The organism is Legionella santicrucis (genome assembly GCF_001468135.1).
Taxonomy (GTDB): Bacteria; Pseudomonadota; Gammaproteobacteria; order Legionellales; family Legionellaceae; genus Legionella; species Legionella santicrucis.
The window spans coordinates 9,163-66,833 of record NZ_LNYU01000083.1 but is presented as its reverse complement, the minus strand read 5'-3'; the positions used below and the strand labels follow the sequence as shown (position 1 = coordinate 66,833).

The window sequence follows — 57,671 nt, the reverse complement described above, 5'->3', positions numbered from 1 at the left end:
TCTAAACTTAAATAAGGATCTTGAGCTATTGCGGCAACCACTATATCTTGTAAACTTTGCGGAGACCGTTTTTTTGATCCATCAGTGGCTAAAGATAAATCGATTGCTCCTGATACTTCTTTCAAAGTTTCATCCTTTTCTATGTTTTCAGAGTTAATAGGCATTCATATGATCACTAAGATAAAAATAAATACATTTTACAGCACGGATTATAAAAAACAAGCCGATATCTGGTTGCAAGAAACTGAATCTTGTGCACATCTTGCTCCGAGACAAAAAAATGACCCAAATAGTTTTTTTGTTTTGAAATCCCCATTTGTAACTGAGTATCGAAAATACACACTCTTCGTACTCTCAATAAAATCATCTTAGACTTGGATATTTCTCTACATCTATAGTACCAGGAGCAGCTCCGGGTATTTTGAAAAATCGTAGTTCCTTATTCATCAATTTAGATGATAATATATTCTCTTGGACTACTTCGGAGTCTTTATTAAGCCCTATCAAATCAAAATAATGCGCAATTTTCGAATCTAAGGCTTTTTTTGCATAATCCATAGCACTTAGACCATATATGTCAGTTATGTTGGTATTAATTTCTGGCTGCTCTAATAAAAACAAAACACTATGATAATCATCTCGACGAACTGCTTGGATTAGCAATGTTTCACCTTCATTATTTTGGTGATTAACGTTAATACCAAGATTCTGTAGATGCTGAAAATAGATATGACGATTTTTTCTTTCCTCAGAAGAACAGTCTTTTTTGAGGAGATGAAAAATAGGCGTTTCTCCCTTGGCATCTTCCAACTCCAAAGAAGCGCCGGAATTTTGTAGTAATTGAATCCCTTTAATATTTAACTCTTTCAGCATATGAGACAGTGGCGAAATACCTGAGGATAAAATCACATCAGGTGATCCCCCGAGTTGCAAACAATTGTCTAAATCGTCCATTGCTCCGGTTAAAATAGCAGTTTCTAATTTTGATTGAGGTTGTTCTTGAGTTGAAAAAAATGATAATTGATTTGTTTCACTGAGGATATCAATTGGAGTCATTTGAAATGCGTTTTTCACTTTAATGAGTTCTGAAGAAGCAATTTGTAATAAGTGATAAATACCTCGATTTTTTGTTATCGCCGCAAGATGTAAAGAAGTGTTTTGATCTTCATCCATGGCTTGTGGCTTCAAGCCTACGGATAGTAAATAACGAACGCTATTAATTTTACCATGTCGTACAGCAAAAAGGAGATGTGAGTCATTTAACGGTGTACTCTTTCCTACATTGTCTTCTGAGCTCAAAGCTAGTTGGATTAATTCAGGGGCATCTTTTAAAATTGCCTGTTGGATAATTGAAATAGTTTCATTTACATTGTGTGACTCTTCTTTAGAAGATATAGGCGTTAACTTAGCAGAACTCATTGCAATATCAATTGTATTTTGATCCAAATATTTTCCAGCACTTTGAATGCAAGCTTGAAGCATTTCCTTAATAGTAGATAGTTTAAATGGGTTACTTTGCGCTAATCCTTGTGAAAAATAAGCATTATGTATGTCATCTTTGGATTCTGACTCAATTCGAGTGGCAAGACATAAATATTTAATGACGAATTGGAAAGCTGCTGAAGCTTCTAGTGCTTTATCCTTTTTGACTAAATGAAGAGCGGCTTTAAAATATAAGTTGGCTGTAATTAGATATGCAGGAGTGCCCAACCACACAGCTTCTTTTTCAAAAGAGGGTAACAAACTGAGCAAATCAAAAAACGCCCCTTCCTCTTTGGAGGACATTTTCATAAAACAGTCATGTGCATAAGCATTGAAAGCATGATACGAATGAAAAAAAATTGCACGCTGTAAATAATGACTTTTATTTTCGGGATATTTTAATGATAAGTAATAATTCAGATAACCTAGGGTGATATTCATATCACTTAATCGTGGTGAGTTTCTAAAACGAAATTGAGGAAGATCTTTTATGCGAATGGCCTCACGTTGCGCTTTCCAAAATGCGTCAAACTCGGATAAAGCTAGTATTTTGCGAATCGTTGGATGTTGGTGACAAAACTCACTTAACTCAGTGAGTTTAAATGTGTTTAAACTAGATAGGATATCTTCACGACTCAAATCATTTGGGTCTTCAACAAAATTTTCTAACTGCGTTTTTAGCAATAATAATTTAACAGTTTGATTATTTGTCATAAAATACCAATTATCAATATTTGACCAAAATGTACCATAAAAAAGCATTTCCATCAAGAATGAAATGCTTTATCATTTTCAGCATACCTTTTATTTTGTACTGGTATCAAGCGATTATTTTTTCTCAACAGTGAATAGATCAAACCTTAAATGTTAATTCATCGTCTGGTGGCATTTTATTAGTTTCTATCTCAACAACATTATTTTTAGGCAAGCTTTTTACTGATTCTTGGCTTTTTACTACGGAATCAGAAAAACTTAAAACATCCTTTCGTTGCTCCTCTAATTGTTGCTCCTGTAGTGTTAAAACATCTACGTCTTCCCAATCTTGTTTCAGCACTGGGGCTCCAAGTTTGAGCATCGGATTATGAGCACGCTTTGGCATTGAACCATATGCTTGATGTGATTCCTTGAGCAGAGCTAAACTTTCAACTTTAGCTGTATTATAATCTGTTGCTGAAGCCCCATATTTTATACAATTGTCCAAATATTCAATTAATGCTTTTTGATTGGTATTTACTGGATTTTTCACAAATCGCATTAATACATGATTTAAATCATTCAGCCTATCCAATTTAACTGCAGCTTCATAAGCTTGGGCAAGTTTACCTTTCATCCCTACTTGCAACTCTTCAACAGTTATCAACTTCAATATTATTGGTCGTAACTTTTGTTGTATATCAAGTTGCAATTTAAGCTCAAGGTGTTTCGCAAAGCCAGGATTTCCCTTGATAGCATGCAAAGTGTCATACATTACTTCGACTTGTCGTGCAGGTTTTTCTTTATTAAGCAGGATGTGAGCTTGATAATGTCCAATTAATTTTTTAGCAAAGTTAAAATTGTTGCCAGAATAACCAGCACTCATAAGCTTTATACTATTCATATCAAGATAATCTTTCTTCTTGCTATCCGCGATAAAAGGTGCGCGTTCTGGATAGATACTGTTTTCATTGATTATTTTCAATTCTTCTTTTGGAATAATTAATGTATTTCCATTCTTTTTGCATAAATCTAAGTTAACACCCGCGCTTCGAAGAATATTAATAATACGTTCACGCTTAAACTCACTAAAAGTTAAACGCATATTCTCGCCACTCTCTTCAATAGCAGTAATCCGAATTGAGTTTCTTGTAGTCCATGGATGTCGATAAGGACGACCATCATCAGAAAATAGTACTGGATTATTAACCAGTTTTTCTAATTCCAAGGCAGGTTTTATTTCATCCTTATGTTTTAAAAAAAGTGCAGGAGTCATGGGTGCTTTATTCATACTAGGAAAATTTTTAAACATCGTGTCAAACCGATTGTTTATAGTGCCCTTAATGGTCTCAGCATCCTTTTTTAATTTTAATAATTCACCTTGCTGTTCTGTTAAGAAGGTTAATCGTTCCTTTTGCTTCCTGCCTAATGGTTCAATTTGATTAAGACTATTAATCTCTTGTTGAGTACTTTTTAGATTTGAATCATGGGTTTCGATAATGTTATCCATCATTGCATTGATTCTTTCTTGATTATTCAGAAGATGAATAACTCCATCAAATTTAGCGTCAAAAGAGGAGTCTTCAATAAGACTCCGATTTCTACCTTGATTATGACGGGAGTGGCGTTTTACCCCAGTGGGAATCATACTGAGGCGGGTATCAAAATCCATTTTATCGCTACTCATAATCACCTGATCAAAGATATAGAGATCTTTACCCCTAATGATGGCTTTGTTTTGATTATAAGCACCTACAAAATCCGTATCATTACAAAGAAAGGAAAATGCTGCTTTGTCACCAAAATCATTGAGTGTCGTGTCACAATGTAACCCATTTCCTACTGGAGTAATGGTGGAGTGATGTAAATAAGGATCGCCAATAGTTCGAATTTTTGTTATTCCACTAGGTACAATAACTCTTTGTGTTTCACCTTGTGCAAATTCTTTCATTAATTGGATATTATCAAAAGGAACATAGAGTGCGGCTTTGCCGTTATGATTCACCATGGTCGACTTGGTGGTTTCAAAACCAAGAATTCGGGCAATATTTAATGCAATTGCTTCGCGTTGCACCTCAATAGTTTTACCATGTTTTGGTAACTTAAGTATCCCTTTTGTTTTTAGTTCACAAGCTGATGTATATTCCTTAAAGGCATCATAAGGAAATTTGCTGCCTTTAATAAAATTTCCGCCCTCTTGTGTATTAAGAATAAAATTACCGCCATTCTCCACAATTTTTTGCAGTTTGGCTGTGACCTCCTCACGAGGTGTAACCGATATTTTTTCAGTGACTCCACCCGCAGATTCCGCCATCGTGCAAAATCGAGAAGGTTTTCCTTGTTCATTAGGGATATCAATAACTTCAAGCTTTGAAATTTTATCGATATTTTTTAGAAGTGACAGAATGCTCTTAAATTTCGCTTTTTCATCACTATTTTTTTCTTCTTCATGCTTTTTCTCAAACCAATCGATGGCTTCTTTGAGTTTCTTTGGTGTCGATAATATATCTGCGTTCGGTAAAACAGTTTTTACTACATTGGATAAGACTTTAAGTGCATTATCTTTTAATGTACTAAGCGCCACATCTTCACTGAGTGGTGGCGATTTTGTGACTCTGTTGGTGTAATTAGTCAGCGACTTAAACTTGAGCAGTTCAACTTCATCCTCAAGAGCGTCACCATCGTAACCAATAATATTTGGTGGAATATCATCATTGAAATCAACCGCCTGTCCTACTAGTCGAACAAAATCTTTGTATTCTGAATCCTCATGTGTAAGCTTATCTATGCTGAATAAATTAGTATTAATATATTCAATGGATTGACCAATCCATTCATAACGCTCCATATTATCAAGCCAAGACTCCTGAAACGTTTCACCATAAAGAGTTTGTAAGTAAAGTCGTATTAAAGTTTTTTTAATTTCTGGATCCATAACGCTGTTTTCTGTATAAGAGTGACCCTTATGTGAAGTTTAGTATAAAAATTCTACTTCACACGAAGCAGCAGCAACAATCAGCCCTTAACTGACGTTAATGACCTATAAAAACTTTTTAAATTTTAATGGGATAGCCCCTATATTGAAATTTCCTTAAAAAAGGAAACAGTCATTATGAGTTGGGTACCTATAATCGCAGCTTATTGTTACCTATAATCTGAGTACACCATTAAACACTCTAATGGAAGATTTATTAGATTTAAAACTATCTAAATTGAACATCGAGGCCATAAATTAATAACCTAAGGCTTAGGTGTATTTAGCTCATCATTTTCTATGGTAGTATCTTTAGGACCTAAGTTATCTTTCTGAGCCTTTATTTTCTCTGGTGTATCCATTGCACCTATCCGAGTGTTAAGAATATCGGTACGCAATTCAACCTCTGTATCTATTGCATCAGATTTATTCTCAAGTTCTTTTTCCAACTCTGATTTCGGATTTTCAATTTGTGACTTTCTGTGAATCTCATCCCATTTAGAATTAGACATAATCAACCTCAAAAAAATTACTTAATCAAATTATAGCTCATTTAATCCACAAGAACTTCTCATATAAAGATTGCTTTTATCCTAAAGCATCTAGGTTTCTAGCGGCAGCATAGCCACTGCCGCAACAACATAGAAAATCCAGTAATCAACAAAATCCTAAACCAAAAGTTCAATCTCACCATAATTTTTATAGACAACATCCAACGCTTTTAGTGACTCTAATAGCGGTTTCATTTTATGCAATGGCCAACTGTTTGGACCATCGCTTAATGCTTTATCCGGATCAGGATGCGTTTCCATAAACAAGCCTGAAATTCCAGCAGCTATTGCAGCACGAGCGAGAATAGGAATAAATTCTCGTTGTCCGCCAGAAGCCCCATTATTACCACCTGGCAATTGCACTGAATGTGTCGCATCATAAACAACAGGGCAACCCGTTTCACGCATTATGGCTAAAGAACGCATGTCGGATACCAAATTGTTATAACCAAAACTCACCCCACGCTCGCAGGCCATAATCTGGTCATTGCCTGTGGCTTTTGCTTTAGCAATCACATGCTTCATTTCCCAAGGAGCAAGAAATTGACCTTTTTTGATATTAACAGGCTTATTCATGGCCGCTACTTTCTGGATAAAATTAGTTTGTCTGCATAAAAAAGCAGGTGTTTGTAATACATCAACAACGCTAGATACTTCCAGCAAAGGGGTATCTTCATGAACATCCGTTAAAACAGGAACATCAACTTGCTTTTTTACTTTTTCCAAAATAGATAATCCCTTTTCAAAACCAGGACCTCTATAGCTGGATATAGAAGAACGATTTGCTTTATCAAATGAGGATTTATAAATAAAAGGAATTTGTAATTCACCACATATTTCTTTTAAATAACCTGCAGTTTCTAACGCTAATTCCTCACTTTCAATGACACAAGGGCCAGCAATTAAAAATAAAGGTTTACTCAAACCCACTTCAAATCCACATAATTTCATTCTTCATTTTTTCCTTGATGTTTCTCTCGAGCAGCAAGTACAAATTGTTTAAACAATGGGTGACTTGCTCTCGGAGTTGACGTAAATTCAGGATGGAATTGGCATGCCAAAAACCACGGATGATCTGCTAATTCTACCATTTCAACTAAAGAATTATCCGCGGATCGGCCAGAGATAATCAAGCCATGCTCCACTAAGCTTTCAACATACTTGTTATTAACTTCATAACGATGTCGATGGCGCTCTATAATTTGTGGTTTTCCATATACCTTACGCGCCAAAGTACCTTCTTCCAATTGGCATAATTGCGCCCCCAGGCGCATTGTTCCGCCTAGATCAGCATTCTCGTCACGAAGCTGCTTAGAACCATCTGCATCCATCCATTCACTAATTAACCCAAGTACCGGATATGGAGTATCTTGATTAAATTCAGTGGAATTTGCCTCTTTTAAGCCAATGACATTCCTAGAAAATTCAATTACGGCAGTTTGCATTCCTAAACAAATTCCTAAAAATGGGACTTTATTTTCACGGGCATACTGAATCGCTTTAATTTTTCCTTCAATACCTCGCTCACCAAATCCACCTGGAACAAGAATAGCATCGGCACTTTCTAAAAGCGATGCACCATGTTTCTCGATAAGCTCAGCATCCAAATAAACAATTTCAACTTTTGTTTGCGTATGAATTCCAGCATGCAATAATGCTTCATTGATTGATTTATAAGCATCGTTCAATTCAATGTATTTACCAACCATCGCAACTTTTACAGTCATGGTTTGAATAGCCTGCATTGCAACAACACGATCCCATTCGCTTAAATCAGCTGGTTTTGCATTAAGTCCCAATTTTCTAACCACAATATCATCTAAGCCATGCTCGGATAATATTCTTGGAATTTGATAAATACTTGGGGCATCTTCAAGAGGAATAACCCCTTCTTTCTCAACATTAGTAAATAATGCAATTTTAGCACGATCAGCCATGGGTAATATTTTTTCAGATCGACAGATCAAAATATCAGGTTGAATCCCTATAGAACGTAATTCTTTCACCGAATGTTGAGTAGGCTTTGTTTTTGTCTCACCTGAAGTAGCAATATAAGGGACTAAAGTAAGATGTATAAATAAAGTTCGTTGTGAACCTAATTCAATACGCATTTGGCGAATAGCCTCAAGAAAAGGGAGTGATTCTATATCCCCCACAGTTCCACCAATTTCTACCATTGCTACATCAAAATCATCAGCGCCTAATTTGATACATCGTTTGATTTCATTGGTAATATGAGGAATTACCTGAACCGTACCCCCTAAATAGTCGCCCCGTCTTTCTTTTTTAATAACCGTTTCATAAATCTTCCCTGAAGTAAAATTATTACGTTTTGTCATAGTTGTATTCACAAAACGTTCATAATGTCCTAAGTCTAAATCTGTTTCTGCGCCGTCATGGGTCACAAAAACTTCACCATGCTGAAACGGGCTCATCGTTCCTGGATCAACGTTAATATAGGGATCAAGCTTAATCAGTGTCACTTTAAGACCACGTGCCTCAAGAACAGCAGCGAGTGATGCAGCCGCAATACCTTTTCCTAAGGAAGATACTACTCCACCTGTAATAAAAATAAAATTTGTCATAATTGACTTTATCCTGCTCATTTAATACTTATGGAATAGAGAATATGGGATTCTTGCCAAGCCTTTTTAGCCTTGGCGAAACAAGCAAAACCTGGAGAGTTTATTTACATTTATGCTAGTTTCGGATAAAGAGTTTATTCGCCCCAGCTCTGTTTGCACTGAGAGGGTACTTAAACTTCTCGAAGTCTGAGCGATTCGAAGTAATGATTCAATCGTTTATCCCGAACTGACATTAAATTTAAGTAAACCCAAGTTTTGCGTTGCTTCACCCAGGCTATAATGAATTAAGAGCGCCACCTTTATTCAAGTAGCAGCCATTAATTGATTGCCAACAAATGCCCCATTCTCTCTTTTTTCGTTTTTAAATATCTGTGACTTTCCTTAGTAGGCTCTATCTCTAAAGGCACTCTCTCAGTTACCTTTATCCCATAACGGTCAACAGCAGCAATTTTTGATGGATTATTAGTTAATAATCTTATTGCCTCAATGCCAAAATACTTAAGCACTTGATAAGCAATAGCATAATCTCTACTGTCAACGGGCAGACCCAGTTGATGATTCGCATCAACTGTATCTAAACCTTGCTCTTGCAACGCATAGGCTTTTAATTTATTAGCTAAACCAATTCCTCGGCCTTCCTGACGTAAATAAATTAATACTCCTCCTTCTTCAGCAATCATAGAAAGCGATTGCTCAAGTTGTTTACCACAATCACATTTACAAGAACCAAAAATATCTCCTGTAATACATTCTGAATGAATACGTACCAAAGGAACTCGATTCGCAACTACAGACGGCTTAACTAAAGCAAAATGCTCTGCTTTATCCAGTTCATTTGCAAATACGGTCATCTTAAAATCACCCTTATTCTGCAAAGGAATACGCGTTGATGCCGCTGCATCGATTAACACTTCATGACGAATTCTATATTCAATCAGATCCTTGATGGTAACCAGTGGAATATCATGCTTTTTAGAAAATGCAATTAATTCATCACGACGGCTCATGGTACCATCTTCATTGATAATTTCACAAATCACCGCAGCAGGGGTCAAACCTGCTAACTTAGCCAAATCAACACTACCTTCTGTTTGGCCTGGTCTTTCTAACACACCTTTTTTCTTGGCCCGTAAAGGGAAAATATGTCCTGGAGAGATAACATCCGCTGGACCACTTTCAGGATTAATTGCTATCTTAATCGTTTGAGCCCTATCTTTAGCCGAAATACCTGTTGATACACCTTTTGCTGCTTCAATTGATACAGTAAATGCCGTACCATAAGGCGATTTATTATTTTGTGCCATCATCGGCAATTGTAATTTATCAATGAGCTCGTCAGCCATAGACAAGCAGATCAAACCACAACCTTGTCGAGACATAAAATTAATTACCTCTGGAGTTGCATATTCTGCAGCTACAACCAAATCTCCTTCATTTTCTCTATCTTCATCATCCATTAAAATAATCATTTTACCGGCTTTGAGTGTTTCCACTGCATGTTCTATTGTAACTAATGAATGCTTCATAACGCGACCTCATTTGTTTCATCCTCCCGCCAATCCAAACATGCTATCATGTTGTCTTCCATAGCATGCCAAGAAACAGTATGCGCTCGGCTAAATACCCCACTTTGTTGGTACGCTGAAATTGCATTGTGCTCCAAACTAGTGGGAACAATATATAAATAAGTTCGATGAACTAATCCTTCCCGGTGTAATGCACTAAAAAGAGCACCACCTGCTTCCACCCAAACATCATGATATCCCAATGCCCCTAAATGCTTTATTACAGCATTTAAATCCATAACCCCATTTTTTTCAGGCGTTAGATGAAAGGTACTATTGGGATAAAAAACTTTCTGCTCATTACAATGAAATATATGGCAATGAGCCGCTGTTGAAAAAACTCTAGCTTCTTGATTAAGACTTAATTGTCTGTCAATAATTGCTATAGTTTTTTTCTGTTCTTCATTGTCTAAGCGAACATTCATTCTAGGATTATCCAACTGCACTGTTCTAGCCGTAGTGAGAATTACATCAGCAGCCGCTCTCATTTGGTGAGTAAATTGTTCACATAAAGCATTCGATAGGATAACACGTTCTCCGTCAACTTGACCAATTTTACCATTTAATGTTTGTGCTATTTTAACAGTGATCCTAGGTTTTTGCGTTAAGGTCCAATAAGTATAACTTTTATAAAACTCCGTAATTTCTGCTATGGGGTAATGTATCACCTTAATTCCTCGTAAACGCAGCTTTTCTGAAGAATTATTTTGCGCAACAATCGGATTGGGATCTAAATATGCAAAAACAACCTCTTCGACACCATGATTAATAATTGCATCCACACAAGGAGGAGTTCTTCCCCAATGGTTACATGGCTCGAGAGAAATATACAAACAAACTCCTGGTGTTTTAGGAGGAATTTGTGTTAACAATAATTGTTCCGCATGTGGAGTCCCTGCACCTCGATGACATGCTTGTGCTATAATAGTTCCATTTTGCACAGCAACAGCACCAACGCAAGGATTAGGGGCGCAATGACCTTGCCCAAGACGGGCTTGTTCGAGTGCTGCGAGCAAAAACTTTTTGTGCATTATTGAGTACCTTTATAAAATGCTAGTAACTGCTCACGTATTTAATAGCTCGTCGTCCCTGAAAGCGGTCTGAGAGAACGAAAGAAGAATGAGTAGTTACAATGCGTGAATGATAACAAATTATTCAATTTTTGAGTAGCCTAATGATTAAATTGAACATTAAGAAAAACATCCACTGGATTCTGTTAATCAGTATTTTAGCCCAGTCTTCTTTCGCTGTTGAAAGATTATCACCTTATTCAACAAGTGAATTAGATCAATTGGAAAAAGAGTTTGTCCAACAAATTAATCAATCAGAAAGTGTGGAACGAAATCCCTTGGCATCCCAATATGTAAATCACATTGGAAAAAATCTTGCTCAAGCAGGCCATATTAAACCACCTGATTTCTTTATTGTAAAATCAAATGAAATCAATGCCTTTGCAGGTCCTGGTGGACATATAGGTATTAATTCTCAATTAATTCTAACCACCACTAGTGAAAGCGAACTTGCTGGGGTTATGGCCCATGAAATCGCACATGTGCGTTTGCATCATCTCTACAGCATGATAGAACATCAAAAACAAATGCGTATTCCTATGCTTGCCACAGTACTGGCCTCTGCTGCATTGGGCGTAATCAATCCTACTGTAGGAATGGCTGGAATGATGGGCGCTTTGTCAGGATTTTCTCAAGATAATATCAACTTTGCCCGCTCCAAAGAAAAAGAAGCAGATAGAATCGGAATCGATATGTTGATTAAGGCTGGATATAATCCCCATAGCATGGCTGCTTTTTTTAAAAAAATGCAGGAAAATTCACGCTATTATTATACTGCAAATGTACCAGCAATCCTGCGATCTCATCCTCTGGATGGAGACAGAATTGCTGAAGCAGATAGTCGCACCGCTTCTTTTGCTCACAAAAAGTATTCGGACTCCAATGATTATGCCTTAGTCAAAGAGATAATTCGGACCTCAGTCATACGCGATCCTAAACGCTTACTTGATTATTACGAACATCAATGTAACAAAAACACCCCTGCCCACGCCTGTCAATATGGACATGCACTTGCATTAATCAATGCCAATAAATATACCCAAGCCTCTATAATTCTGACTCCCTTATTAGAACAACACGATAATCTCTATTTTCAGATTGCCATGGCACAAGCTGAAGCAGGTTTAACACAATATAAATCAGCGCTTTCTCGACTAGAAGAAATGCAAAAAAATTATCCAGATAATTATGCTGCACTTATGGCCTATGCTGACGGTTTACTGGTTGCAAATCAAAATGAAAAAGCAACGGCTATCTTACTTAAAGGAAGTAGGAAATATAAACAAGATCTGCCTCTTTGTCGTCAGCTAGCTCAAGCACAAGCTCAAGCCCATAAAAAGGGATATGCCTATTTTACTCAAGCCCAATGCTTACTTCTTGAAGGACAAAAAAGAGCTGCGGTAGCTCAACTAAAAGTTGCTCGTAGTCTTGCAAAAACGGATCCTTATTTATTAGCAAGAATCTCTGCTAAAATTGATGAAATTGTGAATTAAATAAACTTAGACCTATTGAGCTGCAATCGTCTGAATCTTATTGCATATCTCTAAAAAACCAACCAGCACTACGCTCCAACGTTCCGCAGCTTGTCCGCGGAATCCAGGAGCACTGAACTAAAATTAATCCCGAAAATTTTCATATTGCAGCGGCAACTTGATGTCGGATTTTTTTAAAAGCGCAATAGTTTCTTGCAAATCGTCACGTTTTTTCCCTGTCACCCGTACTTTATCTCCTTGGATAGATGTCTGCACTTTGGCCTTGGAGTCTTTAATACATTTCACAATTTCTTTAGCAGTAGGTTGATCGATACCTTGTTTAAAAGTCATATTTAAAGAAAAAAATTTGCCACTGTGTACGGGTTCATCCTCCATATCAACACCAGAAGCATCAACATTTCTTTTGCTGCAGTGATTACGAAATAAATCTTCTAATTGTCTGACTTGAAAATCCGATTCTGCACGTAAAGTAACCGTAAGATCGTTTAGCTCAATACTTGCTTCTACTCCACGAAAATCAAAGCGGGTAGTCATCTCCCGTACCGCATTATCAACAGCATGACGTAACTCAACTTTATTAATTTCAGAGACTATATCAAAAGAAGGCATAATCAACTCATTTAAGTAAAAAAATATAATTTAACAAAAAACACCATACTGCACCACAATTATGAACCCAATTCTTTTTTTTATTGCATCTTATCAAAAAGAATGTTATCAAATTAATTGATTTAAAAATATTCTAATTAGTTATCAACCGCACAATAATTATGATTTATTGAGCTATCTCAAGGAGTGAGAAGAAGTATGACTAAAGAAAAACATCAATACAAAGCATCTTATCTATCCCTTCGCAATCAGGCGCGCTTTTGGCTACATTCCGAAGCTTGTTATACTGAAGAAGAACTAAACCAGAGAGCATGGATACTAAAAACTCGTGCTCACTCAGGTATTTATACTGATTATTTAGCAAATCCTAGCTCATGGTTTGCCGATGACTCACAAGCATTAATAAATGTTTATGAACATTCTTGGTTTTACTCTAATGCTTATAAAACAAGGCATATTTTAACCAGAGATGATTTCCATGTCCAACCTATTGATAGTCAACGGGTACAATGGTCCAAGTTATACGATTTAATGCAAAAAACTGGTGATTACTTATTATTAAGAAATAAAGAGCTACGTCAAGAACATCTTAATCAGCCCATAAATTTTTTCTTACTCGATCTCAATTATATTCTGAAAGGGATAAGTCAAAACCCTAACATCAAACAAACTCAAGAACAATTAGAATATCTTGTGCGGTATGTTCGTACTGTTGAAAAAAATATTTCGCCTTTTGTTGGTTCAGACAGATTATTTTTAGCAAACTTTCGCAATGTTATTGAAACCCAGATCCAGCCTCAATTAACGCAAATGCTTGAGTCACAGTTATTAAAAGATCGTCTTGGCGAACTCTCAAAAACCATTAAACAATTATCTACAGACCGTAATAGAATATTACATTTTGCACTTAATATTAATCCAGTAAACCCTCATCCTTATACCTTCGCAATTGATCAACCCGATGATTTAAAAGCCTATCCGACTCAAGCAGTGCAGGAATGCGGAAAAAGTACAGCTCTTGTAGAAAGCCCTGTATCGACATTGAAATTAACTATTGAACAACTTAAAAATTGTCCTAATTTTCAACTTATTGATATGCAAGATAAAATTTTAGATCATTATGCAAAAGCAATATCTGATTTGCATGAACTTGATCAGTTCCAAAAAGTGATTTCGCAAACTATAGATCTATTAGGGCAGGCTGGAGAAGTATATACAGTTTATCAATTTAAAGAGCAATTATTTTCCTTGCTCGAACAAATTGAACTCTTTATTGATGATTCCTCAATACATATTGATGAAATTATTCAAGCGAATACACAAGCATATCATCAAGCCATTCAGCACGAACAAAACTTATCATTTTTAAAAAAATGGCTAACCTATGAACGAGAAAAACTAAATACGTTCATACACAATCAAGATACTCTAGCACAATTCCCATCAACGACAACCGATCTCATTAAAACCAATCAAGCATTAAAAGAACATGTTCGTCAAGTTATTATTCATTTAAATGCACCTAAAGCAAAAACAACCAGTTTCGAGACAATTGCGGGGAAAGCACAAGAGTTAAATGCGTTGATAACCTCAATGCATCAATGGGTCAAAGTTCAACATGAACTCAAAGGCTTGCAACCTCCTAAAAAACCTCAAGAAATTAAACAATTATCCTCTTCTTTCTCTTACTCCCAGTCTTCTATACAATCAAAATCAAATCCTTCATTTTTTCAGGAGCCTCAGCAAAAATTCGCTGCAAGCGACATGTGCTTCATATCCAAACCTGAAAATCTTGTATATAAAACAACCTTTCAGCCACTAACCATTAACTCTGGTTCAGAAAACCCTGTTGTTCAGGAATGTAAAATTCAACACTATGAACCGGCTAATAACTATTATTGGGGATTACTTGTTTTGGTACCCATTGGGCTTCTTGCTCTTTATTTGTTATATCACTCACGAAATGAATCTGAAATAAGCGCCAAAATTCCTGGAAATAAGGAAGATTACGAGAACATCAAAACTCAAATTGACGATATGTTTGTTGAAATACAAAAGGTTAAAGATAAAGAGAATCTAGAAACGGAATATGCATATGAAAATTTTGAAGAAACATACCGACAATTAGATAAAAATTATCACGCACACGACTATCAAGTTGAAGCACTAAAGGAACTTCTTGAAGATTTAAAATATTTCTATAATGAATACTACCAAGAAGTTAAATCCAATCAGTTATTCACTTATTAAAGCCGATCTATTAATCGGCTTTACTTCAAACCTATTTTCAAAGTGGCAAACGTCGTCTTGGGAGAAATGTTCATTACCCAAAATAAACTTTATACAGTAAAAACAGACCGATAATTAATGTAACTACAGCACAAACAGTCAATTTTTCCGACTTATCTATAGTTTTATTCCAAATTTTATAAACGGTATCCGGACAATAGAGTCTGAATAAGCCACCAATAAGTATTAACCATGAGATAATAGTCACTATAACAGGCCATCCCATGACCCAAATATTATGGCTTGTAACCATTAATAGACCAAGAATTAATGTGATAATCCCAACAACCAACATCACAGCTCGTTGTCCCATTAATTCTCTCATTGCTGTTACTACAATGTCGCGTCTTATAAGTAAGAGCAGGCTCATAATCACAAAATACCAACCGATCACAGTAGCTAAAAAATTGGTATTCATCTTAATCTCCTGAAATACATCTCCTCTACTTAAATTATAGTTCAATACTTATCTTTAAAAGGTGATGAATAGAAGAAAAACAACTAAACTTAATAATATAGGGCTTGGATCAAGGATTTTTAAAATGAAAGAGCAATTTACTGCATATGTATACTGTAAAGAAGAAAAAATTGCGACCCAAACCGGAAATGATCTTGAAAAGCTTTATACTTGGATGCTGACCCAAGTCAATGGAAATTTTTATGACATACATGGTGAAATCATTGATAATCAAACCAAAGAAGTAGTTAGAACTTTCCGCAAAGCGTCTATGGAATAAAGTGAATCATACAAAGTGAGCATCTTTTGCGATCTCAAAAATCATTTTGAAAAAAACTCATTGACAAAAACAAATAAATTTTTAAAATTTATGGCCCTATCAAAAAGCAATAGTTAAGGAGCATCATGCCAGAACAGAAAAAACCATCCTTATTTAATCTATTTTGGTTGCTCAACTATATTTCTATTGCATCCGTCTCAGCCGCGATTATTACCCCCGCTTTACCTCAGATTCAAACTCAATATATCTTAAGCCCTGGTACTATTGAATGGATTGTTTCCGCATTTTTAATTGGCTATGTTGCTGGTCAACTGATTTATGCCCCTCTTGCCAATCAATTTGGACGTTTAAAAGCATTACGCACGGGATTAACAATTAATTTAGTTGGAATTTGCATCTGCTTGTTCGCTATTGGGCAAGAGAATTATTGGATACTCGTTAGTGGTCGACTCATCACTGCACTAGGATCTGCGAGCGGACTTGCATGTACCTTCATACTTATCAATGAATGGTTACCTGAATCACAACGAAAAACTGCTATGGCCTATTCAGTATTATCTTTTGCTCTGGGTATAGGGATTGCTGTAGTAATTGGTGGAGTAATTACTGAATACCTCCATTGGCAAGGGTGTTTCTGGTTTCTACTGGCACACGGCATAATCATGCTTTTAGGAACTGCCGTTTTTAGTGAAACATTAGTTCATCCTAAACCGATTCGCGTCATAACCATTATTCGTGATTATTATACTGCTCTTGCTTCTGAGCAACTTGTGATTTTTTCTTTAGTCGTTGGATGTTGCTCTGCAATATCCTACTGTTTTTCAGCAGCAGGTCCCCAAGTAGCTGAAAAATTATTAAAACTGTCTGCTGCTGAGTATGGCTACTGGAATAGTCTCAATATTGTTGGCATGCTTTTAGGAGGATTATCTGCGAAACAATTACTTGCCCGTTTATCAGCAAAGCAAGTCATTGCTATTGGTTTTTTGGGGGTCGCTTTTGGAATCGGGAATTTATTAATCATGTGGCTCCTCGAAAGCCAATCGTCATTATGGTTTTTCCTAACCACAGCCAGTTTGTATTTGTTTAGTGGATTATTATTTTCCGGAGGTTCTTTAATCGCATCAAATGCCCTTTCGGATAAAGCCAGTGCTGCCGCCATGATGAGTTTCGTCAATATGTGTTTTGCAACCTTGAGCGTCATCATCATGGGCTATTTACAAGTTGATCCTTTGGTTAGTTTTATTATTATCTTAAGTGCAATTTGGCTACTTATTGTTACATTACTGATTGTGAAAGGCACTCAAAACAAAAACTGAACTATTTTTTTATTATTTGGAGCATAAAGAGATGTCGCATAATGATATTCCACGTTCCTTGCAAAATTTTTTAGATTTAGTGAAAACTAGACCATTAGTATGTACACCTGAAGAAGTACGCAATCTTGCCGAAAAAACAGCCGAAGCCTTTGTGCTACAACCCAAAACATTTGTGCCATTAATAAGTAATCAAATAGTTAAGCTCGCTGGTCATGAAATAGCAACCCGAATTTACCACCCTGCCCCGCAAAAAAAATTACCCTTGACTCTTTATTTTCATGGTGGTGGGCATTTATCAGGCAGTATCGAAACTCATGATGCTCTTTGTCGACGAATTGCTGTTGCTAGCAATTCGGTGGTTGTTTCAGTTGGATATAGGCTGGCTCCTGAATTCCCTTACCCTGCTGGACTACTCGATTGCATTGCTGTCTTTGAACAAAGAGTATCGTTATTAAAAGATTTTCAAGTGAATACAGAGCACGTATTTTTAGTTGGTGATAGCGCAGGGGGCAATTTAGCGATTTCAGTAGGCCATAACATGAAGAAGCGCGACGATAATACGATTAAAGGTCTAGCCTTAATCTACCCTTCAGTTGATTTCTCGATGAATTATGACTCATACCAACGCAATGGAACAGGATTTTTGCTAACCCGAGAAAAAATTAAATGGTATTTTGATAATTATTTTCGAGATGAAGGGGATCGTATTCAGGCCTCGCCAATCTATTTCAAGCACTTGGAATTATTACCACCATGTTATATTGCCGCAGCTGAATATGATCCTTTATTTGATGAAGCTATTGCCTTTGCAAAAAAAATAGAGGCTTTAGGTGTTGCTGTTCAATTAGAAGAATTTAAAGGGATGATCCATGTTTTTGCTCAATTAGAACTCTTTGTGCCCGATCAAGTTTTTCAGTTGGTTGAATCTATAGGACATTTTATCAAATCATACAGTTAACTTATTCATGAAAACAAAGTACTCTAAAACGTGTCAAAACCACTATACTCCTGCCATATTAGCTCTTCATAAGTACATTCTTCTACGACAGCAAGCTTGGGCCCTACTTTTAGCCATTCGTAGAACATTTGCAAATTGTCAACGGTGCCGCAAGCAAAAACCTCAACACGTCCATCATCAAGATTTCGTGCCCAGCCACTAATACCTAACTTTCTTGCCTCCGATTGGGCAGAAGCCCTATACCATACTCCTTGGACTTTTCCAGAAACATAACAGCGCATGCATATTTGATTCGTCATAAAAATTTATTATTGGTTTTTGAATAAATACAGTTTATCTTAATTTTAAGAAAAATGGAGAAAAAATATGGCTATATGGTTTAAAGAAATTTCATTAAAAGACCTCAATCAATTCGGAAAAAATACAATGTCTGAATATCTTGATATCCAATTTATAGAGATTGGTGATGATTTTTTAAAAGCAACTATGCCAGTCAATGAACGCACAAAACAACCAATAGGAATTCTTCATGGAGGAGCCAATCTGGCATTAGCAGAAACAGTAGCAAGTACTGCTGCAAATTCTGTAATTGATTTAAAGCTATTTTTTTGCGTTGGTTTGGAAATTAATGCCAATCATCTTCATTCAGTTAAAGAAGGATTAGTCACTGCAATCACTTCTCCAATCCATCTTGGTCGTTCCACTCAGGTTTGGCAAATTCAAATTTTTAACGAAGAAGGAAAACAAACGTGTATTTCGAGAATGACTGCAGCGGTCATAAACCGACCATCTTAGTGTCATTTTCCCATCTCGATTTACCTAAAAAAAGCGAATGAATCTACCCTCTCATTAGCTACTTTATTTCAGATTCAACCATGCTTTTTAGGTTTAACGCATATGATATAATGACACGCTTTTTATTAAATAAAATAATTATGAAGTCCAATCAAACAATTAAAAATAGAGGTGCTCTGAGTAATCCAGATGGACGCTTTGAACCCCAGACTCGCGAAAATTTTGAGGATGGTTGGGATATCCAAGAAGAAATTTTACCACCATTGGAAACTTTATTATTCCCAGAGTATCCTAAATCAGTCATTAGCCGTAATGATTCACCCGATCTTGGTTTTGAACAATCAATTAATCCTTATCGAGGTTGTGAGCATGGATGTATTTATTGTTATGCCAGACCAAGCCATTCTTATATGAATTTATCTCCCGGAATCGATTTTGAAACTAAAATCTTTTATAAAGTTGATGCGGCAAAGATTTTAGAAAAAGAAATTAATAAATCAAATTATCGATGTAAACCAATTGTCTTGGGCGCAAATACAGACCCATACCAACCTGTAGAAGCAAAACTTGGAATTACCCGCAGCCTTTTGAAAGTATTAGAAAATCACAATCATCCAGTAATTATCATCACTAAAAATGCGCTGATTGAACGTGACTCAGACATTTTGTCTCATATGGCCAAACAAAATCTAATCAAAGTTGCAATAAGTATCACTTCTCTTTCCGCTGATTTAAAACGGATTATGGAGCCACGAACTACCACACCAGCTGGGCGGATAAAAATCGTGAAACATTTATCTGAAAATAAGATACCTGTGCGCATTATGATTGCTCCTATTATTCCAATGATTAATGACATGGAAATGGAAAGAATCATGAAAGCAGCTGCCCAAGCTGGAGCGAAATATGCCAGTTACGTCCTAATAAGGTTACCTTACGAAGTTAAGGAATTATTTAAAGAATGGCTTGCCAAACATTTTCCACAAAGAGCAGAGCATGTAATGAGTCTTATCCGCCAAATGCGCGGAGGAAAAGAATATGATGCAACCTTTGGTACTCGTATGCGCGGTGAAGGAGAATATGCCAACCTTCTTAAAACTCGATTCCAGCTGGCTTGTAAACGATTTGGGTTAAATATTGAATCAGAGCCTTACTTGAACATTCAGAAATTTTGTAAAAATAAAAATTCATCAGGAATACAATTAGATTTATGGGATAAGGAATGGTAATTATAGAGCCAAAATTTCTTATATTAAAAAGAGTCGATTTTGCTTTTCAACACAATTTTGAAGATTTAACAATAGGTTGTATCAATATTTTTTTTGCTAAAAAATAATTCAATCCAAAAAATAAACTCTATACTTAAATGGAGAGAAAAAAAGTAAAACCAAGGAGGATGTAATGAATACTTATTCTTGCATTTCAAAAGTATTACGTTCGGGTATTATTGTTGGTTCTTTACTCTTTGCTGTAAGTTACACATCAGTTGCAGATGCAGCCCAAGGATGTGGACATGGCTGGCATAGAAACGGTTATGGCGGATGCGTTCTCAACCATCCAGGACCTAATTCATCGCCAGCTCCATATCATCCAGGATGCTGGCGAAATGGTTGGGGCCAATTGCGCTGTTATTGATACTGACTTACCTAGCCTTGCCATTATCAGGCAAGGCATTTCTAAAAATCTCTGCTATTTGTAATCATTTCAATTAAAATAATTTAGAAATGGAATTTTTATGACCCCAGAAATAAATGACACGTTAAGAAAAATTAGGCAACAAAAGCCATTTATATTAACAATCACTAATTATTTCCCTATGGGGTATGTTGCAAGCGGCATACGCAGTATTGGGGGGTTCCCCATAATGTGCAATGCAAAACAAGAGCTTGAAGAGTTACTGAAAATCACAGGATCAGTAGTGATAAATGTGGGAAAATTAGACGATTCTTTTATTAAACTATGTAATCATATTTGCAAAATGGCAAAACAATTGGATGTGCCGATTATCTTAGATCCTGTAGGCGCAGGCGCAAGTCGATACAGAACCGATGCTATAATCAATATGATTGAAAATCATCGCATTTCTATCCTCCGTGGCTATCCCAATGAAATTGCAAGCATACTTACAGGAGAACTTGTAATTCAAGAAAACATGCTTCTTATTGATGAAAAAATTATAATAGAAAATACAAAATCATTATCAAAAAAATATGATATGGCTATAGTGGTCAGTGGGAAAAGGCATATTGTAGTTGCCTCACATCAAATAGCGCAATTTAATTTCGACTCAGAACTCGTACAAAAAGTGGCTGGAATAGGAAATTTACTTTCAGGAATTATCAGCGCATTTCATAGTGTCGTTAAAGATCCCTTTCTGGCAGCAAAAAGTTCAGTCCAGTTTTATGCAGAATGTGTTGGCCCTACATCATCTACTGCAGCAGGACCTGCTTCTTTAATTATAGAAGTTATTGATAAGATGTACATTAATGCGATAAAAGCACAATTATTTACATAAACAAATATGAATTACTGCATACTCAATAAAATCATTGCGTCAATTAACCAGGGAGAAATACGAAAAATAATCGCTGCAATTAGCGCAAATAGTGTACCAATAAATAAGAAAAAGTTTGGTAATCCCGATTCAATAGGATACAAGTATGTCGACTCTATAAGAAAAGGGGTTATGTATCAAAATTGTTGATGTCTTATTACGCTAGAGCTTTGTCATTCTTAGACTTGACCGAAAGGTCCATCGATGAGCAAAGAACTTGGATCTTCCGGTCAAGCCGGAAGATGACATAATACCGGAAGATGGCATAATACCGGAAGATGACGTAATAAATGTAAAGCAACAAATTTGTTACACCTCCAGAAAAGGGGCACATTGCACCAAATGACACCAAGTGATAAAATTTAATCCACTTAGGTAGTATACAGGCCAAACATGAACTCTATAATCTCTCTATTACTGTTTTTAGGTATTTCTGTAAGTTGTATTGCTTGTGCTACATCTGAAATAAGCTTACGTGATAAAATTGGCCAAATGCTTCTTATTGGTTTTGAAGGAAAAGAAGTCAATGCCCAGTCTTCAATAATAAAAATTATTGAAAAAGATAACATCGGAGGAGTTATTTTATTTGATTATAATTACCACACCAAAAATTTTGACAAAAATATTGAAAGTCCTGAACAAGTTCATCAACTAAATAATAATTTGCAATATTTTACTCAACAAGCCAATCTAAAGCATCACCGTCCCCAATTACCACTACTTATTTCTGTAGATTATGAAGGAGGCCAAGTAAATCGATTAGGAGAACAATACGGATTCCCTCCCATTTTGTCAGCAGCTGAAATAGGAAAAAAACCACTTAATGAAGCAGAGTCTACTGCTGAGACAATGACTCAAACACTAAAAAATACAGGTTTTAATTTAAATTTTGCTCCAGAGCTTGATGTAAACGTCAATCCAGACAACCCTATTATTGGCAAAAAAGAAAGAAGTTTTTCCAGTGATCCCAAGCAGGTCACTCGTTATGCCAGCATTTATTCTCAACACTTCTTAAATCAAAAAATTCAATGCGCCTATAAGCATTTTCCGGGGCATGGGAGTTCAACTAAAGATTCACATCTAGGATTTGTGGATGTAACCGATACTTGGCAAGCTTATGAATTAGAACCTTTTCAGCAATTACTTAGTTCATCTGCCTCCTGCGGTATTGTAATGACAGCACATCTTGTAAATCGACAATTGGATCCTTCTGGATTACCAGCAACCCTATCTCATAAAATTTTAACTGATCTTTTACGCAATCGGCTGCATTTTAAAGGGGTTATTATTACTGATGATATGCAAATGAAAGCTATTAGTGATAATTATGGGCTTGAACAGGCATTAGTATTAGCAATAAATGCTGGTGCCGATATGTTAATATTTGGTAATAACTTACCGGCTGCACCACAAGATCCTGATCAGGTTATTGATCTCATCGAAGCCAAAGTTAATTCGGGAGAGATAAGCCAGGAAAGGATCAACGAAGCATATCAACATATCGTTGCTTTAAAAAAATCACTTAATTAGGATGTAGTTTATTCGCTTAAACGTATAAACAGTAAAAACCTGGAGCGAACTTGCTCCCAGGTTATACGTGATTATCCTTTAACTTGGCGTTGAAATTGAATGGCTACATCTACATCGATAGTTGGGGCAACTTTTAGAGTACCATTGGAGCTACCTGAGTCTGTTGAAAAATAGCCTGATAAATTACCATACTCTGTTTTTATAGTAACTACCCCATTAACACATACCCCAGTCAATTTATGTTTTGTATGGTGGGGACAAAGGCTTGAACCCGAAAGTTTATACGCCTCCACATCTACTGTAAAACCACCCTCGCGGCCAACTCCACTTATTGTTCCTGACCCCTCATAAGCACACTCTACCAACCAATGAGAGGCAGTGCCTGATCCTTTCCAATCACCAGAGACATGTTTACAATCATTTGTACTGGAGTAAAAAGTAAAATCAGCATAAGCTGCTTTCGTCAAAGAGAGCGCAATAACCATCAATCCTATAAATGATTTTCCTTTCATTTTTTTCCCTTAAAATAAGAAATAAAAATACAAACACTTTCTGTTTGTAACGAAACACGGGACTATTATTACGTTATAAAATGAGCAGCGCAACATAAGTATTTAAATCGTTATTAGTTCTACATCCTATTACAAGTTTTACAAAATAACAGATAAATAAGCGATGAAGAAATAAATAGACACAACCCCTATTAAACTTGCTTGCGTGGAGAAGAACATTCATACACAAATAAATACACAGGCTTAGTTAACTTATGGACTACAGGAATCATTTTCTGATGAGATAATGTAGCAACTGCTTGGCATTTATTAAAAAAACGTTCCGCACATTGTTTACTATCCCAAAAATCTATATAAGAGATTTTATCAATTTTCCCTTTAGATAAATCATTTAAAAATTCAGCTCCCCAGTATTGGTATTGATTAATATCGCCACAAGGTATCGCATAAACAGAGGCATTAGGACTAAAAAAGCTTAATGCAGCAGCATTTGAAAAATAACTACTAACAATAGGCTGCTCTTGCTTAATGATTTCAGGTAGAGATAAGGCTTTTTGCAATATGGAATATGTCCTGCCTTTTTTTAAATAGGTTGCTATGGGCCAGGAATTTACAAGAATCAGAATGATACTAAAGAGCAAAAAGAATGAATAAATGATTATAAAAATGCGCCTATATTGGAATTGAGTAATATAATAAGCAGCGATTAGAGCAAGATTCATCCCTAGAGGAGTCAAATATATTGCACGCGCATCTCCTCCTAACAATGCTGCCCCTAACCAAAAGCCAAGACCAACAAACAAGACTGCATAAGTTAATTCTAAAACTTCGTTACTCTCCTTCTTTTTATTTTTTTGATATTTGAACCATCCAAATACAGCCAAAAATAAAAAAACTGAATAGTTAATAAGTAATACAAATAATAATTCTAAGAAGTAATGAGTTACTGAGGTATTACTTTGGGCATGACTGTGAAAATTTAATAAATACGTAACAGAAACCCACTGATGAGTTGCATTCCAATAAATCACTGGCAGTGCCATTATAAAAATAATCAAGCTTGCCAAATAAAAATGAATACTTTGAAACAATTGTCTGTTTTTGGAAAACAAAACATATACTAACAGCCCAATAATACTCACAACAGCAGTATATTTCGATAAAATCATTGCTCCTATAAAAACCGCACTCAGATAAAGATCTAAAATACGTTTTAATGAAATATAACGTGCAAAATAATAAAAAGAGAGAATAGTGAACAAATTTAAGGGAGCATCGTATAAAACACGAACAAAAATACTTTCAGTAGTAGTCGGTAAAACAATCCAAATTAGCGCACTAATTAATCCCACCTGCTGATTAAGTAAGAGACAACCTATTTTATATATATAATAAGTACTTACAAATAAACAAAAAAAACCAACAATATTAACCGAAAAAAATGTATTACCAAAAATTGCATTAGAAATATAAAACAAATAGGCAATCATAGGAGGACCATCAAAATAGGACCAAGCTAAATGTTTTCCCCAAGCATAATAGTAAAAGCTAGTGATTGTAGGAGTTAAGAAAAAAGTGGCAATAAACAAGAAACTTATATAAGAAATCAGGAATGGTTTTGTTACTTTTTCATTCCACATAAAAAACTCCCTTTTCCCGAGGATTTGTTGACCATTCATTCTGATCCCCTACGTCCTGTACCTTTTGAGATCAAAACATTGTGAATCTACTTGAACCAATATTAGGCTCTTACAAAGCTGGGTGTCACATAAAGCGCGACAATTTAGATAGTGAGTTCAATTGGTCAACAGCCTCATATTTTAAATAATAAACTCCAAGCAATGACTTTTAGTTTTTGCCAGTAAAGTAAGTAAACCAAATCCGTATTAACTACGAACTAAAGCTGCTCTAAAAATGGAGATAGTATCACAAACACTCATCATATACTCAGAATAGTATGAATAATTTAGTTATTACTCAATTAATTATGCTTCGCCTGCTCTTGCACTGGATTAGGCAAAATCTCTATAACATGTGCAAGCCATTTTTTGTTATCTGCTCTAATAATGGTATTTGTTCTACCATAAACAGAATGATTTAGAGGACAAGAAATTAAGGTTGCTAAAGTTTCATTACAGCTTACTTTAAAATAATTTCGATCTTGAGTCAGTACTTTTACTTGATACTGAGTCAATAACTGACCAAAAGGAATATTAGTATGCAACACATCATCTACAAGTTTCTTTGGCAGCTCATCAAAATTGATTGCAATAAATGCTAATTCAGCAACGATCGCTTCTTTTTTTGTCTGTGCGATATCCGGCTTATTTCGCTTTTTATTTTTATCCACCAACATAATAATAGATCGATGATAAATATTCTTCGATTGCTCCAGGTATGCCTCAATCGTTTTTACAACTGCTGTGCGATCATAATATTTTTCAATTGCTTTAGTCATTAAGGGTTGCGTCAATAAAACGTTATAGGGACTTGGCAACTGAGATAAATTTACCTTTTCCCCAATTTTATCAATTTTTGCAAGTTTATTGACTTCAGCATAAGACGCATTAATTTCAGATGTGCCATCAGCAGTACTTACTTTGCACACCAGCAATAAGATAATTAGTGGGAAAATAAAAAAAAGTTTTTTAATCATTTTAACGAGCAGTGTCCTTTGCTTTGTAATGATAGGAGTATAGACATAATGGAGGGAGTCTCCACGGTCTAAGCATTAGACCGTGGACTTCGTAATTACATACTGAAAGAATTGCTATTTTCTTCTTCGTTTTCGTTTTCTTCGTCGTTTGCAGCACTCATCATTTCCATCACTGAGCTTATCGCAAGCATCGCCAGAGTACGCTCATCACCACGTACAACACCCATAACTAATCCATCATCATCTAAACCCACGAAATGAAGATGATCTGTTGCACCTTGTGGGCATGGGAGGAAAAGTTTACGGCCAAAAAAGCTATTTAGGTTTCTAGCTGGTGTTCTTGGCTGCTCGGTTTGTTCAGAAGTTGTGTTTTTTTCTTCGGTAGATTCTGAGCTTTGAGAAAGGGTCTCTTTAACGTCTTCTGAGCTTTGATCCACTTTTTGTTCTACAGTTTCTTCAATGTTTTTTTCCAAATTCTCTTCTGAATTAACCTCTATACGCTCGCGCATACAAAATCTCCTTAAAAGTTAAACTAACAAATAAAACAAAAATTCAAGATATGAAAAAGAGCATTTTATTAATAAGATGTTTTTTTCAGGGGCAAGTTTACAATTAACTTACAAAATTTGGTAGAGCAAATAGACAAATTTTGTTTTTTTTATTGCTTTCGAAAATCAAAAAAGTATGATAGTAAGAGAAATAAATAATATATTTTGCCCAAATAATTCATTATACGAACAATAAAATGAAAAAAAACTCAACCAAACCATCTTATCTAAAAAAAGCATTCCAATTATTTAGGGATTATTTTATTCGTTCCGATCAAAAATTAACTGCATGGCTCTTGCTAGGAGGCATAATACTCTGCATCCTCGCTCTTGTTGGATTAGCCGCCAGCCTCCCCTGGGGATTTTTAGGATTTTGGGCAGCCCTTACGGCAAAAGAATTTACTGGATTTCTTTTTTATAGCGGCATAATTGCTTTAACCAGTGCGGCTATTGTTGGAGTAGGTACCTTAATGGATTACTTAACTGCAACATTGTCTATTCAATGGCGCTCTTGGTTAACCACAAAATTCATTGACAAATACCTTTTTGGTAAAAAAAATTATTTAGATTTAGCACGTGTTTCACCTCATATTGATAATCCAGATCAACGCATTCAAGATAATATTGATAACTTTGTGGACCGTACTCTTTCATTAAGTACTGATTTTCTCAGATCCTCATTAACTTTAGTCGCTTTTATTGGCACGCTATGGATCCTCGGAAGCTCTCTACCCATAGTAGTATTTGGTGCTACGATTATTATCCCTGGATATTTAGTATGGACGTCGCTATTTGTTGCATTAGTCAATAGCGTAATCACGCATATGTTGGGCAAATCATTGGCAACAATAAATCAAAAAGAAGAGCGTTTAGAAGCAAAATTTAGGAAGGATTTGGAGTTTGTTCAAAATGAATCTGAAAATATAGCTCTTGAAGCTGGAGAACAATATCACCAAAAAAGATTAGCGAAAGATTTAGAGCAAATCTCTCAAAACGCGTTTCAAAAACTATGGATTAAACTCAAAGTTTCCGCTTTTCAAACGAGCTATAATTATATAGCCGAAATATTACCCTATTTTTTTACTGCCCCTGCTTATTTCACTGGTTTAATCAATTTTAACCAAATTATGCAAGTTGGTGTTGCTTTTGGTGAAGTGAGTAAAGCCTTAAATTGGTTCGTTGACTCCTACACCTCTCTAAAAAAATATCAAACGAGCATCGAAAGAATTATCGAGCTTGAAGAAGAACTGGATAATGAAAACAGCAAGGTAAGCCAAAAAAATATTCACATCCATAATTCTCAATCAAATGCATTAATCATAAAAAATTTAAATATTGCCTATCCCCGTGCTTCCAATCCTGGTTATATTATGCGCCATTTAAATTTAGAGTTTAAACCCGGGGAAAACACCTTAATCAAAGCACCTTCAGGTTTTGGTAAAAGTACCTTTTTCAAAGCGATTCGTAATACATGGGGTCATGGTAAAGGAGAAATTAGTATTCCTCAACAGCAGAAAACGTATTTCCTACCTCAAAGACCATTAATTCCACATGACTCATTGAAGGCCATACTTGCCTATCCTGATCCGGTTAACATTTATACGGAGGAACAATATAAAGCAGCCTTACTTGCTGTGGGTGGAAAAATGGACCGGTTTATTCCAGAGTTAGATAAAAAAGATACCTGGTCCAAAAGATTATCTCTTGGTCAACAACAACGAATTTCTTTTGCAAGAGCTTTATTAAAGAAACCAGATTGGCTTTTTTTAGACGAAGCTACTGCTTCATTGGATGAGGAAAGTGAAGATCAACTTTATAGCCTTTTAAAAGAAAAACTACCTAATACTACCGTTATTAGTATTGCACACCGCTCTACAGTGATGAAATTTCATCAACGTGTGGTACAGTTTGAAGCACCAATAGAAGAAACGCGACAAAGTAGCTTAGTGTGTTAATTGTTCCATTAAAGAAACAAATTATTGGGGTGTTTTAAATATCCAAGGGAGAGAGTCATTAATGAATGCATACCAACAATTAGAACAACATCTTAAAAAATATTATGATTTTGAAAATCTAAATGCTATTGTTTCTTGGGATGAAGCAGCGATGATGCCGACCGGTGGAGGACAAGCACGTGCTGAAGCTTTAGCTACTTTAAGCGCTGTTCAACATGGCTGGTTAACCCATAAAAAAGTAGCTGAGTTAATCAAACAGGCAAAAGATATAGATGGGTTGTCACTGTGGCAGCAAAGAAATCTGTATTGGATAGAGAAAAAGTATCAGCAATCAACCTGCATTCCTGCAAAATTAATCGAAGAATATACTAATGAATCTTTAATTTGCGCCCAGGCCTGGCGAGAGTTACGCACAAAAAATGATTGGCAAACATTTAAACCTTACCTACAAAAATTATTTAAAACAGTAAAAACCATTGCTGATATCAAATCACAAATATTTCATAAATCTTCTTTAGATGTGCTAATTGATGAATATTCGCCTGATTTAGATTGTAAAACAATCACCCCTATTTTTAACTCCCTAAAACAAGAAGTACCTACGCTTATTTCTAAGATTCTCGAAAAACAAAACCAGCGTGAAATAAAACCAATCGTAGGCCATTTCCCTATGGAACAGCAAAAAAAACTGGGAATGGAGATCATGGCTCGTTTGGGATTTGATTTTGATCATGGTCGATTAGACATCAGTCATCACCCATTCTGTGGCGGTATTTCAAGTGATGTTCGCCTCACCACACGATATAACGAACATGATTTCTTATCGTCTTTAATGGCAATTACCCATGAAACGGGGCATGCCTTATACGAACAAGGATTGTTACAAGAATGGAGCACTCAACCTGTAGGCCATTCACTGGGAATGTCAGTACATGAAAGCCAATCATTACTTATTGAAATGCAAATCTGTCGCAGTTTATCATTTATTCATTTTATAACGCCTCTTGCACAAAAATATTTTCCTGAGGCCCAAAATATAACCGCGGAAAATCTATTCTATCATTATACACGAGTCAAACCCGGATTTATTCGCGTTGATGCAGATGAAGTTACTTATCCTTTACATGTAATTCTTCGCTATGAAATAGAACAATTACTATTTGCTTCTGAAATTACAATTGATGATTTGCCCTCAGTATGGGATTCCTATATGCAAAAATACTTAGGCTTATCAACTCTAGGTGATGATAAAAATGGAGTCATGCAAGATGTTCATTGGCCATCAGGAATTTTTGGCTATTTTCCCGCTTATACGTTTGGTGCATTAATTGCCGCGCAATTGTTCGCCGCATTAAAAAAATCCATTCCCGATATTAAAGATCACCTGCAAGAAGGCAATTTTAAGGCTTTATTAGGTTGGCTCAGAGAAAATCTTCATCAAAAAGGTAGATTATATCCCTATCAAGAGCTATTGCATCAGGCAACAGGTGAAGAATTGAATCCACACTATTATTTTACCCATCTCAAAGAAAGATACTTATAAGTATATTCGAGAAAGCATGCTACAAGGTGAAATTTTAGCGTAAGATTTGTTGCACTTAGACCCTCCGCTTTTCGCGGAGGGTGACGAAACTCAAGAACATCCGCTGCATGAACAATTATGATTGATTAATTCACTAATTTCATGAATTGTTGTAACTCACATACATAACCACCACAAGCAGGAATCAAAACTGGACTACCGTTATAGGTGACTTTTACTTTATAACCAACAGAGTCACTTTCGTAGAGCGAGAAATTAAGATTTGAAGCATAGGGTGGCGATGTTTCCAAAGGAGCCCCCATAAAACTCAAAGCACTCGCAATAGTTGTATCATGAGCTGATAATAAAACATACTTCAAGTTGGATTTTTTTTGACTTCCATTATAAAGATAATCCACAATATTTTTCATAAGCTTAGTACTATAAGCATTTGCTACTTGTTTGGGCCTCTCTTGAGCCATAAAAGCCCAGTCACTGGCATTGATAATTGTTTCAACATCATTGGCAGTAAGATTCTCTGGCATAGGGGCATGATGAGTTTGATGAACATACAACGAATCCCCCAATAATTGTAATTCAGCTAAACTGTGGATTGGAACACCTGTTAGACGACTCCAAAGCGGGTACTTATCTTTTAACTCATTATCTTTTTGTTGCCATTCTTTAGTTGAATAAACATATTGTTCAAAGAGTTTTGCACGCTCTTCAGAACTGACCTGCTGAACAATGATTTCATCATATTTTGCAGGAGCGCTAAAAATAGGAATGGGCTGAAAAGCGTGCGGTAAAGCAGGTGAAGAATCTGCGATCTTTGGTCCTGTTCCCAGAGGATATAGTCCCATTAATAAGGACTCTGCACTCATCAGGGTTCGATCATATGCAGTAGAACGAACATACATCGTTCCATATTCATAATATTCGGGCAATAGATGGGATTGTTCAATATACTTTTTACGAAACTCCTTACCCATATTATATTCTTGCCGCATACCCTCTGCAGTTAATTGACCAGCCCCCTCTTTCCATTGATAGTTAACCGCAGGTATAGAAATAATTGGTGTCCTATCACCATGGCGAATAATATCAACAGCAAAAATTAAAGTGTCCTCAGCAAATAAAAGTGATGGCACACCGATTAAAAATGCGACTCCTAAACTAAATTTAAAACCCATTACACTACTCCTTTGAATTAAAAGGTTAGCTATTTTAAAATAAGCATACAAAAAATCAAAAGATTGTAACCAAATAAAATGATTAAAATTTACCCAAATATTGGGACTGATAATAATAATCTCGTATATCCTCTTGAATAGAGGTTGCAGATATCCCCGCTTGGAATTGGGAAATCAACATTTTGGTGCTGATAAGACGTTGCTGCAGCAAATAAATTAAAGAGTGGGAATCTTTTCTGGGTTTTAGACTATAAAACTCCGTATTTAAATAAGATTGCAATTCATCTGCTTGTACGGAGGAATCTAAAGTGATCGCGGCATAAGACTCGGCTAATCCTTCCTCCAATAAACAAGGATTTTGAGCCATGTTTTTCTCAGCAGTAGTAATTGCCTGACAAAAGCCTTCAAGCATCGCTTGACTAATAGTATCCTTTGCTGACATGTTAAATAAATCAGAAATTATTGTATGAGGTAAAAGAGGGGCAACTAATTGATCAAAAGGTAAAGCATGGCCATGACGGTAATGATCACGGTAATATTGTCCAAAAAATGAATAATCAATTTTTTTAGCCGGTGAAAAATTAGGATCATCCATAGCAAGAGTGTCCGCATGCCTCCCTTTATAACTAAGAGTAGCTCCACAACCAAAATCAACAATTGCAGCTTGTTTTATACCTTCTCTGAAACAATAACCTGAATTAAGCAATTTAGAGTTTAATAGATCCCACAAATTAAAAACCAAAGCCACTGCATATAATTGGCCGATGATTCTGGCTTCTTCTGGAGTAAGAGATAAATCTTCGCGTTTGGGTAAATGTTCTCGATCAAATAGAGATCCAATTTTTATTGCATCCTTTTGCGATAAAAACTCTGAAAAATTATTGATGAATTTAGAGATAACCCCAATTGATTTGTCTTTATCTACATGCAGGTAATTTTCAGGAACAATTAAAATCCCTTCAAACATCTTTTTTGCCATACGTGGGATTATTATTTCTAAGAATGCACCTTCAAGTTGTATTGAAAAAATATGTTCTTTGGGATCAAAATCAGGGCTTTGCAATTGCTCTTCCGAAAGATACCCCTTAAAGACATCGTTTACGGTCAATGCATCAGGTTTTTTAATCAAGTAATAAGCACCAAATTGATCCTTTAAGATTCTTTTTTCAGTAATCCCTTTAAATAGAGAAGAAGCAATTTTCTCAGGTAACTTGTTTTCTACTGCTATGAGTTCAACATTATGATGAAGCTTTGGCATGATTTATCCTCCAAAAATAAGTAACTTGAGTTCAACATCAAAGACATGGAAATGATTTTAATGTCGCTAAACAAATGTTATTCCGTAATGCATGTTACTTGCAAAATCAAAGATGCATCGTATTGATGCAGAATTCCATTCTAAATAAAAGAACATGCCGTGCAAACACTATCGATATTGCAATCCGGATTAAGAGACTTACTGAAAAAATAAAAGAGAATTAGGCGAACTGTATGGGATAAAAACATGATTAGTGGCATCAAAGACATTTTTCATGCCTTTGATGGCGGCTATTTTATATAAATTAATTCAGTTTTTGCTTTTGAGATAAATTATATTCAGGATCTTTTGGAGAGTTCGATGGAGCATCAGATGAGAAAAAATTATACAAACTATAACCTAAACCTGCAATACTTGATATAACAGTAGTTGCTACTGCCTCTTCTACCAAGCTAGGCCCTGGATCATATTGCCCTGTTAATATAGCAATTCCCACAAGAGTAGCTAATGCAGCCGATGTTCCAACGATTGATGAACCAAGATTTAAAAGGAAGTTATGATTGACGTTTTGGTTTACAGCAGTTGACTTTTGACTCACTGGTTTCTTATCGTCTACTTTACGTAAATTCTCTAATTCAGAAAGACTTTCAATTAATGCATCAAAAGGCTCTTCATCTAAATGTCCTTTAGGACAAGTGGCTCTAACCAATAAAGAAGAAACAGGCTTCTTTGATTGAGAAAGAAGTTCACTTCGATCTTTTTTATATTGTCGCTGACTTTGTTCATACTCTTCTAAATCTTCTTTCGTCTCATCCGTTTTTAAAAGAAAATAATGGCCTTCTGATGCATGAAGTGCTACTTCAAACTTAGGCGACGTTGCACCTAAATTATGATACTCATCCACAACAGCAGCAGTGGTACGATCATAAATGGTCAATGGTTGATCTATAACCTTCATCATTGCCATAATTTCAATATGAGATAATTTCACCTGGGGTTGAGCCATATATTTACAATAGGATGCATACCCTTCTATATTCCAATAATTTCTAATTGCTTCTATATCTGAAGATGAGTGAGCAAAATATTCTTCAAAAGGTGAGCTCTTATCTATCTTTCCTAGTGAGCGATTATAATAATATTCTAAAAATTCTTGGTTAGCTTCGTATAAAACACTAAATTCCGACGTATATAATTCTTCCTTGGACATAACTGCTCTGTATTCTTTATAGTTTTGGAAACCAATGAATACACCATGCTCTCCCTCTAACATTTCATTACCTAATTCGAGATGTTCCATTAATTGAGTTGGAAACCACTCTCTAAATAAGAAACCCAAAACCAAGGTTTTTTCAAAAAGATAATTTGAAGCATGGTCTTTTGCAGAATCTAATAATGAAATTTGATTCAATGATTTTTGATTAGGAAAATAACGAGATAGTTTTTCTGCCTTACTCTCTTCCAAAATCGATTTAAAGTTAAATAAATCTTTAGGAAGAGCTTGATGGTTAGTTAATAAATAAAGTGCATAATTATGAAAAAAACAATTATCAAAGCTTCCAGAAACATCAACCGCGTTTTTTACTCGAGCTTTAATATTTTCATCTTTTTTATTGTACATAGATTCACCAAAACAATTGTTGTTATATTCAGGCTGGGTTCTAAAGTATAAAGAACAATTATTAAGCAAACATTAAAATCAAAAAGTTAAAATCTGAAGCTAGCTGATTTTTTATAATAATGTCGTTATCAATTATTAAGGTCTGTTAATGTTTCTAATTTTTAAACTATTTTCATTTTGTAAGCTCATTGATCAGAAACAGTTAATCTCGGACTTTGAAATGTTAAATCTTCACCCAGCTCTCTTTCTAAGCTGGCCTTTGCATTTAAAATTGTTTCAATTGCGCCACGTTCTTGCTGAAGTTGGTCTGTACTGATATTTCCCTGTGTTGTTTTCAATCGCTCACTAATAACTGTGATGCGTTTAATATCAGATTGCCAAATTCCACCCGTGATAAATTCAAGAAATGCTGAACTAAAATCTTTGATAGCAAAGCAAACTTGCCTTAGCAAAGAAGCATTATTCCTATCAATAGCCCCCTGTAATAAAGAAACATGTGCATCCAGAATATTTTTGGGTGTTTTAAGATCAACTGTTTTAACCTGGCTCATTGCATCAGCTAAAGATTTATAGGCACTCGCTAGATAGATAAATTTCTCATCATTATCTTGAGAAAATTTTCTCATTCCAACAACATCAGAAATCACTCTAAGACACTCACCTAAATGCTCCTTATGTTGTCCTCCACCTAAAATGTCATTAATGAAGTGTTCCGCTTCTATCTGATGGCCTTTATACATTTGCAATGTGATCTGTTGCATTAATTCAAATACAAACACATCATCTTCTATACTTGAAGATAAAATTTTACGAATACTGTCTATTTTTTGAGAAATATTTTCTTGAGCAATTAAAGCAGCAACGTGTTGCACCGGTTCATTTAATTGATATATCTCAATCAACTCTTCGATACTTAAGTCTGAATAATCTTCTTCATACCCTTGAGAAGCAGAATGCTTTGGAATGGGGTGTTTCGTATAATGAGTGGATTGTATTCCTAACTCACCAATAATTTCTCTAACACGTACATTGACTTGGTTAGGAGACAACGACAAGTTTACACTACTAGAACCGCATTCATTGTTAAATATTTGAACAATCTCATTGAGATCACGATTATGTTTATGTGCATAATAGAAACAAATATCAAGAACGTTATCATCTGTTGTTACGTGCAAAGACTCACTATTTTGAGCATGATCAATAATCCAATCTAACAATATCTCATCAACTGCATTACATGTAGAACAACTTCTTATTGCTGTTCCTTGAGTCATCATATTAAGTTGTTGCTCTCGAATTATTTTTCTTCCTGGGTTAGCCTCTTGTCCTCGATTATCAAGACATCGTGCACCATTGACAAGTGAGTAAGGACCACAAGAAGAACCATCTGGCTGTGTCCAGGTATAAGGATAAACTGCTGATCTCATGTTCAATTGACTTGGACCATATGCTTGGCGAAAAATACCCTCGATTCTTGCAATTTCTTGTCGAATTAGAGGGGCATGGTTTGCAAAATTCGCATCGGCATTCAACGAATCAGTATACCCAAGATTAACGTTTACTTGATGATTAGCCCCCTGACTTACATTAATAGTAATTGCTGTCCAATGGTTTCCATTTATATTTAAAGGCAAAAGTATTTTTTTGGGCAAGTCATCCCAACGCGGAACATGGTAAGCTCCAAAAGCTGTACTGTCTGAGCCCTCTCTGGAGGAGTATAAAAAAAGCCGTTCTGGACTTTCTAGTTGCCAAGCATTTCCAACATCTACAATTTGTGCAGAAGTGTACCAGTAATCTTCTCTTACGCGACGAATATCTGTATTAGGCATTATTTGAATATTTTAACGTATTAGTTTAATGCAAATCTTATCATATTGAATTATTTACTTCCATAGAGATTATAATAAGAACTTTTTGAAGATTAAAACATCATCAAATTATTTAGCTTTTAAATTATAAATTTAAACTAATGAAATTCTAATAATGACTTGTTACCTATATATTAATCAAGAGAAATTAATAGGAAAATGAATTACTTTGAAAAAGATCAACTATAATTATATCAATTAAAGATAAGTTAAGCTTAAAAATGAAAGCAGTTTATCTCTTCGGTCTTTTTACTCTAAGGGGGCTAAAGCTCTTGGTATGGGGCTTAATACTCACGATATTTTTGGGAATAGTTGCTCCCTATATCAGCAATTTATCCTCATATTCTTATTTAAAACCAGTAATTCAAACAGACAAAGTACTTAATACTGCTATAAAACACTATATTCCTACACAAATAGCAAATTGGGATCTTTCCAGACTGATTCCAATAATTGGTTTATTATTTATCTCATCTATTCTTTCTAATTACATATTGTCCCTTCAAAAAATTAAAATGAGAGTAAATTTAAAAGAATTTAAAAATCGAGCAATAACAAAAGAACAACAAACTTTAGTGAAAAAAATGGAAGCAACCATAGATAAACCAGGTAAACTCAAGGAAAAAAACAGACAAATATTATTGAAAGAATTTATTCAACTTAAAAAAGAACTTGAAAAAACAGGAAGAAATCTCTCATTTTTAGCAATCGATGTAGTCGATTCTACTAATATGAAAATTGGCGAAGACCCGGTGATAGTTGAAAATGATTTTAATCAATATCACGATTTCATTGTCTGTAAATTTAAAGAGCATGGCTATATTAAAGCAGCCTGGACCCCTGATGGAGTGATGAGTTGTTTTAATACAACAGAACAAGCTTTCGAAGCTGCAAAAGACATTTTATCAAGTCTACGTGATTTTAATCAATCAACTAAAATGATGAAACAAGACTTTCATGTTCGTTGTGGGATAAATACTGGTTTTGTGTATTATGATTTATCAACTCCGTTAGAAGAGTTTAGTGATAGAGTTATTGATATTGCCGGACACATGCAAAAACATGCGCCTCCAGACACCATTCTTGTAGCTAAAGATATTGTCAAGCCTATTGAATCTCAAGAAGTATTCGTACCCACTAAAAACATAGTTGATGGGCTTGAAGCGTTTGAATGGAGATCCTCAAATTGAAGAATGTAATTCCAGGAAAAAGCTTCTTCTTAAATTAACGTGAGTTTAGGCTAAAAAATCTATTTAGATCCAAATCGTTCGGGCTAAGGGAGCATTTATACTGTCTCGAAGCTTAGCAGACAATGCCCTTTCTCAGCCCGAACGGTTCGAAGTAAAATCACATACTACGAAAACTCACATTAAATTAATTCATCTAAATTAATTTAAGAAGATAAAACATAGTTACCGAACAAGAACATAATGACCATTTTTCAGCATATAACGATGTCCGTTGTGATAAATAACTTGATTATTATGATAGGTGCCCACATTGTGATAAGTAGCTGGTTGACCAGAAATAAATCCAACCCCTGTCCCTACTACTTTACCCACCCCATTACCTATAAAAGCACCAGTATCGGCTATATAGCCTACACCAGTACCCACAGCAGTAGCACCATATTTTACACCTGCTCCTACAGTTGAATTGCTATATTGGCTAACGTCATTCATTGTATTACAACCTCCCAAACTGAAGGTCATCAATAAAGCCGAAGATGTAATTATAAATTTTTTCATTGTACTCCTCCTTGAATCCATAAAAAATGACTTCTATATGTATATATAGTTCATAAATAAATCATTTCCAGTGGATCTTTAGAGAAATATACTTTAGGGTGAAAATAAGATTTTAATTTTCTCCCATTATCCGATAACCAATCCTTATATTTTCAAAATTTGAAATGCCGCAAAAATTACAACCAATCATTTCAATTGAGGTTGATTTGCAATTATTTGTATTTTTCAAAAAGTTTGTTGATAGGGCATTTGGTTATCTTGCTCAAAATTTCTGAAGTTTTGTTCTGCTTCATTTCTTTTTTCAACATTTAAACAATCTTTTCTCTCCTCAGGATCTTTTAAATTCTCACAATTATTATTGAAATAAGAATTAGGATTTACTTCATCACTAGCAAAAACATTAAATGGAAGTAACACAATAAAAAGAAGAACTAATTTTTTCATAATTGCCCCATGTTTTTCTGGTAAGCGAATCATACCTAATTCAGACAATAAAATATATGTGGACACATGAATCATCCTTTATGTTTCATGGTATTTGTTCTAATACTATAGACATGTATTATTATTTGAACTTACCAATGAGGTTTTAGCTATGAACATGGAGCAAAAAAAGAGTTCCTCTGAAAACGAGAAAAACGTTGAGTCTGAAAAAATCTCGTTTCATGAAGAACATCCAACTGATGTAAAAATCAGACGAATAAAAGATTGCCTTCTTTTCTTTATTGTTTTAGTTATGATTTTAGGCGTTTTTTGCTATTGTGTTTCTGTATTTTTCGATGTAAAAAGTTTTGATGAAGACAGAAAATGGGCCACTCTAGTGATTACCGCAATAATCTCTGCCTTACTCGGTTATCTTGTTGGAAAATCGAGCAAATAACCTAGTGAAACTTTTCACATCATCTAAACATTATCGCTCGCAACAAAAAAATCACTTTTAATTCTGTTTTTTACCATGGATACAACATTTAAATGGAGAAAATCATGATGGATAATGAAAAACAAAAAGAAGAGAAAAAAGCAGAAGACGGATGGTTTTATGGGCTTTTTAATGGCCAGACTCACACAGAGGCAAACGGACCTTACTGTACTCCAGACCAATGTTTCATGAATAGCCCCCAAACATTTTCCAGTACTCATTTAATACCACCACAAATATTCCCTCATACTGAGTTTAATAATACGATCAGTGAGGCTGTTAACTCTATTAGGCTATCCGAACTATTTTCTCCTGAGCTCATCCAATTAATTACCGATGCAGCACGACAAGGCCTGTTGCTATCCGCATTAATTACTTTAGCCAACGAGGGAGTAACCGACTATTTGCAGAGTCTTCATTATCACCCTGATTCTATATATTGGATTAATCAAGCTATTCGAGCGCTTTTACTTATTGCACTAGGTACCTCGCCCGCTCAAGCAATTGCAGCGCCTATAGTAGGATATATACTCAATACACATTTGGGTTTAAGTAAAGAACTTTCAAATCATATAACTACCGGGGCGACACTGGGTATTAATTTATTAACAACACCAATGAGTTTTATTGAGGCGTCGGTGAGTATAGGTACTGCTATAGGCACCAGTTTATTAGGAAGTAAGATTACAAAATCAGGTTACAACTTTGTACGTAATACCTTTTTCGAAAGTAAAAAAGTTGCAAATATTCAAAAAGAGGAATCTCAAAATATGCTTCAATTATCTTAGCTTATTGGTTCAGAGGATATGCTTGCCTCTTGGTGAAAAGCTGGATTTTCGCGCAATATGCGTCTGCGCCAAATGCAGCCTTTCGGTGCATGTGGCGTGAACGTCACTATTGATTTTCCTCAATTTAATGGACAACTACTCCATATAATTAAATCAGGCAAATCAATACGAAAAAATTGGGCACACTTGATCCAGCACTTCGTTTGTTCATTTGCTTGAGTCACAAAATGATAAGCACCATATGGCCCCGCTACAAGCCCTAACCCAACCACAGTAGGGATAAGGGAAAAAACAGAGGCTAAAACCAGCACGGCTCCTATAGTAACCGCCAATAAAGATAATGCAGTATTACAACCACTATCCACCGCAGACAGTAATTGCTGAGCATTGAAACTTGTTGAATAAATGCAATCAAACCTTCTTTTTATGTAATAATAATAAAATTATCTAGGTGAGGATGCTAAAATGCTCATTAAAAATATTTATGTTTATAACGATGCTGGGGTTAAAGAATTAAAGCACGTACAGGTTACAGAAAGTGGTTTTAGGGTAATTTTCAATCTTGACGATGATTTATCACATCTTCAAGATAAAAAAATTATTGATTCTAAAGGTTGCTATTTTCTAATGCCCGGGATGTTAGATTCTCATATACATGGTCAAGGAGGTATTGATTTCTCTGCTTTAGGCAATGAAATGGGGGATGAGGGATTAGAGCACATCGTCAAAACGCTAGGTAAAACAGGACTTTCTTATGCATTAGCAACCCTAGTCTCTATGCCAATAACAGACTTAAAAAAATCGTTAATTAAGATTAATGATTTTATAAAAAAACAAGAGCAAAACCCTATTCCGGGTTGTACTCAAATCATTGGTGTACATCTAGAAGGCCCTTTTATCGCCAAAAAATGTAAAGGTGCTCATGCTGAAGAGGCACTACAAGAACATATTTCAATGGAAAAATTTAGAGATATTATTGATGTCGCTCCTGATATTAAACATTGGAAAATAACAATTGCTCCCGATTTATTAGGAGCAGAAGATTTTATTAAACAGACAAAAGTACTTGAGCAAGAAGGAATCTTTGTAAAAGTATTTATTGGTCACTGTAATCCGGAGGATAAAGATGCCATTAGTAGAGCTATTGCAGCAGGTGCTTGCGGATTTACTCATTTAGGTAATGGTTGTCAAGAGACCTGTAGCAGAGAAACACGTAAACTTACTTTAAATGATGTCCAAAGCCATGTTGTCCAATGGATACTTGAAAATCCTGAACTGTGCCCCCCTGGTGTAGAACTTATTACTGATGGTGTTCACTTATCGTCCTCATTTATTTCTCTCATACAAAATACAATTAAAAACAAAATAATTCTTGTGACCGATGCTTTAGGCCCTACAGGTTGTCAAGATGGAGTATATAAATTAGGGACTCTGGATATTCGTAAAGAACAAAATAGTTTCTATTTAGCAGATAAAGAAGGTAATTTTCTGATGAAAGAAGGTATATTACCTTCCGGAGAAAAAGGCCTTGTAAAAACTCTTGCCGGAAGCGCAGCCTCATTATCCTTTTGTATTCAAAAATATTTTGCATCACTGGATCATGAATCCCCAGAAAGCCTTATGGATTTTATATATAAGGCAATTATTACCAACCCTAGAATCACATCGTTATCTATTGACGCAATAAAAAATTTATCTGATAACAAAAATTTTTCTATTTTTAATAATAAGGGACAACTTATCTTGAGTTCATGTAATGGTCAAGTAATAGAACATCAGCAATTACAATGGCCTATATCAAGCATGCTTCATTATGGTTTTTTATCCACCCCCCCTACTCTTGAAAACAGCCTTACTGAGCCTGAAATAAGCCATACTTATAATTAGGATCGGTTGATAATTGCTAGAAGACTTGGGAGTATATCATTTTCACATCAAACTGATTTTATTTTGAACTATATTTCCTATAAATGCTACGCATTTTATGGGACAACGTTCGTTTAGCGACGTAAAGTTATGGAAATGCCTTTACATTGAACTCACCTTAATTGATATGAGTTCGATGTAAAAACAGATTTATTATTGACTCATGCGTCTATTCATTGTATCCATTAATTCTTCATGTACCAATGCTCTCTGCACGATCTGCAAGTTGTATTCCCCCGCACTTTTTAAAGCGTTACTAAATGCCTCAGAGTTCGTCTGATAAAACAAGTTTTTTACAGTCATTTGCTCTTCAAAACCTAAAATTTCACAATAAGCATCTTGAATTTCTTTAACCTTGAAAGGATAGGTAAACTCATAAAAGGTATGCCCTCCTGAAAGATAGAGCATAGACGAAATGAGGCACTTCATATAATTAGAAAACGGTCCTATTTCATTAAATTGAAATTTGTTATCAGACAACAACTGCCTACAAGCTCTTAATTGAGAAAGTATTGTTCCAGATATTGAGTTCACAAAGGGTTGAAGTAATTTTGCAAAATTATTATCGCTCCAATTTTTTTCGTTCAGACCTAGTACGTATTGACTATTTTCCGTTGGTTTAAAAGTGAAACTATGTTGTTTGTCTGTATCTGCATAACGAACAGGATCATTATGGTAAGGAGCAGGTGTATTACTTTTCAAAATTCCCGTCGTTGAGAAAAAATGAAGGCCATCTCGTGATTTTCTCCCGCGATAAGAAGGTGCATAAAGGCCCTTACCGTAAATATTAAGAGGCAATCCACTAAATAATTCTGGATTCTCTTTTGTTTTATTGGCATAAACACGAGTACAAATCAGGCCTAATAAAGTTGCGCCCATGACATATTTAATCTTCTCATGCTCTTCTGCGGTAAATTTCTTCTTTGCTTCACTAATAGCCTGTAAATATTCTGCTACATCCGCACCTAAAGCTTCTTTAATTTTACCTAAATTATTCCATGGTGAAGTTAACTTTCCATCAGCAACATCTTTTAGGCTATCTCCAAGAACAGGATCATAATTTTTTATTAACTCCAAAATGTCAGTATAATGGTGCTGAATTTGCTCCAAATCAAGTTTTTCTACCTCAGTAATTGTCGTATGATAGGCCAAGTGTGTTTCAAAATAACGCCGGCTCGGATCAGCATCAATAATCTCAGCCTCAAATGAAATATCAACAGCCTGTAAATAAGAATTACTCTTTGCAGCATGTGAAATAATTGTAGTTAAAAAACTAATATCATCGTCATTTTCACAGCCCGTCATATAAAGCGCTTCTAAGCGTAATTTTTCGTTTGCCGTTATTTTATTCTCTTGTAAAACTAACAAAATTGCTTGTCCTGGAGAAATTTTCGGTTTTGGCATAATCTCTACTCTACAAAACGATCGTCATTATTAATAAACATATTGATCAAATTAAATGCAAATATAATGTTATATTTTAAGACGATATTATTAAGAAAAGATTAAATTGTGGATTTTTTTTCCATTTTCTTGTTATAGCAACAAAATAAATTTGGATTAAAGAAGCTTTGTTGTCTTTATCTATAAAACATAATGTCATCCTATACGCTTAGGATGGCGTAAATACTCTAAAAATAATTTCCTCAATAAGATCATAATTGCTAATAAATTTTCCAACCAAACAGCATCTATTTTTAATTATTTTATTGAAATGAAACAAATTGAATAATAAATTTATAATTAGAATACATAAAATTCAGGCTATCATTAGGGTCAGTTGACAATTTGTTCCCCTTGAAGCTCTAAAAAAGGAATTTAATCATGTCTACAGACAACCACTTAAAAACTTATCAGCAAAAAAGAGACTTTCGAAAAACCAAAGAACCCCACGGAGGGTCTACAAAAAAGAAAGAAAAAGATCATATTTTCGTCATTCAAAAACATGATGCCAGTCATTTACATTATGATTTTCGCTTACAAATGGATGATGCATTAGCTTCTTGGGCTATTCCAAAAGGACTTTCAACTGCAGCTAATCAGAAAAGATTAGCTATTAGAACTGAAGATCATCCACTCAATTATGCCAAATTTGAGGGTGTTATTCCTAAAGGAGAATATGGAGCTGGGGTAGTTATGGTATGGGATTTTGGCCATTATGAACCCATTATTGATGATAAAAAAGATAAAAAATCTCTGCAAAAAGCATTAAAAGAGGGTTCTTTAAAATTTCGTCTGTATGGAGAAAAAATAAAAGGGGGTTATGCTATGGCTCGTACCAATTTCAAAAAAAATAAAGAGCAATGGGTTATTTTCAAACTTGACGATGATCAAGCTGATGCGCGGAAAAACCCTGTCAGCTCTGAACCAAACTCAGTATTAACTGGCCGCTCTTTAGATGAAATCGCTCAAGAAGAGAAAAAAAGTGAATAAATTATTGGGTCAATTATCCAATAAAATGAAAGCTCAACTGGATAAAAGAGAACAAAATAAAGAGATATCGCCGATGTTAGCAACACTTACTCACGATTATTTCTCAGATGAACAGTGGATCTATGAGCCAAAACTTGATGGACAACGTTGTCTTTTATATAAAAAAGATAATGAAATCAGCATCATTTCACGAAATCATAAAGAACAAAAAAAATTTTATCCCGAAATCACCAAAACGTTAACTGCCTTTTCGGGCAACTTTATTCTTGATAGTGAATTAGTTGTATTTAAGGACAAAATAACAAGTTTTGAACAATTACAGCATCGGATGCACATCAAAAATCCTAGTCAAGAATTAATGAAGCAATATCCTGTTTATGTTTATGTCTTTGATTTTTTATATTATGATGAGTATGGATTAGAAAAATTACCTCTTCGTAAGCGTAAGGCGTTATTAAAAAATGCTTTTAACTTTAAATCCCCCATTCGTTATCTTCCTCATCGCAATAAAGAAGGTGAAAAATATTTAGAAATGGCATGCCAAAAAGGCTGGGAAGGCCTTATTGCTAAAGATGCAACAGCACCCTATCTATATAACCGTTCTAATCAATGGTTAAAATTTAAGTGCATGAATAAACAGGAATTTATTATTGGAGGTTATACTGATCCTCAGGGTACTCGTACTGGTTTTGGTGCCTTATTAGTCGGTTATTACGAAAACAAACAATTAAAATTTGCTGGCCGAGTCGGAACTGGCTTTAATGAGGATTTCCTTAATTTTTTGCATCATAAAATGAAAAAACAGGAACAAGAATCTTGTCCTTTTAGCCCATATGATGAGCCCCAAAAGAATATCCATTGGTTAAAGCCTAATCTTGTTGGTGAAATCGGTTTTACGGAATGGACGCAACATGGAAAACTAAGACATCCCCGTTTTTTAGGTCTTCGTAAAGACAAAGATGCAAAAGATGTGCGCCGAGAAGATAAATCAAAATAGGTATAAACTATTTGGGAGTGAATCTCTATGAAAATTATTGGTATTGATATCTCGCATGCAGATAAATTACTTTATCCAGATGACAAAATTTCAAAAAGAGAAGTCGTAGAGTATTTTTATAAAATTTCTGATTACCTTCTACCTTTTGTGCAAAAAAGACCTATAACTCTTAAACGATATCCTGATGGAATCAACGAAAAAGGTTTTTATAACAAACATCGTCCTAATTATTTTCCTGATTTCATTAAAGAGTTTACTGTGCCCACCTTACAAGATAATTCTGAAATGAAAATGGCAGGTATTAGTTCTAAAAAAGCTTTAGTCTATCTGGCAGGACAAGATGTTCTTGAATTACATATTTCATTATCAACAATATCTTCAATTGAAAAACCTGATCAAATTATTTTTGACTTTGATCCCCAAGATGATGACTTTGAAAAAGTTCGTGAAGCAGCGTTTACTTTAAAAAAAATATTAGAAGAATATGATCTCACAACTTTTGTCAAAACATCTGGTTCACGTGGTCTTCATGTTCATTTACCACTAAAAACTCACTACAAATTTGATAAGATTAAAACCATATCACGAAAAATAGCAGAAAAATTACATCAAAAATGCCCTAAAATAACTACCTTAGAACAAAGGAAAGATAAACGCGGCAATAAAGTGTTTATTGATTTTTTACGTAATGATTATGCTATGACTGCAATAACACCCTATTCCTTACGTGCGAGGAAAGGAGCGCCTATTGCAACACCACTGGAATGGGACGAATTGAATAATAATTCATTAAATCCTCGCTCTTACCATTTAAAAAATATTTTTCAGCGCTTAGAGAAAAAAGCAAATCCTTGGAAAAATTTTAACAAATATAATCGTAATGTAGACCTATATGATCTGCTCAGATTGCTTTCCTCTTAATCTTTAAAAACTCCTTGAGGATTAAGCATCTTATATATTTCACCAAGGTGCATTTCTTCTTCTTGAATCATTTTTCTTGCAAACTCTTCAACTAACACTGATTTTTTTTCCGCATGTTGTAATAATTGATGGTATAAATTCAAACCCTGTTTTTCATGCTCAAGAGACTCTTCTAAAATATGACTAATATTATGTTCGTGAGTCTCTAATAACTTACCAATTTTAAGTGTTGGATGATGCGCAAAATGAGTGATAAGCTCACCGATCATATGAGCATGATTAAGACACTCTTGAGCTTGATCACGCATCCATTTACAAATAGGGATACGATTAAAACCAAAGATCATAAAGGAGTAATGGGTATAACGCACTACCCCTGCCATTTCAATCTCTAATAAGGTATTTAGAATTTTTATAATAGTATCATCAATTGTATCGCTGTCAGCTCTTCCAGATGCCATATTCATTACCTCCTTTTTACTTATGTTAAAGTATAGAGTAATATTTTTAATTTAATCGCTTGAAACAGAAAAATTTATAACCTTATTCTTAAATATATTGGTCTACTAATGCATGAGAAAATATCATAAAAACAGCTTTATAAAACTACATCAATGTACAGTTATATCTGTTCCGGTATGATACTAACTTTAATAGCCTGGTTTAGATAAAATCAGAAAGACTCTCTATTCAAAGGATTCTCACCACCCTCTGTTTTTGCAGAGGGTTGCTCCATTTAAATGGTATATTGCAAAAATTTAGGCAAGATTTGTTGCTGTTAGCCGCCGTTTTCGCAAGAGCAGTGCTCTTGGATGTTAAAACTTTGGTGAATAGCTACTTTCAACTCTATGATTAATTGGAGTCTTCTCCTCTGCCGCAAAAATTGGGCTTGCAATAAAACTTTGAGTGGCAATAGCTGCTGGTTGCTGTATGGGATTTGTTTCTGACTTATTAATAAGATTGGTACCATCTTTAACGTTTTTTTATTTCTTATGGGTGCACCTAATGCTTTAGAAGGCTCATTCCAAAAAACCAAATTAAATTCCTTCATTGAAACTGGGCCTTGAGCAAGAGTTCCTTCTTTTTTAAGTCTTTGATATGTCCCATAATCTAGAGTAGATTTAAAATCATCTAGTCTAATTTGGTAGCAATAATAATCTAACGCAGTTTTTCCGTATTTATTTTGTATCTTTGAATCTGCACCTTGAGAGATTAAATCACGAATCAATGTCTCATCACGTCTCATACACGCCCAATGCAACGCAGTAAAACCCTCTGAACAGGTTGAATTGATGTTATTACTTTGTTGTATCAGGATAGCAATTTTCTCCTTTTCATTATTGAAAACAGCAGCACAGAGTGGTGCATTCTTAAACCGATCGGGTACAAGCAGTTTATTTATTTCTCTACTTGTTTGCATCATTTCTTGAAATAAAGCTTCATCAAATATTTTACATTTTCTAATAATAGCCTCTAGTTGCTCGGGAAAACAAGTTGCCAATTCGCGCAAAGTTGATTCATTCAAATCTCCCTGCTCTTTGAATAAAACATCTTTCCTTAATATGCTATCCAGTATCTCATTTTTATAGGATGGCAGAGGTTTCACAAATTTCTCTAAGTCTTCTTTTAAAAAACGCCTCAATAATATTTGATTGGCTAAAACTGTTGGCAATATCAAATCTACAGATGCTGAAAGCGTATAAATCATCTCTTCAAGATGGCTTATGCTTTGTAAAGATTCGATTAATAGTGTTTCATTTGTTAAGAGAGTTTCACGTAATAAGTTACGTTGAAAAACTAATTCTGATATTTCAAATAAAGTACGTAAATTTGGTAAACCACCACCTTTAACAAATTTTGACAATATACTTGGGTTTGTATTGATTTTGTCTATAATCTTATCTTTTGCTTCAGGTAATAATTGAACTATCATCTTCACATCAGATGCTTTAATACAAAGGTGCTCCAATAAATCATCATGAGCAAGAAGTAAATTGATAAGATCAACCCGATTTGTATTAAGAGCATATTCCGTTAAAAGATTTAATAACTCTCGCAATTCACTTAAGTTGGTCAAGCGCTCTTTTATAAAATGAATATCAGTTAATTTTTCTGGGGAATTTAATAGAAAGTTCCATTCTTTTTTCATTCTCATAAGTATTCTCGTTACGAATAGATGAAGCACATTATGTCATTTATTAGACGGACTGTGAATTTATTGGCGAATAATATACGAGCACATTTCTTCCCCCAGTTTGAACTCCGTTTTAACATAGCCTAATGCCCAGCAATAATCTAAATTAATGAGTATAATTAATTCATATGAACTGCAACAAGGATGTTTTTATGTATGAAGATCTGAGCACCCCTTATCAAAGATCCAAAAGCATTGCTTCCTTACAACTAGGGGGCATTCTTATTGAAGATAAAGTCTTAAAAAATGCTCCTGTTAATCTTGTACTCAAATCATTTAACCGGCATGGCTTAATTGCTGGGGCCACTGGTAGTGGGAAAACAAAAACGATGCAAGTGCTTTCCGAGCAATTGTCTCTTGCAGGAGTTCCTACCCTGGTGATGGATATTAAAGGAGATATTTCCGGTTTGGCAAAGTCAGGAGTTGCGACTCCAGATATCGAGGCTCGATGCCAATCCCTACAAGTACCATATACTCCACGTGGATACCCCATAGAGTTATTCACTCTAAGTAGTGTTCCAGGAATCCCCTTGCGCGCAACTATTTCTGACTTTGGTGCTCTTTTGTTTTCAAGAATGTTAGGAATTAATGAAACTCAAGCTGGAGTTATCACTATTATTTTTGAATATGCTAAAGACAACTCAATGCCTCTAATTGATCTACAAGATTTTAAAGCCTTATTGCAATACATACAAAGCAAAAAAGGAAATGCAGAAATAGAATCTCAATATGGTAGTGTTGCTACAGCTTCGATAGGTTCTATTATGCGAAAAATAGTCGAATTAGAATCTCAGGGTGGCCAACATTTTTTTGGCGAACCCGCTTTTAAAATTGATGATTTATTACAATATAACGAAAATGGCCAGGGAGTTATCTCCATTGTTCGTTTAATGGACATGCAAGATCGCCCCCAGTTGTTCTCAACATTTATGTTAAAATTACTTACCGATATTTATCGCCAATTACCTGAATTAGGCGATCCTGATAAACCAAAATTAGTTTTATTTATTGACGAAGCACACCTAATTTTCAAAAATGCGAGCAAAGCCTTATTAAATACATTAGAAACCATTGTTAAATTAATTCGCTCCAAAGGTGTGGGCTTGATTTTTTGCACTCAAACACCAAACGATATCCCTGAGGCTGTTTTAGGACAGCTCGGATTAAAAATTCAACACGCACTACGCGCATTTACAGCAAAAGATCGACAAGCAATGAAATTAGTAGCTCAAAACTTCCCCCCATCAACCTATTATGATACAGAAAAAATGCTAACTACTTTAAGCATTGGTGAAGCTCTTTTGAGTGCTCTTGACGCGGAAGGAGAACCAACACCGTTAATTCACTGTATGATTAGGCCACCAGAATCAAGAATGGGTGTATTAACTGACAGTGAAGTGCAACAAACGCTTAACACATCTCATTTGTACCAATGCTATTTTCATCCGCACAATACCTATTCCGCGGCAGAAATGCTTGCTGAAAAAAAGCAAAACACAACAATGGATACACCTCCCCCCTCACATGAGAAAACGGCAACATCAGAGCCATCTCTATTGGTAACAATGAGTAAAAATACATTAGTGAGGCAGCTCGCACGAGATTTTTTTCATTGGCTATTAAAAAACCTCACGAAGCGTGGGCAAAGATGAACATCATAATCAATTTATATCTATAGCATTTTATAGACAAACTAATTATGGGTTATATAAATGTGCTTGTTTTTGATAGTAGTGTAATATAAGTTACACTACTGTAGTTAATGAGCGCCGTACAGAGCATTCTATTAGGAATGATGAGGTTAATTTCTGAGTGTAAAACCTGCATCGACTTCTTCTCTTCTCTGTTCTCGAGTGATTTCTTTGAATCGCGCTTTGAATTCATTTGTAGATGCTATTTGAGGTCCATTTATTTGTTGCTGATCGATAACATCTTGTTTGGTATTAAGATGAAGTAATTCGGACTGAATTTTTTTACTAAATGCACAAAACGATGTGGGTGTGGAAATGAATGCTTTTGATGCCTTTTCAACATCAAATCCATCAGCCTCCATAGTTATTTTTAATTCATCACTGATACCTGATTTGACCACTTTTGTTGCAGTAGTAGAACAATTAAATTTAGTATAATTATAAGCGATCGCGCTCTGTGATAAGCTGGCCATTTCATCAAGAATTTTTTCAGCATCTAGTGCAAAATCTGGTGCATTATGATCATAAGTAGTTGGTATTCTAACGATCGCAGCAGGTCTCTCTCCAACACTAAGATGTCTTTCTTCGAAGTCTATCTTACATAAGTCGATTTGTGCATTGATTCGATTTAGTTCCTTGGGAATCTCATTACATCGAACACTTTCAGCTTCAGTTAAATCAAGAGCTTTATTAGGTTCTCTGTTTTCAACACGAGCCTGGTTTAATTCTTGCATAAAGCTCGTTAATTTATCTGTCAAATGCTTATGCTCAGCTGCCAATGCGACTTTTTCTGCTGTCAACTCCTTATAGGCTGGATCATTTTCAATTTCATGTTTTAGTTGTGTATGTGAAAACTCTTTTGCTTTGGTAATTGTTTTTTCACGTACTAAACTTCCTTTAACATTGGTTTTATTATCTTCAGGTACATTTTCTCCATATAAATATCCTTTTGTATAGGATTTAATTTTATGGCTTGGCTCGTGACGCCATTCCGCTTCTAAATCATCCCGGTGGCTATTAATGTGATGGCCATTACTATTTCCTGGCCACCAACTAAAATAAACAAAATAATTAATCTGTTCCTTAGCCTTGTAACTACCATCCGCTTGTTGTTCTGGAACCATTTCTGTCCGCTTACTTATCGCAAGACCTCGGGTATCCTGGTATTTTTTTGCTAATTCATCTCCCTTTTCATCAGCGGGAAAGGTTAATTCAACAGCAGCATGCCCCACATTCCCACCGAGAAGTGTAGACTTAACTGGTGTTGTAAAACCTAAGCCTTTGTGGCTGCTTTTCCAAGTATAAATTTCAAGGCCCATAATAAAATCTCCTAAAACATTATGATTTAATTATGAACAATATGAATTAAATTAAACTTATAGTGATATGCAATATATGTATCAATTATACGGAAGCTATTTATCCCTCATAATATATTTGAAAACATTGGATAACTTCGTGAATTGGGTATTTCAGCAGTCAATGCAACGTGCCGCCTTTAAAAACAAACCATCAGAAATGGTTTATTACTGTAAAGACAGCATCTACATTTACTATGGATACTTATTTATGCTCAAACGTTACCATAGAATAAGTTTCAGCTGTATAGTAGGGCTCTTGATCCACTTTATATTCTTTGGCTAATTCTGCTGCTGTTTTATGATCAATGCATTGTATTCCTAGCTCTTCGCATAAGGAAACAATCTCGCCTGGCTCAAAAAATGTTTTAAAAGGAGATTTTTTACTGGCAAACTCATCTAAAGTTTTTTCGAGGCATTTTTCTTTGGCGGATGAGTCTAATTGCTGTGTCCCTGTTTGCATAAGGGTATGCATGTAATCGAACGTAATAACCAGGTGGCTAAATTTACTTGATAAATCACGCAAAATTCTTAGCACCTCTTCTTTTTCAAGATAAAATGTATTTCCTTCCCATAGAATTAACGTTGGCTTTGTAAAATCAATATCATTGCTTGTTAATGCAGCAATTAAATCACCTTTCACATAATCGAGAGTAATGTAAGTGGCATTCTTATTAATATATTGTTCCGCATAAATCCGTTCTTTACATTTTAGAATTTGTGGCTGGTCGATTTCAAAAAAACGTACTCCAAATTGTTGCGTATATTTTATTTTACGCGCAGGTAAAGTATCAAAACCACTACCTAAAATAATAACTTGCTTTATTTCTTTGTTTTTCACGACGTCTGATACAGTTTGTCTAAAGAAACGCGTTCTGGTAGCTAATGGCAACCACATTCTTTTATCAAGTCTTTGTTCTGCTTCTTCTTTTACTTGCTCATTAACAAAGTTCTGCATCAGAGGATCTTTAAATAAGTCTTTTTCTCTTGTACCCTGCTTTTGTGTTAATGTGGGCCAATTTTCTTTAGATTTAGCCTCATTCTTCCAATAGTTCGCTAATAACGAGGTCGTAGCAACATTATGATCTTTTAAAATTTTTTCACGCATAACAACAACTCTCTTATTTTAATAATTCATCTACAATCTGCCTTACACCTGAATAATAGGCAGCATGGTCAGCATCTAAATATATAATATTATCGGTAACCGCTCTACTCATACGCAACTGATCACTAAGAAGTAGCGCTTGATCATAGCGACAAACTAAAGAGCGTTTAGGAATAAAAGTATATTTTTCACCAATATGAATTGTTTCTGTAAATGGTCGCATAGGCTGCGCCTGTAACTGCAACATCGCTTTTTGAGCATCTTCTCTCTTACAACAGTTAAAAAAAACATTCACTAAATCTGGTGAAAGTCGAAGACGAATTTCTTGTAATGTTTCATCAATAATTAAAAAAGGGGTCAGGTTATTTGATGCAGATTCTTGAGCTAATGAAAGCAAAGACTTCTTATCTTGTGGAACATAGCCTGCGACAAAAACGAGTTCGCGAATGGCATCGGGAATAATTTCTGCAACTTCTGAAATAACCAACCCTGCCATACTATGACCAACTAGTATCACCTGTTCTTGTTGCTGCTGAATTAATTGAACCACACAGTTCACATAATCAGTAAAACCTATCACACTGCTTATTTGATTTTTTAGGCCATGTCCAGGCAAATCAGGCATAAAAACTTTATGGCCCTTCAAAATAAGCTCTTTTGCAATAGGGTTCCAGCACCAAGAAGCATGCCAAGCACCGTGAATTAAAATAAATGTTTGAGCGTTTTGCATACACTACACTATACGAATTACAAGAATCAATTTAGTTTACCTGAATTTGACATCAATCAGGTTATCAATCGTTTAAAAATTCCAATATTACCCGAGAATCAATCGTATCCGAATTCAATTTCTTTAGCTTGGTATCTAACTAAGACCTGAACAGCCAACTTATTTTTCAGCGCTAATTCAGGACATTAAATAAACTACCACTCTTTAATTATATTTTGATTTTGTTAGACTGTTATAGAAGATAAGAATTATAATTTCATCATTTCAATAGCAAGAATAAGTAATATACACGCTCCAATGATATTGAAAACTGCCGATAATCGTTGTGGAATCTTTTTTGCTATACCCATGCCAATTATAGTCGATGCAAATGCCCAACCACCTATAGAAATTAAGTAAGGCCATAATGGTTTATTAGAAACACCCAAACTCACCCCTACGGCCAGAGCATCTAAACTTGTTGCAATTGCAACGATTAACAATTTGATAAGACCATGAAATTTAACGTTCTGTATCGTATTATTTCTGTTTTTCCATTCAACAAAGCCCTCATAAAGCATATGGATAGAAACAGCGAGCAGTAATAAAAATGCAATCCAATGATCGATAGAGCTAAATTGAGAAATAACTTTTTCGCCAGTTATAGCACCTATAAATGTAGCAATTAATTCTGCACCACCCGATAAAAATGCAAATTTCAATGAGTCTCTTAATGTATGGGGTTTAAGTCCCATTGCGATGGCAGCTGAAAATGAATCCGCACTTAGCACCAGTCCCAATATTATTGGTTCAAAAAAACTCATTTTTAATACCGATAGATGTTTTTCAATTGAAAATATATTCTAAACAATCCTTCATAAAAATTATATTATTTTCAATTAGATTCATTTGCTATGAAGCATCATACGTTATCACATCGCAAGTACTTTGGTTTTTCTCTCCACTCAATCGCTACTCCAATGCTTTGACAACGCTGAAGACAAAGAAAAGTCCACTTCAATACAAAGTTCTGCTCAATTGAAATCATCACCCCCATTGACTAATTGAAAGCTTCTGTCATTTGCTAATTGCTCATGCATAAAATCCATATGGCAGTATTGATTTATCGTATCAGGTACAGAAAGTGACTCAGATTTTTCTCTCACTAAACGTTTTTTAGGCTTAATCTGAAGATTCAGCTTAGATACGATAAACACGCTTATGGTTCCATGAAAATTCCTTTAAATTCCGTAAGTACAAAAAACATAAACCAAATCCCCAGCTACGATGCTTGCATTACGTTAAGTTAAGTTAAGTTAAGTTAAGTTAAGTTAAGTTAAGTTAAGTTAAGTTAAGTTGGCGATTCTCGGCCAACAGATGCCCACTCCAAGCTTTATTAATTGTCTTACTGATATCAATTGGTTGTAATTTTTTGAAGAAGGTTACACCAGTATTGAATTGATTTTTCTGTAAGCTAATAGCTTCTTGATGTTCTTTAGCAAATAAGTCAAGAGCAGATTGCACCGCAGGTGCTTGGCCAAGCTTTGAATGCGAACTTTTACCAATAATTAATGTATAGTTGAGCTCGGGTGACTGTGCCAGTGCATGCAATGTAAACCAGGCTGTTCCAAAACTAGCCCCATGAAAGTCGATGGTAAAATGATTTGGGCTGTTTTTATGAATGGGTAAATGAAATTGAAAATGGCTATTATAGCACTCTTTGGCGGCATCTGTATGATTAGTAAATAAAGCCGCGTCAATAAAGCTGGTAAAGGTAATAGCATCTGCCAAGCGAGAAGATTTAGCCTCATTAAAAATGAAAAGCGTTAAGGGATAGTCTTTTATTTTTTTTAACAACTGATTGCATATGACAACATTAATAGAACCAGGTTCCGCTGAGATTACCAGCTCGAGTATATTTCTAAAATTTGTAGCGAATTTTAATTCTTTACTTAAACGTATGGCTGCACTTTTATTTGGGTATTCGTGTAAGACATTAGAAATTCTTTTTTTAAACTCTTCTTTCAGTTGTTGAATATTTTTTTTCGCGTAAAATTTAGGATAACTTTCTTGCCGCTCACTCGTTCTTTTCATGTTGATTACCTAAACATTAAATTAATCTTTTCTTAAATAAATGATTGGTGATAATTTTATTATCCAGACCTTTCTTTGGATACCGTCAGAAAGTGACAGTACACTGTCAGCTTAACTTAACGTGACACCACCTCGGTTGTATCGCAAAAAAGTACTCTGCCAAGTTAAGATCTGAAATTTTGCATAAGAATGGTCCACTGAGACCTATATTAAAGTAAAAGGCCAATGGAGCTATTTGTATCGACTGTTGATAAAGAGGAAATACCGTTGATTTCATGTTGCCAGAACAACGTGATGATCCTGAAGCCTGGGCATTTTTTGAGAAATGCATATATTGCCATGACAAAAATTTCCAACAAAAATCATCGACAACACAGTACAATTCTATTAATTTTTCTACTTCAGGCCTTTTGTTTTCTGTTCACTGTTTCGCAAAAACACAACAAAAGGTCTGATTTTTTCACTATATTATGCAGTGCAATCCTTAAATAGTTATATCTAATTCACATTATACTAGTAAAATAAAAGACATTTCTGTGAAATGTGACGTCAGTGGCGTCTCAGCACAGAGGTAATCACATAGGGGCTGGGTTATGCCGCACATCTTTGTCACTATTATTTTCTTTAGCAATCAAGAAAAATGAGGGTCTGTTTTGGGGTATTCTTAAAATATCCTGATTTGAAGGCAATACCGCTTGTTCCTTATTTTCACTATTACAATCAGTTTCTGTAGTCAATAATGCTCGAATGATCTTTAGGCTTTCAGCATTCGCCAGATAAAGCACTGTAGTGCCATATTTGTTTTTAACCCGCACTGCTTCTAGACGTTGATTTTCTGGATATAACGCGAGAATGGTCTTTAGGCTTTCTGCGTTGTTAGCAGCCTTATGAAGTACTGTATTGCCATAGTTGTCTTGAATCATCATCGCATCTAAGCGCTGATTTTCTGGTAATAATTCAAGAATAGTCTTTAGGCTTTCAGAATTCCTAGCAGCAGCTTCATGAAGGACTGTATTGCCATATGCGTTTTTAATCATCACCACCTCTAGACGTTGATTTTCTGGATATAATTCGAGAATAGTCTTTAGGCTTTCAGAATTCCTAGCAGCAGCTTCATGAAGTACTGTATTGCCGTCTTCGTTTTTAAACATCACCGCCTCAAGACGTTGATTTTCCGGCAATAACGCTAGAATGGCCTTTAGGCTTTCAGAATGCATAGCAGCAGCACCATGAAGCACTGAATAGCCAAATACCTCTTGAATCATCACCGCCTGTAGACGTTGATTTTCTGGCAATAATTTTAGAATGGTCTTTAGGCTTTCAGGATTATAAACAGCATTATGAAGTACTGTAGCGCCAAATTTGTTTTGAATCATCACCGCTTCTAGACATTGATTTTCTGGATATAATGCGAGAATAGTCTTTAGGATTTCAGGATTATCAGCAGCCAGATGAAGTGCCGTCTCGCCACACTTGTTTTTTTGTGTTATTACCACTTCTTTTTGTGACAAGATTTTTTGTGCAATACCCAAATGGTTATTGTTTAGTGCGGCCAGCAGCGGAGTATCTTCACCCGGATAACTGGCTATATTGACTTGAGCACCGTGTTTCAGGAGCGTATCAAAAATGACCTCATCTCCGTTCTCAGCCGCCCAAAATAAGGGGGTTTTCATGTGGGAATCAAAGGTTTCAAGACAAGCTCCGTGCTCCAGCAGATAGTTCACCATGGCTAAATCCTTGTTTTGCACTGCGATGATAAGTGGTGTATTTTCGTCATTATTTTTGATATCCACTTGCGCCTGCGCTGCAATCAATTTTTTGGCAATATCGCGTCCAACCTCGTTGTTATTTTTCAGGGCATAGATTAAAGCGGTATTACCGTATTTATCTTGGATATTTTCATTAATGCCGCGTGCAATGAGGGTGCAGACACTCTTCTTATCTGCCTTTAAGGTAGCAAGATGCAATGCACTTTGCCCCTCTTTGTTTATCGCATTAATCGCAGCACCTTGTTCCAGAGCGTCAAAAGCGATGATTCCTTGGTCTAATTGGTGCAGATAATACCGGTTAGTCGCTAACAGCGCGTCAAAAGCATCTTTGTGAGTTGCACGCGGCATTAATGAAAATATCCAAGATAAATACGGTAATACCGTCTTAATCCGTACCCTTGAATTGGAAGCGTACTCCCCCAATAACTGCAGTAACTCATCGTTCTTGGTATAGAGGACAAACACAATGGCTTGTTGCAAGGCTTCGTTATTGTGCAGTGCTTCTTGGGTGCTGAATAATTCTTGAAAAAAGCGTTTCGTCTCTTCTGCAATCTTGGCTTGCAATTGAGAAGAGACCACCTTGCCGTAGAAAAGGTAAGGCATGGTCGCACTGGCAAGCGGAAGTTGCGATTTAGAATCGCAGTACCCTTTATAATCCTGGAAGTGCTCTTTGAGCGCG

Annotated in this window: 51 protein-coding genes and 2 pseudogenes (1 of these 53 running past the window's edge); 21 read left to right on the top strand and 32 right to left on the bottom strand. The window is 35.3% G+C overall.

All coding sequences use genetic code 11. The features are described 5' to 3' along the window. The 8 genes from Lsan_RS15285 to ribD form a co-directional block, all read right to left on the bottom strand. Positions 1–164, bottom strand: partial view of an F-box protein gene (locus Lsan_RS15285; protein ID WP_058515002.1) — the start only. 706 nt of this gene lie to the left of the window's left edge; the window shows 164 of its 870 coding nt (coding positions 1–164); its start codon is at positions 162–164; the stop codon falls past the left edge of the window. A 199-nt stretch (positions 165–363) separates the two neighbouring features. Continuing rightward, complete coding sequence (locus Lsan_RS15275; RefSeq protein ID WP_237762155.1) at positions 364–2,196, bottom strand: DUF5630 domain-containing protein; 1,833 nt, start codon at positions 2,194–2,196, stop codon at positions 364–366. A gap of 139 nt (positions 2,197–2,335) precedes the next feature. Further along, on the bottom strand, positions 2,336–5,110 hold the full coding sequence (locus Lsan_RS15270; RefSeq protein ID WP_058515000.1) for a hypothetical protein: 2,775 nt from the start codon (positions 5,108–5,110) through the stop codon (positions 2,336–2,338). A gap of 305 nt (positions 5,111–5,415) precedes the next feature. Continuing rightward, positions 5,416–5,661, bottom strand: coding sequence for a hypothetical protein (locus tag Lsan_RS15265; protein ID WP_058514999.1), 246 nt, complete (start codon positions 5,659–5,661; stop codon positions 5,416–5,418). A 156-nt stretch (positions 5,662–5,817) separates the two neighbouring features. Next, the gene (gene kdsA / locus Lsan_RS15260; RefSeq protein ID WP_058514998.1) at positions 5,818–6,651 is read right to left on the bottom strand and encodes a 3-deoxy-8-phosphooctulonate synthase; all 834 of its coding nucleotides are present in this window, start codon (positions 6,649–6,651) and stop codon (positions 5,818–5,820) included. Further along, the gene (locus Lsan_RS15255; RefSeq protein WP_058514997.1) at positions 6,648–8,285 is read right to left on the bottom strand and encodes a CTP synthase; all 1,638 of its coding nucleotides are present in this window, start codon (positions 8,283–8,285) and stop codon (positions 6,648–6,650) included. Before Lsan_RS15255 ends, kdsA begins: the two co-directional genes overlap by 4 nt. A gap of 317 nt (positions 8,286–8,602) precedes the next feature. After that, complete coding sequence (locus tag Lsan_RS15250) at positions 8,603–9,811, bottom strand: bifunctional 3,4-dihydroxy-2-butanone-4-phosphate synthase/GTP cyclohydrolase II (protein WP_058514996.1); 1,209 nt, start codon at positions 9,809–9,811, stop codon at positions 8,603–8,605. Next, positions 9,808–10,881, bottom strand: a complete 1,074-nt coding sequence (gene ribD / locus Lsan_RS15245; protein WP_058514995.1) for a bifunctional diaminohydroxyphosphoribosylaminopyrimidine deaminase/5-amino-6-(5-phosphoribosylamino)uracil reductase RibD — start codon at positions 10,879–10,881, stop codon at positions 9,808–9,810. The genes Lsan_RS15250 and ribD overlap by 4 nt, the downstream gene beginning before the upstream one ends. A gap of 143 nt (positions 10,882–11,024) precedes the next feature. Between ribD and Lsan_RS15240 the strand changes: the two genes are divergently transcribed. Continuing rightward, entirely contained in the window at positions 11,025–12,413 is a 1,389-nt protein-coding gene (locus Lsan_RS15240) for a M48 family metalloprotease (RefSeq protein ID WP_058514994.1), read from the top strand. Positions 12,414–12,536: 123 nt separating this feature from the next. On the opposite strand, the gene Lsan_RS15235 is transcribed toward Lsan_RS15240, so the two are convergent. Next, complete coding sequence (locus Lsan_RS15235; protein WP_058514993.1) at positions 12,537–13,022, bottom strand: YajQ family cyclic di-GMP-binding protein; 486 nt, start codon at positions 13,020–13,022, stop codon at positions 12,537–12,539. Between the two features lie 198 nt (positions 13,023–13,220). On the opposite strand from Lsan_RS15235, the gene Lsan_RS15230 reads away from it, so the two are divergent. After that, the gene (locus Lsan_RS15230; RefSeq protein WP_058514992.1) at positions 13,221–15,272 is read left to right on the top strand and encodes a hypothetical protein; all 2,052 of its coding nucleotides are present in this window, start codon (positions 13,221–13,223) and stop codon (positions 15,270–15,272) included. 73 nt (positions 15,273–15,345) lie between these two features. Here Lsan_RS15230 and Lsan_RS15225 read toward each other — a convergent pair whose 3' ends face one another. Continuing rightward, positions 15,346–15,729 carry a hypothetical protein gene (locus tag Lsan_RS15225; RefSeq protein WP_058514991.1) on the bottom strand — a complete coding sequence of 128 codons (384 nt, stop codon included), beginning with the start codon at positions 15,727–15,729 and terminating at the stop codon, positions 15,346–15,348. Between the two features lie 124 nt (positions 15,730–15,853). On the opposite strand from Lsan_RS15225, the gene Lsan_RS15220 reads away from it, so the two are divergent. The 3 genes from Lsan_RS15220 to Lsan_RS15210 all read left to right on the top strand — a co-directional run bounded on the left by Lsan_RS15220 (position 15,854) and on the right by Lsan_RS15210 (position 18,322). Beyond that, on the top strand, positions 15,854–16,048 hold the full coding sequence (locus Lsan_RS15220) for a hypothetical protein (protein WP_058514990.1): 195 nt from the start codon (positions 15,854–15,856) through the stop codon (positions 16,046–16,048). 125 nt (positions 16,049–16,173) lie between these two features. Next, complete coding sequence (locus tag Lsan_RS15215) at positions 16,174–17,364, top strand: MFS transporter (protein ID WP_058514989.1); 1,191 nt, start codon at positions 16,174–16,176, stop codon at positions 17,362–17,364. Positions 17,365–17,395: 31 nt separating this feature from the next. Then, on the top strand, positions 17,396–18,322 hold the full coding sequence (locus tag Lsan_RS15210) for an alpha/beta hydrolase (protein ID WP_058514988.1): 927 nt from the start codon (positions 17,396–17,398) through the stop codon (positions 18,320–18,322). A gap of 23 nt (positions 18,323–18,345) precedes the next feature. Here Lsan_RS15210 and Lsan_RS15205 read toward each other — a convergent pair whose 3' ends face one another. After that, on the bottom strand, positions 18,346–18,621 hold the full coding sequence (locus tag Lsan_RS15205) for an acylphosphatase (RefSeq protein ID WP_058514987.1): 276 nt from the start codon (positions 18,619–18,621) through the stop codon (positions 18,346–18,348). A gap of 67 nt (positions 18,622–18,688) precedes the next feature. Between Lsan_RS15205 and Lsan_RS15200 the strand changes: the two genes are divergently transcribed. The 5 genes from Lsan_RS15200 to Lsan_RS15180 all read left to right on the top strand — a co-directional run bounded on the left by Lsan_RS15200 (position 18,689) and on the right by Lsan_RS15180 (position 23,201). Then, positions 18,689–19,117 (top strand): hotdog fold thioesterase, encoded by a 429-nt coding sequence (locus Lsan_RS15200; protein WP_058514986.1) that lies wholly within the window; start codon positions 18,689–18,691, stop codon positions 19,115–19,117. Between the two features lie 140 nt (positions 19,118–19,257). Then, complete coding sequence (locus Lsan_RS15195; RefSeq protein WP_058515042.1) at positions 19,258–20,346, top strand: PA0069 family radical SAM protein; 1,089 nt, start codon at positions 19,258–19,260, stop codon at positions 20,344–20,346. Positions 20,347–20,518: 172 nt separating this feature from the next. Continuing rightward, the gene (locus tag Lsan_RS15190) at positions 20,519–20,752 is read left to right on the top strand and encodes a GCG_CRPN prefix-to-repeats domain-containing protein (RefSeq protein WP_058514985.1); all 234 of its coding nucleotides are present in this window, start codon (positions 20,519–20,521) and stop codon (positions 20,750–20,752) included. Between the two features lie 100 nt (positions 20,753–20,852). Continuing rightward, positions 20,853–21,632 (top strand): hydroxyethylthiazole kinase, encoded by a 780-nt coding sequence (gene thiM / locus Lsan_RS15185; RefSeq protein ID WP_058514984.1) that lies wholly within the window; start codon positions 20,853–20,855, stop codon positions 21,630–21,632. A 432-nt stretch (positions 21,633–22,064) separates the two neighbouring features. Further along, positions 22,065–23,201 (top strand): glycoside hydrolase family 3 protein, encoded by a 1,137-nt coding sequence (locus Lsan_RS15180; RefSeq protein WP_058514983.1) that lies wholly within the window; start codon positions 22,065–22,067, stop codon positions 23,199–23,201. Positions 23,202–23,272: 71 nt separating this feature from the next. On the opposite strand, the gene Lsan_RS15175 is transcribed toward Lsan_RS15180, so the two are convergent. The 4 genes from Lsan_RS15175 to Lsan_RS15160 all read right to left on the bottom strand — a co-directional run bounded on the left by Lsan_RS15175 (position 23,273) and on the right by Lsan_RS15160 (position 26,878). Then, complete coding sequence (locus Lsan_RS15175) at positions 23,273–23,713, bottom strand: hypothetical protein (RefSeq protein WP_058514982.1); 441 nt, start codon at positions 23,711–23,713, stop codon at positions 23,273–23,275. 191 nt (positions 23,714–23,904) lie between these two features. Next, the gene (locus Lsan_RS15170) at positions 23,905–25,353 is read right to left on the bottom strand and encodes a glycosyltransferase family 39 protein (protein WP_058515041.1); all 1,449 of its coding nucleotides are present in this window, start codon (positions 25,351–25,353) and stop codon (positions 23,905–23,907) included. Between the two features lie 341 nt (positions 25,354–25,694). Next, positions 25,695–26,369 carry a hypothetical protein gene (locus Lsan_RS15165; RefSeq protein ID WP_058514981.1) on the bottom strand — a complete coding sequence of 225 codons (675 nt, stop codon included), beginning with the start codon at positions 26,367–26,369 and terminating at the stop codon, positions 25,695–25,697. 95 nt (positions 26,370–26,464) lie between these two features. After that, positions 26,465–26,878, bottom strand: coding sequence for a hypothetical protein (locus Lsan_RS15160; RefSeq protein WP_058514980.1), 414 nt, complete (start codon positions 26,876–26,878; stop codon positions 26,465–26,467). A 236-nt stretch (positions 26,879–27,114) separates the two neighbouring features. Here Lsan_RS15160 and Lsan_RS15155 point away from each other — a divergent pair, with 236 nt between their 5' ends. Both Lsan_RS15155 and Lsan_RS15150 read left to right on the top strand, forming a co-directional pair. Further along, entirely contained in the window at positions 27,115–28,872 is a 1,758-nt protein-coding gene (locus Lsan_RS15155) for an ABC transporter ATP-binding protein/permease (protein ID WP_058514979.1), read from the top strand. A gap of 61 nt (positions 28,873–28,933) precedes the next feature. Then, positions 28,934–30,415, top strand: a complete 1,482-nt coding sequence (locus Lsan_RS15150; protein WP_058514978.1) for a carboxypeptidase M32 — start codon at positions 28,934–28,936, stop codon at positions 30,413–30,415. Positions 30,416–30,540: 125 nt separating this feature from the next. Here the strand turns inward: Lsan_RS15150 and Lsan_RS15145 are convergent, their stop codons facing one another. From Lsan_RS15145 to Lsan_RS15130, 4 genes are all read right to left on the bottom strand, one after another. After that, complete coding sequence (locus Lsan_RS15145) at positions 30,541–31,587, bottom strand: histidine phosphatase family protein (RefSeq protein WP_058514977.1); 1,047 nt, start codon at positions 31,585–31,587, stop codon at positions 30,541–30,543. An 82-nt stretch (positions 31,588–31,669) separates the two neighbouring features. Then, the gene (locus Lsan_RS15140) at positions 31,670–32,845 is read right to left on the bottom strand and encodes a hypothetical protein (RefSeq protein ID WP_058514976.1); all 1,176 of its coding nucleotides are present in this window, start codon (positions 32,843–32,845) and stop codon (positions 31,670–31,672) included. Positions 32,846–33,149: 304 nt separating this feature from the next. After that, a complete protein-coding gene (ceg23, locus tag Lsan_RS15135; RefSeq protein WP_058514975.1) occupies positions 33,150–34,466 on the bottom strand; it encodes a Dot/Icm T4SS effector Ceg23 in 1,317 nt (438 codons plus the stop codon). Positions 34,467–34,651: 185 nt separating this feature from the next. Then, positions 34,652–36,298 (bottom strand): Ulp1 family isopeptidase, encoded by a 1,647-nt coding sequence (locus Lsan_RS15130; RefSeq protein ID WP_058514974.1) that lies wholly within the window; start codon positions 36,296–36,298, stop codon positions 34,652–34,654. Positions 36,299–36,558: 260 nt separating this feature from the next. On the opposite strand from Lsan_RS15130, the gene Lsan_RS15125 reads away from it, so the two are divergent. Next, positions 36,559–37,527, top strand: a complete 969-nt coding sequence (locus Lsan_RS15125; RefSeq protein ID WP_058514973.1) for an adenylate/guanylate cyclase domain-containing protein — start codon at positions 36,559–36,561, stop codon at positions 37,525–37,527. Positions 37,528–37,749: 222 nt separating this feature from the next. Here the strand turns inward: Lsan_RS15125 and Lsan_RS15120 are convergent, their stop codons facing one another. Both Lsan_RS15120 and Lsan_RS15115 read right to left on the bottom strand, forming a co-directional pair. After that, positions 37,750–38,019: a hypothetical protein gene (locus Lsan_RS15120; RefSeq protein ID WP_237762154.1), complete on the bottom strand. Its 270-nt coding sequence runs from the start codon at positions 38,017–38,019 to the stop codon at positions 37,750–37,752. 291 nt (positions 38,020–38,310) lie between these two features. Beyond that, positions 38,311–38,595, bottom strand: a complete 285-nt coding sequence (locus Lsan_RS15115; RefSeq protein ID WP_237762153.1) for a hypothetical protein — start codon at positions 38,593–38,595, stop codon at positions 38,311–38,313. 85 nt (positions 38,596–38,680) lie between these two features. Here Lsan_RS15115 and Lsan_RS15110 point away from each other — a divergent pair, with 85 nt between their 5' ends. Further along, positions 38,681–38,965: a hypothetical protein gene (locus Lsan_RS15110; RefSeq protein WP_058514971.1), complete on the top strand. Its 285-nt coding sequence runs from the start codon at positions 38,681–38,683 to the stop codon at positions 38,963–38,965. A 104-nt stretch (positions 38,966–39,069) separates the two neighbouring features. Continuing rightward, complete coding sequence (locus Lsan_RS15105; protein ID WP_058514970.1) at positions 39,070–39,792, top strand: hypothetical protein; 723 nt, start codon at positions 39,070–39,072, stop codon at positions 39,790–39,792. 119 nt (positions 39,793–39,911) lie between these two features. Here Lsan_RS15105 and Lsan_RS21790 read toward each other — a convergent pair whose 3' ends face one another. Next, the gene (locus Lsan_RS21790; protein ID WP_237762152.1) at positions 39,912–40,157 is read right to left on the bottom strand and encodes a hypothetical protein; all 246 of its coding nucleotides are present in this window, start codon (positions 40,155–40,157) and stop codon (positions 39,912–39,914) included. Positions 40,158–40,257: 100 nt separating this feature from the next. Here Lsan_RS21790 and Lsan_RS15095 point away from each other — a divergent pair, with 100 nt between their 5' ends. Beyond that, positions 40,258–41,679: an N-acetylglucosamine-6-phosphate deacetylase gene (locus Lsan_RS15095; protein WP_058514968.1), complete on the top strand. Its 1,422-nt coding sequence runs from the start codon at positions 40,258–40,260 to the stop codon at positions 41,677–41,679. A 192-nt stretch (positions 41,680–41,871) separates the two neighbouring features. Here the strand turns inward: Lsan_RS15095 and Lsan_RS15090 are convergent, their stop codons facing one another. Then, on the bottom strand, positions 41,872–43,122 hold the full coding sequence (locus Lsan_RS15090) for a hypothetical protein (protein WP_058514967.1): 1,251 nt from the start codon (positions 43,120–43,122) through the stop codon (positions 41,872–41,874). Positions 43,123–43,542: 420 nt separating this feature from the next. Here Lsan_RS15090 and Lsan_RS15085 point away from each other — a divergent pair, with 420 nt between their 5' ends. From Lsan_RS15085 to ligD (Lsan_RS15075), 3 genes are read left to right on the top strand one after another with little or no spacing between them, the layout of a single operon-like run. Beyond that, positions 43,543–44,151: a DNA polymerase ligase N-terminal domain-containing protein gene (locus tag Lsan_RS15085; protein WP_058514966.1), complete on the top strand. Its 609-nt coding sequence runs from the start codon at positions 43,543–43,545 to the stop codon at positions 44,149–44,151. Then, complete coding sequence (gene ligD, locus Lsan_RS15080) at positions 44,144–45,148, top strand: non-homologous end-joining DNA ligase (RefSeq protein ID WP_202814637.1); 1,005 nt, start codon at positions 44,144–44,146, stop codon at positions 45,146–45,148. Before Lsan_RS15085 ends, ligD (Lsan_RS15080) begins: the two co-directional genes overlap by 8 nt. 27 nt (positions 45,149–45,175) lie before the next feature. Next, a complete protein-coding gene (gene ligD, locus Lsan_RS15075; RefSeq protein ID WP_058514965.1) occupies positions 45,176–46,069 on the top strand; it encodes a non-homologous end-joining DNA ligase in 894 nt (297 codons plus the stop codon). Here ligD (Lsan_RS15075) and Lsan_RS15070 read toward each other — a convergent pair. Continuing rightward, complete coding sequence (locus tag Lsan_RS15070; RefSeq protein ID WP_058514964.1) at positions 46,066–46,530, bottom strand: ferritin-like domain-containing protein; 465 nt, start codon at positions 46,528–46,530, stop codon at positions 46,066–46,068. The genes ligD (Lsan_RS15075) and Lsan_RS15070 overlap by 4 nt on opposite strands. Positions 46,531–46,847: 317 nt before the next feature. Further along, on the bottom strand, positions 46,848–48,224 hold the full coding sequence (locus Lsan_RS15065) for an ankyrin repeat domain-containing protein (RefSeq protein WP_083505164.1): 1,377 nt from the start codon (positions 48,222–48,224) through the stop codon (positions 46,848–46,850). A 191-nt stretch (positions 48,225–48,415) separates the two neighbouring features. On the opposite strand from Lsan_RS15065, the gene Lsan_RS15060 reads away from it, so the two are divergent. Continuing rightward, a complete protein-coding gene (locus Lsan_RS15060) occupies positions 48,416–49,915 on the top strand; it encodes a helicase HerA-like domain-containing protein (protein WP_058514962.1) in 1,500 nt (499 codons plus the stop codon). Positions 49,916–50,064: 149 nt separating this feature from the next. On the opposite strand, the gene Lsan_RS15055 is transcribed toward Lsan_RS15060, so the two are convergent. From Lsan_RS15055 to Lsan_RS15030, 6 genes and pseudogenes are all read right to left on the bottom strand, one after another. Continuing rightward, positions 50,065–51,273, bottom strand: coding sequence for a hypothetical protein (locus Lsan_RS15055; protein ID WP_058514961.1), 1,209 nt, complete (start codon positions 51,271–51,273; stop codon positions 50,065–50,067). A 244-nt stretch (positions 51,274–51,517) separates the two neighbouring features. Beyond that, on the bottom strand, positions 51,518–52,420 hold the full coding sequence (locus Lsan_RS15050; RefSeq protein ID WP_058514960.1) for a class I SAM-dependent methyltransferase: 903 nt from the start codon (positions 52,418–52,420) through the stop codon (positions 51,518–51,520). A 13-nt stretch (positions 52,421–52,433) separates the two neighbouring features. After that, a complete protein-coding gene (locus tag Lsan_RS15045) occupies positions 52,434–53,150 on the bottom strand; it encodes an alpha/beta hydrolase (protein WP_058514959.1) in 717 nt (238 codons plus the stop codon). Between the two features lie 248 nt (positions 53,151–53,398). Next, the gene (locus Lsan_RS15040) at positions 53,399–53,953 is read right to left on the bottom strand and encodes a manganese efflux pump MntP (protein ID WP_058514958.1); all 555 of its coding nucleotides are present in this window, start codon (positions 53,951–53,953) and stop codon (positions 53,399–53,401) included. A 104-nt stretch (positions 53,954–54,057) separates the two neighbouring features. Continuing rightward, positions 54,058–54,416: pseudogene (locus Lsan_RS23120) on the bottom strand (IS3 family transposase); the annotation flags it as partial. Positions 54,417–54,470: 54 nt separating this feature from the next. Beyond that, complete coding sequence (locus Lsan_RS15030) at positions 54,471–55,223, bottom strand: hypothetical protein (protein WP_058514956.1); 753 nt, start codon at positions 55,221–55,223, stop codon at positions 54,471–54,473. Positions 55,224–55,422: 199 nt separating this feature from the next. Between Lsan_RS15030 and Lsan_RS23115 the strand changes: the two are divergent. Continuing rightward, positions 55,423–55,555, top strand: a pseudogene (locus tag Lsan_RS23115) (DDE-type integrase/transposase/recombinase); the annotation flags it as partial. A gap of 243 nt (positions 55,556–55,798) precedes the next feature. On the opposite strand, the gene Lsan_RS22700 reads toward Lsan_RS23115, so the two are convergent. Next, the coding region (locus tag Lsan_RS22700; RefSeq protein ID WP_193392732.1) for an ankyrin repeat domain-containing protein at positions 55,799–57,671 on the bottom strand (1,873 nt) is incomplete at its 5' end.

Coding starts and splice junctions, on each gene's coding strand:
- Lsan_RS15275 (WP_237762155.1), bottom strand. CDS start 2,196: ATGACAAATAATCAAACTGTTAAATTATTATTGCTAAAAACGCAGTTA.
- Lsan_RS15270 (WP_058515000.1), bottom strand. CDS start 5,110: ATGGATCCAGAAATTAAAAAAACTTTAATACGACTTTACTTACAAACT.
- Lsan_RS15265 (WP_058514999.1), bottom strand. CDS start 5,661: ATGTCTAATTCTAAATGGGATGAGATTCACAGAAAGTCACAAATTGAA.
- kdsA (WP_058514998.1), bottom strand. CDS start 6,651: ATGAAATTATGTGGATTTGAAGTGGGTTTGAGTAAACCTTTATTTTTA.
- Lsan_RS15255 (WP_058514997.1), bottom strand. CDS start 8,285: ATGACAAATTTTATTTTTATTACAGGTGGAGTAGTATCTTCCTTAGGA.
- Lsan_RS15250 (WP_058514996.1), bottom strand. CDS start 9,811: ATGAAGCATTCATTAGTTACAATAGAACATGCAGTGGAAACACTCAAA.
- ribD (WP_058514995.1), bottom strand. CDS start 10,881: ATGCACAAAAAGTTTTTGCTCGCAGCACTCGAACAAGCCCGTCTTGGG.
- Lsan_RS15240 (WP_058514994.1), top strand. CDS start 11,025: ATGATTAAATTGAACATTAAGAAAAACATCCACTGGATTCTGTTAATC.
- Lsan_RS15235 (WP_058514993.1), bottom strand. CDS start 13,022: ATGCCTTCTTTTGATATAGTCTCTGAAATTAATAAAGTTGAGTTACGT.
- Lsan_RS15230 (WP_058514992.1), top strand. CDS start 13,221: ATGACTAAAGAAAAACATCAATACAAAGCATCTTATCTATCCCTTCGC.
- Lsan_RS15225 (WP_058514991.1), bottom strand. CDS start 15,729: ATGAATACCAATTTTTTAGCTACTGTGATCGGTTGGTATTTTGTGATT.
- Lsan_RS15220 (WP_058514990.1), top strand. CDS start 15,854: ATGAAAGAGCAATTTACTGCATATGTATACTGTAAAGAAGAAAAAATT.
- Lsan_RS15215 (WP_058514989.1), top strand. CDS start 16,174: ATGCCAGAACAGAAAAAACCATCCTTATTTAATCTATTTTGGTTGCTC.
- Lsan_RS15210 (WP_058514988.1), top strand. CDS start 17,396: ATGTCGCATAATGATATTCCACGTTCCTTGCAAAATTTTTTAGATTTA.
- Lsan_RS15205 (WP_058514987.1), bottom strand. CDS start 18,621: ATGACGAATCAAATATGCATGCGCTGTTATGTTTCTGGAAAAGTCCAA.
- Lsan_RS15200 (WP_058514986.1), top strand. CDS start 18,689: ATGGCTATATGGTTTAAAGAAATTTCATTAAAAGACCTCAATCAATTC.
- Lsan_RS15195 (WP_058515042.1), top strand. CDS start 19,258: ATGAAGTCCAATCAAACAATTAAAAATAGAGGTGCTCTGAGTAATCCA.
- Lsan_RS15190 (WP_058514985.1), top strand. CDS start 20,519: ATGAATACTTATTCTTGCATTTCAAAAGTATTACGTTCGGGTATTATT.
- thiM (WP_058514984.1), top strand. CDS start 20,853: ATGACCCCAGAAATAAATGACACGTTAAGAAAAATTAGGCAACAAAAG.
- Lsan_RS15180 (WP_058514983.1), top strand. CDS start 22,065: ATGAACTCTATAATCTCTCTATTACTGTTTTTAGGTATTTCTGTAAGT.
- Lsan_RS15175 (WP_058514982.1), bottom strand. CDS start 23,713: ATGAAAGGAAAATCATTTATAGGATTGATGGTTATTGCGCTCTCTTTG.
- Lsan_RS15170 (WP_058515041.1), bottom strand. CDS start 25,353: ATGTGGAATGAAAAAGTAACAAAACCATTCCTGATTTCTTATATAAGT.
- Lsan_RS15165 (WP_058514981.1), bottom strand. CDS start 26,369: ATGATTAAAAAACTTTTTTTTATTTTCCCACTAATTATCTTATTGCTG.
- Lsan_RS15160 (WP_058514980.1), bottom strand. CDS start 26,878: ATGCGCGAGCGTATAGAGGTTAATTCAGAAGAGAATTTGGAAAAAAAC.
- Lsan_RS15155 (WP_058514979.1), top strand. CDS start 27,115: ATGAAAAAAAACTCAACCAAACCATCTTATCTAAAAAAAGCATTCCAA.
- Lsan_RS15150 (WP_058514978.1), top strand. CDS start 28,934: ATGAATGCATACCAACAATTAGAACAACATCTTAAAAAATATTATGAT.
- Lsan_RS15145 (WP_058514977.1), bottom strand. CDS start 31,587: ATGGGTTTTAAATTTAGTTTAGGAGTCGCATTTTTAATCGGTGTGCCA.
- Lsan_RS15140 (WP_058514976.1), bottom strand. CDS start 32,845: ATGCCAAAGCTTCATCATAATGTTGAACTCATAGCAGTAGAAAACAAG.
- ceg23 (WP_058514975.1), bottom strand. CDS start 34,466: ATGTACAATAAAAAAGATGAAAATATTAAAGCTCGAGTAAAAAACGCG.
- Lsan_RS15130 (WP_058514974.1), bottom strand. CDS start 36,298: ATGCCTAATACAGATATTCGTCGCGTAAGAGAAGATTACTGGTACACT.
- Lsan_RS15125 (WP_058514973.1), top strand. CDS start 36,559: ATGAAAGCAGTTTATCTCTTCGGTCTTTTTACTCTAAGGGGGCTAAAG.
- Lsan_RS15120 (WP_237762154.1), bottom strand. CDS start 38,019: ATGAATGACGTTAGCCAATATAGCAATTCAACTGTAGGAGCAGGTGTA.
- Lsan_RS15110 (WP_058514971.1), top strand. CDS start 38,681: ATGAACATGGAGCAAAAAAAGAGTTCCTCTGAAAACGAGAAAAACGTT.
- Lsan_RS15105 (WP_058514970.1), top strand. CDS start 39,070: ATGATGGATAATGAAAAACAAAAAGAAGAGAAAAAAGCAGAAGACGGA.
- Lsan_RS15095 (WP_058514968.1), top strand. CDS start 40,258: ATGCTCATTAAAAATATTTATGTTTATAACGATGCTGGGGTTAAAGAA.
- Lsan_RS15090 (WP_058514967.1), bottom strand. CDS start 43,122: ATGCCAAAACCGAAAATTTCTCCAGGACAAGCAATTTTGTTAGTTTTA.
- Lsan_RS15085 (WP_058514966.1), top strand. CDS start 43,543: ATGTCTACAGACAACCACTTAAAAACTTATCAGCAAAAAAGAGACTTT.
- ligD (WP_058514965.1), top strand. CDS start 45,176: ATGAAAATTATTGGTATTGATATCTCGCATGCAGATAAATTACTTTAT.
- Lsan_RS15070 (WP_058514964.1), bottom strand. CDS start 46,530: ATGGCATCTGGAAGAGCTGACAGCGATACAATTGATGATACTATTATA.
- Lsan_RS15065 (WP_083505164.1), bottom strand. CDS start 48,224: ATGAGAATGAAAAAAGAATGGAACTTTCTATTAAATTCCCCAGAAAAA.
- Lsan_RS15060 (WP_058514962.1), top strand. CDS start 48,416: ATGTATGAAGATCTGAGCACCCCTTATCAAAGATCCAAAAGCATTGCT.
- Lsan_RS15055 (WP_058514961.1), bottom strand. CDS start 51,273: ATGGGCCTTGAAATTTATACTTGGAAAAGCAGCCACAAAGGCTTAGGT.
- Lsan_RS15050 (WP_058514960.1), bottom strand. CDS start 52,420: ATGCGTGAAAAAATTTTAAAAGATCATAATGTTGCTACGACCTCGTTA.
- Lsan_RS15045 (WP_058514959.1), bottom strand. CDS start 53,150: ATGCAAAACGCTCAAACATTTATTTTAATTCACGGTGCTTGGCATGCT.
- Lsan_RS15040 (WP_058514958.1), bottom strand. CDS start 53,953: ATGAGTTTTTTTGAACCAATAATATTGGGACTGGTGCTAAGTGCGGAT.
- Lsan_RS15030 (WP_058514956.1), bottom strand. CDS start 55,223: ATGAAAAGAACGAGTGAGCGGCAAGAAAGTTATCCTAAATTTTACGCG.